The organism is Flexilinea flocculi (assembly GCF_001192795.1).
GTDB lineage: Bacteria > Chloroflexota > Anaerolineae > Anaerolineales > Anaerolineaceae > Flexilinea > Flexilinea flocculi.
Window position 1 is genome coordinate 443,325 of sequence record NZ_DF968179.1, and the last position, 57,671, is coordinate 500,995.

Annotated in this window: 42 protein-coding genes, 1 tRNA gene and 1 CRISPR repeat array (1 of these 44 only partly in view); of the genes, 22 read left to right on the forward strand and 21 right to left on the reverse strand. The window is 43.6% G+C overall.

The window, feature by feature from the left end; genetic code table 11:
- Positions 1-684 precede the first annotated feature (684 nt).
- Genes ATC1_RS01835 through cas2 form a run of 8 tightly spaced genes read left to right on the forward strand, consistent with a single transcriptional unit; the run spans position 685 to position 9,377 of the window.
- The gene (locus ATC1_RS01835; RefSeq protein ID WP_062277705.1) at positions 685-1,656 is read left to right on the forward strand and encodes a helix-turn-helix transcriptional regulator; all 972 of its coding nucleotides are present in this window, start codon (positions 685-687) and stop codon (positions 1,654-1,656) included.
- A 21-nt stretch (positions 1,657-1,677) separates the two neighbouring features.
- Positions 1,678-3,912, forward strand: coding sequence for a CRISPR-associated helicase Cas3' (gene cas3, locus ATC1_RS01840; RefSeq protein ID WP_172667690.1), 2,235 nt, complete (start codon positions 1,678-1,680; stop codon positions 3,910-3,912).
- 28 nt (positions 3,913-3,940) lie between these two features.
- Complete coding sequence (cas5c, locus tag ATC1_RS01845) at positions 3,941-4,606, forward strand: type I-C CRISPR-associated protein Cas5c (RefSeq protein WP_062277711.1); 666 nt, start codon at positions 3,941-3,943, stop codon at positions 4,604-4,606.
- Positions 4,603-6,513 (forward strand): type I-C CRISPR-associated protein Cas8c/Csd1, encoded by a 1,911-nt coding sequence (cas8c, locus tag ATC1_RS01850; protein ID WP_062277714.1) that lies wholly within the window; start codon positions 4,603-4,605, stop codon positions 6,511-6,513. The genes cas5c and cas8c overlap by 4 nt, the downstream gene beginning before the upstream one ends.
- Positions 6,506-7,381 carry a type I-C CRISPR-associated protein Cas7/Csd2 gene (gene cas7c / locus ATC1_RS01855; RefSeq protein ID WP_062277716.1) on the forward strand — a complete coding sequence of 292 codons (876 nt, stop codon included), beginning with the start codon at positions 6,506-6,508 and terminating at the stop codon, positions 7,379-7,381. Before cas8c ends, cas7c begins: the two co-directional genes overlap by 8 nt.
- Positions 7,378-8,046, forward strand: a complete 669-nt coding sequence (gene cas4, locus ATC1_RS01860) for a CRISPR-associated protein Cas4 (RefSeq protein WP_062277719.1) — start codon at positions 7,378-7,380, stop codon at positions 8,044-8,046. Before cas7c ends, cas4 begins: the two co-directional genes overlap by 4 nt.
- Positions 8,047-9,078, forward strand: coding sequence for a type I-C CRISPR-associated endonuclease Cas1c (cas1c, locus tag ATC1_RS01865; protein WP_062277722.1), 1,032 nt, complete (start codon positions 8,047-8,049; stop codon positions 9,076-9,078).
- An 8-nt stretch (positions 9,079-9,086) separates the two neighbouring features.
- A complete protein-coding gene (cas2, locus tag ATC1_RS01870; RefSeq protein WP_062277725.1) occupies positions 9,087-9,377 on the forward strand; it encodes a CRISPR-associated endonuclease Cas2 in 291 nt (96 codons plus the stop codon).
- 175 nt (positions 9,378-9,552) lie between these two features.
- A CRISPR array of direct repeats spans positions 9,553-15,294; the repeat unit is 33 nt; unit sequence GTCGCTCCCCACGTGGGGAGCGTGGATTGAAAT.
- 34 nt (positions 15,295-15,328) lie between these two features.
- Here the strand turns inward: cas2 and ATC1_RS01875 are convergent.
- The 4 genes from ATC1_RS01875 to ATC1_RS01895 form a co-directional block, all read right to left on the reverse strand.
- The gene (locus ATC1_RS01875; protein ID WP_062277727.1) at positions 15,329-17,200 is read right to left on the reverse strand and encodes an ABC transporter ATP-binding protein; all 1,872 of its coding nucleotides are present in this window, start codon (positions 17,198-17,200) and stop codon (positions 15,329-15,331) included.
- Positions 17,201-17,538: 338 nt separating this feature from the next.
- Positions 17,539-18,267 (reverse strand): DUF364 domain-containing protein, encoded by a 729-nt coding sequence (locus ATC1_RS01885; RefSeq protein ID WP_201777223.1) that lies wholly within the window; start codon positions 18,265-18,267, stop codon positions 17,539-17,541.
- 76 nt (positions 18,268-18,343) lie between these two features.
- A complete protein-coding gene (locus ATC1_RS01890) occupies positions 18,344-19,297 on the reverse strand; it encodes a radical SAM protein (protein WP_062277732.1) in 954 nt (317 codons plus the stop codon).
- 9 nt (positions 19,298-19,306) lie between these two features.
- Positions 19,307-19,753: a CGGC domain-containing protein gene (locus ATC1_RS01895; RefSeq protein WP_062277736.1), complete on the reverse strand. Its 447-nt coding sequence runs from the start codon at positions 19,751-19,753 to the stop codon at positions 19,307-19,309.
- A gap of 301 nt (positions 19,754-20,054) precedes the next feature.
- Here ATC1_RS01895 and ATC1_RS01900 point away from each other — a divergent pair, with 301 nt between their 5' ends.
- Together ATC1_RS01900 and ATC1_RS01905 are read left to right on the forward strand one after the other, a co-directional pair.
- Complete coding sequence (locus ATC1_RS01900; RefSeq protein ID WP_062277740.1) at positions 20,055-20,441, forward strand: PadR family transcriptional regulator; 387 nt, start codon at positions 20,055-20,057, stop codon at positions 20,439-20,441.
- Between the two features lie 248 nt (positions 20,442-20,689).
- Positions 20,690-20,938, forward strand: a complete 249-nt coding sequence (locus ATC1_RS01905) for a DUF5320 domain-containing protein (protein WP_062277743.1) — start codon at positions 20,690-20,692, stop codon at positions 20,936-20,938.
- 203 nt (positions 20,939-21,141) lie between these two features.
- Here the strand turns inward: ATC1_RS01905 and ATC1_RS01910 are convergent, their stop codons facing one another.
- From ATC1_RS01910 to wecB, 3 genes are all read right to left on the reverse strand, one after another.
- Positions 21,142-22,710, reverse strand: a complete 1,569-nt coding sequence (locus ATC1_RS01910) for a bifunctional metallophosphatase/5'-nucleotidase (protein WP_062277746.1) — start codon at positions 22,708-22,710, stop codon at positions 21,142-21,144.
- A 218-nt stretch (positions 22,711-22,928) separates the two neighbouring features.
- Positions 22,929-24,110, reverse strand: coding sequence for an MFS transporter (locus ATC1_RS01915; protein WP_062277749.1), 1,182 nt, complete (start codon positions 24,108-24,110; stop codon positions 22,929-22,931).
- 105 nt (positions 24,111-24,215) lie between these two features.
- Positions 24,216-25,373, reverse strand: coding sequence for a non-hydrolyzing UDP-N-acetylglucosamine 2-epimerase (gene wecB / locus ATC1_RS01920; RefSeq protein WP_062277752.1), 1,158 nt, complete (start codon positions 25,371-25,373; stop codon positions 24,216-24,218).
- 495 nt (positions 25,374-25,868) lie between these two features.
- Here wecB and rpsU point away from each other — a divergent pair, with 495 nt between their 5' ends.
- The 10 genes from rpsU (at position 25,869) to ATC1_RS01970 (ending at position 36,651) form a co-directional block, all read left to right on the forward strand.
- Positions 25,869-26,066 carry a 30S ribosomal protein S21 gene (rpsU, locus tag ATC1_RS01925; RefSeq protein ID WP_082174613.1) on the forward strand — a complete coding sequence of 66 codons (198 nt, stop codon included), beginning with the start codon at positions 25,869-25,871 and terminating at the stop codon, positions 26,064-26,066.
- 41 nt (positions 26,067-26,107) lie between these two features.
- Positions 26,108-26,371 (forward strand): translation initiation factor IF-1, encoded by a 264-nt coding sequence (gene infA, locus ATC1_RS01930; protein WP_062277757.1) that lies wholly within the window; start codon positions 26,108-26,110, stop codon positions 26,369-26,371.
- Complete coding sequence (locus ATC1_RS14785; RefSeq protein ID WP_154664733.1) at positions 26,368-26,514, forward strand: hypothetical protein; 147 nt, start codon at positions 26,368-26,370, stop codon at positions 26,512-26,514. The genes infA and ATC1_RS14785 overlap by 4 nt, the downstream gene beginning before the upstream one ends.
- 215 nt (positions 26,515-26,729) lie before the next feature.
- Positions 26,730-27,074: a hypothetical protein gene (locus ATC1_RS01935; RefSeq protein ID WP_062277760.1), complete on the forward strand. Its 345-nt coding sequence runs from the start codon at positions 26,730-26,732 to the stop codon at positions 27,072-27,074.
- Between the two features lie 321 nt (positions 27,075-27,395).
- Complete coding sequence (locus ATC1_RS01945) at positions 27,396-28,778, forward strand: C39 family peptidase (protein WP_062277766.1); 1,383 nt, start codon at positions 27,396-27,398, stop codon at positions 28,776-28,778.
- 1 nt (position 28,779) lies between these two features.
- Positions 28,780-30,021, forward strand: a complete 1,242-nt coding sequence (locus tag ATC1_RS01950) for a metallophosphoesterase family protein (protein ID WP_062277769.1) — start codon at positions 28,780-28,782, stop codon at positions 30,019-30,021.
- Positions 30,022-30,164: 143 nt separating this feature from the next.
- Positions 30,165-31,529 carry a hemolysin family protein gene (locus tag ATC1_RS01955; protein ID WP_062277772.1) on the forward strand — a complete coding sequence of 455 codons (1,365 nt, stop codon included), beginning with the start codon at positions 30,165-30,167 and terminating at the stop codon, positions 31,527-31,529.
- Positions 31,530-31,536: 7 nt separating this feature from the next.
- Entirely contained in the window at positions 31,537-34,107 is a 2,571-nt protein-coding gene (locus ATC1_RS01960; RefSeq protein ID WP_062277775.1) for an AAA family ATPase, read from the forward strand.
- Entirely contained in the window at positions 34,104-35,177 is a 1,074-nt protein-coding gene (locus tag ATC1_RS01965; protein ID WP_062277778.1) for a glycosyltransferase family 4 protein, read from the forward strand. The genes ATC1_RS01960 and ATC1_RS01965 overlap by 4 nt, the downstream gene beginning before the upstream one ends.
- A gap of 247 nt (positions 35,178-35,424) precedes the next feature.
- Positions 35,425-36,651, forward strand: a complete 1,227-nt coding sequence (locus ATC1_RS01970; protein WP_062277781.1) for a glycosyltransferase — start codon at positions 35,425-35,427, stop codon at positions 36,649-36,651.
- 11 nt (positions 36,652-36,662) lie between these two features.
- Here ATC1_RS01970 and ATC1_RS01975 read toward each other — a convergent pair whose 3' ends face one another.
- The 10 genes from ATC1_RS01975 to lpdA all read right to left on the reverse strand — a co-directional run bounded on the left by ATC1_RS01975 (position 36,663) and on the right by lpdA (position 48,757).
- Positions 36,663-37,649: a Gfo/Idh/MocA family protein gene (locus ATC1_RS01975; protein ID WP_062277795.1), complete on the reverse strand. Its 987-nt coding sequence runs from the start codon at positions 37,647-37,649 to the stop codon at positions 36,663-36,665.
- A gap of 181 nt (positions 37,650-37,830) precedes the next feature.
- The gene (locus ATC1_RS01980) at positions 37,831-39,696 is read right to left on the reverse strand and encodes a DUF2079 domain-containing protein (protein WP_062277798.1); all 1,866 of its coding nucleotides are present in this window, start codon (positions 39,694-39,696) and stop codon (positions 37,831-37,833) included.
- Positions 39,697-39,729: 33 nt separating this feature from the next.
- Positions 39,730-41,769, reverse strand: a complete 2,040-nt coding sequence (locus tag ATC1_RS01985; protein ID WP_062277801.1) for a hypothetical protein — start codon at positions 41,767-41,769, stop codon at positions 39,730-39,732.
- Between the two features lie 28 nt (positions 41,770-41,797).
- Positions 41,798-42,817 (reverse strand): Gfo/Idh/MocA family protein, encoded by a 1,020-nt coding sequence (locus ATC1_RS01990; protein ID WP_062277803.1) that lies wholly within the window; start codon positions 42,815-42,817, stop codon positions 41,798-41,800.
- Between the two features lie 183 nt (positions 42,818-43,000).
- Positions 43,001-43,777 (reverse strand): class I SAM-dependent methyltransferase, encoded by a 777-nt coding sequence (locus tag ATC1_RS02000; RefSeq protein ID WP_062277808.1) that lies wholly within the window; start codon positions 43,775-43,777, stop codon positions 43,001-43,003.
- A gap of 53 nt (positions 43,778-43,830) precedes the next feature.
- The gene (locus tag ATC1_RS02005; RefSeq protein ID WP_062277811.1) at positions 43,831-44,754 is read right to left on the reverse strand and encodes a diacylglycerol/lipid kinase family protein; all 924 of its coding nucleotides are present in this window, start codon (positions 44,752-44,754) and stop codon (positions 43,831-43,833) included.
- Positions 44,736-46,451 (reverse strand): YgiQ family radical SAM protein, encoded by a 1,716-nt coding sequence (locus tag ATC1_RS02010; RefSeq protein WP_062277813.1) that lies wholly within the window; start codon positions 46,449-46,451, stop codon positions 44,736-44,738. The genes ATC1_RS02005 and ATC1_RS02010 overlap by 19 nt, the downstream gene beginning before the upstream one ends.
- A gap of 96 nt (positions 46,452-46,547) precedes the next feature.
- Positions 46,548-46,618: transfer RNA gene (locus ATC1_RS02015), tRNA-Gln, on the reverse strand.
- Between the two features lie 169 nt (positions 46,619-46,787).
- On the reverse strand, positions 46,788-47,273 hold the full coding sequence (locus ATC1_RS02020) for a GNAT family N-acetyltransferase (RefSeq protein ID WP_062277816.1): 486 nt from the start codon (positions 47,271-47,273) through the stop codon (positions 46,788-46,790).
- 116 nt (positions 47,274-47,389) lie between these two features.
- Positions 47,390-48,757: a dihydrolipoyl dehydrogenase gene (gene lpdA / locus ATC1_RS02025; protein ID WP_062277819.1), complete on the reverse strand. Its 1,368-nt coding sequence runs from the start codon at positions 48,755-48,757 to the stop codon at positions 47,390-47,392.
- 512 nt (positions 48,758-49,269) lie between these two features.
- Between lpdA and ATC1_RS02030 the strand changes: the two genes are divergently transcribed.
- On the forward strand, positions 49,270-50,295 hold the full coding sequence (locus ATC1_RS02030; RefSeq protein WP_062277821.1) for a LacI family DNA-binding transcriptional regulator: 1,026 nt from the start codon (positions 49,270-49,272) through the stop codon (positions 50,293-50,295).
- A gap of 190 nt (positions 50,296-50,485) precedes the next feature.
- Here the strand turns inward: ATC1_RS02030 and mmsB are convergent, their stop codons facing one another.
- The 3 genes from mmsB to chvE all read right to left on the reverse strand — a co-directional run bounded on the left by mmsB (position 50,486) and on the right by chvE (position 54,550).
- Positions 50,486-51,652, reverse strand: a complete 1,167-nt coding sequence (gene mmsB, locus ATC1_RS02035) for a multiple monosaccharide ABC transporter permease (RefSeq protein WP_062277824.1) — start codon at positions 51,650-51,652, stop codon at positions 50,486-50,488.
- Complete coding sequence (mmsA, locus tag ATC1_RS02040) at positions 51,652-53,190, reverse strand: multiple monosaccharide ABC transporter ATP-binding protein (protein ID WP_062277827.1); 1,539 nt, start codon at positions 53,188-53,190, stop codon at positions 51,652-51,654. The genes mmsB and mmsA overlap by 1 nt, the downstream gene beginning before the upstream one ends.
- Before the next feature lie 295 nt (positions 53,191-53,485).
- Positions 53,486-54,550: a multiple monosaccharide ABC transporter substrate-binding protein gene (gene chvE, locus ATC1_RS02045; protein ID WP_062277830.1), complete on the reverse strand. Its 1,065-nt coding sequence runs from the start codon at positions 54,548-54,550 to the stop codon at positions 53,486-53,488.
- A 342-nt stretch (positions 54,551-54,892) separates the two neighbouring features.
- Here chvE and ATC1_RS02050 point away from each other — a divergent pair, with 342 nt between their 5' ends.
- A complete protein-coding gene (locus tag ATC1_RS02050; RefSeq protein WP_062277833.1) occupies positions 54,893-56,416 on the forward strand; it encodes a YifB family Mg chelatase-like AAA ATPase in 1,524 nt (507 codons plus the stop codon).
- A 33-nt stretch (positions 56,417-56,449) separates the two neighbouring features.
- Here ATC1_RS02050 and ATC1_RS02055 read toward each other — a convergent pair whose 3' ends face one another.
- A protein-coding gene (locus ATC1_RS02055) for a M1 family aminopeptidase (protein ID WP_082174615.1) crosses the window boundary here: on the reverse strand, positions 56,450-57,671 show its 3' portion. 581 nt of this gene lie beyond the right edge of the window; only the last 1,222 of its 1,803 coding nucleotides appear in the window; its start codon lies beyond the right edge, outside the window — the gene reads right to left on this strand; it ends in the stop codon at positions 56,450-56,452.

The window sequence follows — 57,671 nt, forward strand, 5'->3', positions numbered from 1 at the left end:
GAAATTTTAAAAAAAGACTTTTGAGAAAACAGCGAAAATTTGCTTCTGCGTTTTTTTTCATCGCATCAAACAAAAACCATTCCATAAATTTTGAAATATGAATCATAATGATATTGCCGATATAAAGCCACGAATTACCAGCGGTTTCTGCGATTTATTTTAATTTCACTCGCGATATGTATTGCAGATCAACCTGAATCCATTGCAAGAAAAATAACGCTCAGAGAAATTAAAATATTTACCTTATCGGGAAACTATGCTAAGATACACAATATATTAATCTTCATGCAATATACAAGACTTATTATCATAGTTACTCATTTCAACTTGGAAATTAAAAAGACTTGATTTTGATTATTAAAATTTCTTGGACTTTTATAAAAAAGAATTCCTTCTTTAAAACCTTGCTGAATCACGGCCTGTTTTCTTTGATGATTATCAGGAAGCGATTATCTCAATCCAGCCATTCAAAAAATGAACCTGCTTTTCAAATCGAGTTAGGAAACTTATCGTTGTGCCGTTTTGCGTTTCGCAAATAAACAACACAACGATGGATAAATATTTCCACATTTTGAATTGCTGATCGCAAACAGGTTTCGTTGACAGAAATTCAGCATGAGTTTTGAAATTGTGCGTTTCTTGCACACCTGTTTTTGCATAATCTATACTATGGAGCGGAATCATATGAATCGTGCGGAAAACAAAGCGCAGCGCTTGATGCAAATTGAAGTGTTGCTGATTGACCATCCTGAAGGGCTGACATTGTCGCAGATTGCACAGCGTATCGATGTTCATCGAACCACCGTTATGCGCAATCTGGCAGACATGACAGCTCCCGTCTATTCTGATCACGGGCGTTATTTTATAGATCGGCAGAGCTACCTGGTCAACCTGCGCTTGAATTTGCATGAGGCGTTATCCATTCATCTGGCTGGCCGGCTGATGGCAACCCGGTTGGATCGCCAGAATCCGCATATGGCAGCTGCTTTCCGGAAATTGGGAATTGCATTGGAAACACTGGCGCCGCAATTCAGCAACGTCATCCGCGACTCAGCCAACACTTTCGATGATGATTCAAAACGCAACGATCCGAAGTTTCTGCATATCCTGGAGGCATTGACCGATGCCTGGGCGAAGAGTCGCAAGGTGCGCATCGGATATCGCAGCGCGGAAAAAGGGCTGCTGAAAGAGCACCTTTTCAGTCTGTATTATATTGAAGCCGGCGCTGTGGGACAATCCATCTATGTGATCGGTTTGATTGAGCCGGAAAATGAGAAACGCACGTACAAGGTCGAACGCATTGAAACAATTGCGATGACGGATGAGCCGTTTACCATCCCCGAAGATTTTCATTCGACAGCGCTGCTGTCTCAGGCATGGGGCATCTGGTTTACCGACCGGGAACCGGTCCGCGTCATCCTCCGTTTTTCCGAAAAAGCTGCAAAGCGGATCTGCGAAACGCGCTGGCATCCGTCCGAAAAGACCTCACTGCAGTCGGACGGCAGCCTCCTCTGGCAGGCAGAAATTTCCGAGCCCCGTGAAATGCTGCCCTGGATTTTCGGCTGGGGCAGTCAGGTGGAAGTGATCGAGCCGGCCGATCTGCGCGACTACGTTGCCGCTGACCTGCGAAAGGCAGTGAGGATTTATGGAGACTAATCCGGATGAAAGATGTATTTTATGGAACAGGTATTGAAAATGAATTACTATGCTCACACAAAAGGTAACAATATAGCTGATTGGCAGTTATTAATTGATCATTTGACTAATACAGCGAATCTGGCTCAATCTTTTGGAGTTGATGCTGGTATCAGTGATTTTTCATACTTTGCTGGATTATTGCACGATATTGGAAAATACTCCTTTGCATTTCAAAATCGATTAAAAGGATCAAAGCATCCTGTTGATCATTCCACAGCAGGAGCTCAAGAATTACATAAAAAATTTCAGAACTCCTCAATTTATCCAATTGCACTTATTATTTCTTATTGTATTGCAGGACATCATGCTGGATTACCTGATTATGGAAGTCCAATCGATCTAGATGGAACAGGGACATTGCAATCTCGTTTGAAGACCAGAATTGAAGATTATTCTGCATACTCAGAAGAGCTTGATCTGAGCACAGTAATTATTCCTAAAAAATTTCCAATAGGGTCAGCAAAAAAGCATCAACTTTTTTCTGTTGCTTTTTTTACCAGAATGATTTACTCAACGCTTGTTGATGCGGATTATCAAGATACTGAAGAGTTTATACAAGGAAGAAAAACGCGGGGTGAGTCAGAGAAAATTGATGTTTTGTGCCAACGGTTTAATCAATTTTTGACAAAATTTTCAAAACCGGAAAATAAAATAAATCAAATTCGTACGCAAGTTTTACACAATTGTCTTCAGAAAGCAAATGTAAATCCAGGATTTTTTACTCTGACTGTTCCTACAGGTGGAGGAAAAACATATGCTTCTTTAGCGTTTGCCCTCAACCATGCTTATCAGCATGGGCTTAAAAGAATTGTTTATGTAATTCCGTTTACCAGTATTATTGAACAAAACGCATCGGTTTTTCGAGATTGTTTAGGAAAAGAGAATATTCTTGAGCAACATGCTGATTTTGATTTTGAGAGTATTTTTGTAAATGATATCATTTCTTCGGATGATGAAACAAATAATGCATTAGAAAAACTCAAATTGTCAGCAGAGAATTGGGATATTTCAATAACTGTAACAACGAATGTTCAGTTTTTTGAATCATTATTTTCATGTCATTCTTCAAAATGCAGAAAAATCCATAATTTAGCAAAAAGTGTGATGATTTTTGATGAAGCACAAATGTTGCCTCGAGAATTTTTGTTTCCATGTATGAATTCATTGTGGGAATTAGTAAATAACTATCATTCAAGTGTTGTATTTTGTACAGCAACTCAGCCATCTTTACAGCGATTTATGCCGGATGGGACAAAATTTATCGAGATAATTGAAGACCCTCAAAAATTATTCGCAAATTACCAAAGAGTGCAAATTGAATATATCGGTAAACAGACCGATGACGAATTGATATACCGATTGAATGAACAAAACCAGTCGTTATGTATTGTCAACACTCGAAAACATGCTAAAGGATTATTTAATGGTCTGACTGGAGAAGGACGGTATCATCTCTCCACGTTAATGTGTCCAATACATCGAAAATTAGTTCTTAATGAAGTAAGGCAGAGATTAAAAGAAGGGGTTTCGTGCAGAGTGATCTCCACGCAAGTGATGGAAGCAGGTATCGATATTGATTTCCCAATCGGATTTCGGGCAATTGCAGGAATGGACTCGATTATTCAAGCAGCCGGCAGAATTAATCGTGAACAGAAACACACAAGTGGTATTTTATATGTATTTGAAACTGACTCAAAATTCGTTAAACGAGTACCTGCATATATAGAACAAGGCGCTGCAATTGCTCGTAGTATTCTACGAGAATTTAAAAACAACCCGATATCGACTGATGCAATAAATGCCTTTTTTGAGAAATTATATTCATTACAGGAAGGAGACCAAGCATTTGATGTGAACGGAATTATGGCTTGCTTTGAAAAAAAAGAAGGATTCTTTTTTAAGACTGCATCAGAACGGTTTCATATTATTGATAATCGAACGGAACCAGTATTTATTCCATATGATCATGTGGCTGAAGAATTAATTGAAGAATTGAAAGTTGCTCCATTTCCTCGGACGATTTTGCGGAAACTCCAGCTTTATACAGTCAATATCTATCCGCAAGAATTAGAAGAATTATATAAAAAAGGTGCAATCAATTTAATTAATGATAGATATTCAGTTTTATCCATTGAAAATTTTATTGATTTTTACGATGAAAAAACCGGTTTGATTATCCCTGATATTCAAATGGGAAATGCAATCTTTTTATAAAAACTTATTAGAAAGGAGAAAAAAACAGATGGGATTTGGAATAACAATTCGTGTTCAAGGACCTTATGCGTTATTTACTCGTCCGGAAATGAAAGTTGAACGTGTCAGTTATGATGTCATAACACCTTCAGCCGCACGAGGAATTATTGAAGCAGTTTACTGGAAGCCTGCAATTCGCTGGGTAATCGACAAAATTCATGTGCTGAATGAGATCAAATATACAAATATCCGTCGTAATGAGGTCAGCGAGAAAGCTTCTACACAAATTGCAAAACGGATTATGAACGGCGCAAACGATCCATTTTATCTTTCTGCAAATGATAACCGTCAACAGCGCGCATCAATGGTTTTAAAAGATGTGGACTATTGCATCGAAGCACATTTTGAAATTGTACAAGAGAATGCAGGACCAGAAGATACCGTTGAAAAACACTACAATATCGTCCTTCGACGATTGAAGAAAGGTCAGTACTTTAATCCTCCTTGTCTTGGTACACGAGAGTTTGGAGCTACTGTGGAACTTGTTGAAGATACTCGGACAATTCCTCCCAGTTCTTTAACTGGATCAAAAGACTTAGGATGGATGTTATATGATCTGGATTTTTCTGATCCGGAGGATATTCGGCCGAGATTCTTTAAAGCCGAGATGATCAACGGTGTAATTGACCTGACCACGGTCGGATTGGTAGGATGACAGAAATGATTTTACAAGCATTAACAAAATATTACGATATTCTTGCAAAAGATGCTGAAAGCGGCATTTCGTTGCCAGGATATTGTACAACAACTGTAAGTTTTGTACTATCAATTTCGGAGTCTGGAGAGCTGAAAGATATTGTCCCGTTATCGAGTTTTGAGAAAAAAGGTAAAAAGACTGTAGAAAATCCATATATAACTCTTTTTGTTCCAGCACAAATCAAACGAACAAATCGTATTTCAGCAAATTTTTTATGCGATTCTGTAGCGTATGTGCTTGGATTTACGGATAAAAATATGAAGGATCCGAATTATTCCATTAAATGCCACAAAGAATTTTGCGACCATAATATTCATTTATTGGAAAATATTCCGTGTAAGGCAGCAAATGCAGTCATTAATTTCCTGCAAACCTATGATCCGATTCATGCAAAAGAATATCCGCAAATTGATCGTTATTGGACAGATCTTTGTGCAGGAAGAAATATTGTCTTCAGGTTGGAAGGAAATTCTGAATATGTTCATGAGGACACTCAGATTCGTGATTATTGGGAAAAAATAAACGAAGAAGAAAAAGACGATGTATATAGGGGACAGTGTCTTGTTACCGGAAAAACAAGCCCGATTGCGATATTGCATAACAGCATAATGGGACTCCCCGGTTCAAACCCTACCGGAGCAACGCTGGTTGGATTCAATGCAGATGCGTATGAATCATACGGGAGACATAAGCAGCAAGGGAAGAATTCGCCTGTCAGCGAAAGAGCAGCGTTCGCTTACACAACTGTATTGAATTTCCTGCTTTCGAAAAAAAATCCAAACCGCAAATTTACGGTTGGAGATACCTCTGTTGTTTACTGGGCTGAAAGTCCAAAACGAGATTACGCAAACATATTTTCCAGTTTGTTCCAAATTAATTGGGCGGATGAACAATCAGAATCCGATGAAATCGATGAGGTTTCTTTTCAGGATAAAAAGGCCGAACAACGACTTTCTGAAATTGGAGAGAAAATAACCCGGGGAGACAATTTGGATTCCAATTCACTCATCGCGGGATTAGATCCGGAAACCAGGTTCTATATCCTTGGATTGGCGCCAAATTCAGCGCGGGCTTCTATACGTTTTTTTCATCAGGACCCGTTTGAAAAAATTGTTAAAAAGATCATTCTACATTATGAAGATCTGCAAATTGTAAAAGAGTTTGCAGATCAACCAAACTGGATCCCTTTATATCGGTTATTAGGAGAAACGTATTCCAAAAAATCATCAGAAAAAAAATCTTCTCCGTTACTATCTGGAGCTGTGATGAGTTCAATCTTAAATGGAACTCCATATCCGGCAGCATTGTATTATGCGATTATCAATCGCATCCGAGCGGATGTGGATGATAAATCCAAAAACATTCAAAAAATCAATTATTTTCGAGCTGCCATCGTGAAGGCATATTTGCTTCGAAAATATCGATCGCAAAAAAATCTAATTATTCAGGAGGTGCTATGTATGTCACTCAATCAACAGACCGATTATCCGGCATATTTGTTAGGCAGATTATTTGCCGTTCTTGAGAAAACACAAAAGGATGCTATTCCCAACCTTAATACAACGATCAAGGACCGTTATTTTACGACAGCTTGTGCTTCACCCGCTTCCGTTTTTCCAATATTACTTCGTTTATCTCAGCATCACATTTCAAAATCTGATTATGGGTATTGGAGCGAACAATTAATTCAGGAAATCATGAGTAAATTGAAGATTGAAGAAAACGCTATCCCACATCATCTTTCGTTGGATGATCAGGGAATTTTTATTTTAGGCTACTATCATCAACGTGCAGATTTTTTCGAGAAAAAATCTGATGATTCAAAACAAATAGAAAAAATTGATAATGGAGACAAAAATGAGTAATCCGATTATGAATCGTTATGAATTCGTTTTATTGTATGATGTTGAAAATGGGAATCCGAATGGTGATCCTGATGCTGGAAATATGCCGAGAATTGATCCCGAAACTGGATATGGAATTGTTACCGATGTCTGTATAAAGAGAAAAATTCGGAATTATGTCGAAATCATGAAACAAGATGAGGCAGGATTTAAAATTTATGTAAAAGAAGGAATCCCTCTTAACAATCAGCACGCATTAGCCTATGTCGCAAATAACATACCAGTTCCAAGTAAGGAAAACGCGAAAAATGTTGATGCAGTCACATTACTAAAGCTTCGAAAATGGATGTGTGATAATTTTTTTGACATTCGAACTTTTGGCGCTGTGATGACTACCGGTGTGAATTGCGGGCAAGTACGCGGACCCGTTCAAATAAACTTCTCAAGAAGTGTTGATCCGATTGTGCAACAGGAAGTGACGATTACTCGAGTAACGGTTACTCGACCTGAAGATATAAAAACTATGGGAAGAAAACAAATTGTTCCTTATGGCTTATATCGTGTGGAAGGATATATCTCGGCAAAATTAGCAAATGATCTCACCAAAGGCACCGGCTTTTCTGAAGATGATGTTGAGTTATTATGGACAGCCCTGACCAACATGTTTGATTGCGATCATTCTGCTTCCCATGGAAAAATGTCAGCTCAAAAACTGTTCATTTTTAAACATGAAAGCGAGCTTGGGAATGCTCCGGCAAACCAATTATTTGATGTAATTTCAATTTCTAAAAAGGATGAGAAAGTTACACCCAGAAATTTTTCCGATTATTCAATTTTCGTGGATAAAGACAAAATTCCTGCTGGTGTGAGTTTAATCGAAAGACTGTGAAAACTGAGTATTCGTCAGATGAATTGTTGCTCCTTTCCGGAATTCAGCATTTTGGTTTTTGCAAGCGTCAGTGGGCATTGATTCATATTGAGAACCAATGGCATGAAAATGTCTTGACTGTTGAAGGGAAACTGTTGCATAGCCGGGTTGATGATCCATTCTCTTTCGAATCACGAAAAGATGTGATCACTTCCCGGTCTGTTCCGGTAGTTTCTTATCACTTGGGATTCTCAGGTATATGCGATGTTATCGAATTTATTCCATCAAAGGATGGCGCAATTTTATACGGAAAATCTGGACGATATCTACCGGAAATTGTCGAATATAAGCATGGCAAAGAGAAGTTGGATCAATGTGATGAAATTCAGCTTTGTGCTCAGGCTATCTGTTTGGAAGAGATGTTAAGTATCAGCCTGAGTAGCGGCTTTATTTTCTATGGTTTACCAAGGAGGAGAACGGAGGTGTTTTTTTCTTCAGAGTTACGAGATCTGGTTTGGAAATACGCAGGGGAAATGCACGATTATTATGAGCGGGGATATACCCCCAAGGTCAAAGCATCGAAAGCATGCCGTTCCTGTTCATTGATCGATATTTGTTTGCCTGGATTAAGTAATCATACAATTTCAGCATCAAAGTATATTCAAATGAAGATCGATGAAGATTAAATGAAAAAATTGTTGAATGTCCTTTATGTAACGTCGCCGGATTCCTTTCTTTCTCTGGATGGTGAAAATATTGTCATCAAGAAAGAGGACAACACCGCTGTTCGTCTTCCGCTGCATAACCTGGAGAATATTGTGAGTTTTGGCTATACCGGAGCCAGTCCGGCTTTAATGAATGCCTGTACTGAACGCGATATTGGTTTATGTTTTCTGACGCCTCATGGTCATTTTCAAGCAAGAGTCAGCGGAAAAATCCGCGGAAATGTCCTCTTGAGGAAAAAACAGTATCAGATATCCGATGCTGAGGAATATAGTGTATTAATTGGCGGATCTTTTCTTCTGGGAAAAATTGCGAATTGTCGGAAAGTCTTGCAGCGTGCAATACGGGATCATGCCTATTCTGTGGATGTGCAGAAAATTTCGGAAGCATCCGAGGGACTGAAAGGGAGCATGAAAGAAATTGAAAAATGCCGGTCAAATGCAGCGCTGATGGGAATTGAAGGCAGTGCCGCAAAAATCTATTTTCAGGTTTTTGATGAATTAATACTGCAACAAAAAGAAGATTTTTATTTCAGAGAGCGATCTCGCCGTCCGCCTTTGGATAATGTCAACGCGTTATTGTCTTTTTTGTATACTTTGCTGACGAATGAAGTCGCCTCTGCTTTGGAAACGGTTGGTCTGGATCCATATGTAGGTTTTCTGCATCAGGATCGTCCGGGGCGCGTTTCATTGGCGCTGGATTTGATGGAAGAATTGCGGCCTGTTTTTGTCGATCGGCTGGTACTTTCGATGATCAATCGCTCTCAACTCAATGGGAAGGATTTCTTAAAAAAAGAAAGTGGCGGCGTCATTATGACCGATGAAGCAAAAAAAAGGGTGCTTTCGGCATGGCAGGACCGAAAAAAAGAAATGTTGATTCATCCATATTTAAATGAACAGATCATGTTTGGGCTTATTCCTCATGTCCAAGCGCTGCTCCTTGCACGCTATTTACGGGGTGATTTGGACGCATACCCACCATTTTTTTGGAGTTAGGATTCACTATGATGATGATCATTACTTATGATGTAAACACGGAGACAGCGGCAGGACGAAAAAGACTTCGGAAAGTTGCAAAACAATGCCAGAATTACGGTCAAAGAGTTCAAAACTCAGTGTTTGAATGTATTATCGATCCGGCTCTTTTTAAAATTCTGCGTAATGAATTGATTCAGATTATGGATGCGGAGAAAGACAGTATCCGATTTTATAATTTGGGAAATAAATGGAAGAATCGCATTGAACATGTTGGGACAAAACATACAATGAATCTGGAAGATTCGTTAATTGTATGATTTTTTGCGAAGCAGAAGCGATCAGATGTCATGTCGTCGGGTTCGCACGAATTGTAATTTGATTCCACGAGTAAAATGAATTATTCAGACTTGGAGGAACTGAAAATCAACAAAAGGAAAAATCAATAAAGACAATATATAGGGCTTCGTACTTTTTTTTTACCTATATTTTGCTGTCGCTCCCCACGTGGGGAGCGTGGATTGAAATCGTCAATCAAGGCTCTGAATTTGACGCCAGACGGGTCGCTCCCCACGTGGGGAGCGTGGATTGAAATATCGATGCACTACGAATCCTACGCGAAAATCATTGTCGCTCCCCACGTGGGGAGCGTGGATTGAAATAGCAGCGTTCGACGCATCAACTGGTCATGATCATGGTCGCTCCCCACGTGGGGAGCGTGGATTGAAATGGGCATCCTCTCGAAGTAATTACATAACCTTTTGTCGCTCCCCACGTGGGGAGCGTGGATTGAAATACTGGAGATGACAAAAGAATTAGTTTATCGCAGGGTCGCTCCCCACGTGGGGAGCGTGGATTGAAATGTTCCCATCCAGAGCGTTTAGCAAAGTGTCATCATGTCGCTCCCCACGTGGGGAGCGTGGATTGAAATACTGGAGATGACAAAAGAATTAGTTTATCGCAGGATGTCGCTCCCCACGTGGGGAGCGTGGATTGAAATCCTTCTGCATCTTGGATAGTTTGCGCTGCTCCCGGTCGCTCCCCACGTGGGGAGCGTGGATTGAAATGCTCAAAATCCCGATGTCGGGAAATATGTCAAGGTCGCTCCCCACGTGGGGAGCGTGGATTGAAATACGTAATAACTGGCTCGTGTCGGTTTCGTGACGTGTCGCTCCCCACGTGGGGAGCGTGGATTGAAATTATGGAGAAAAACAGAAAAAACCAACTTAATTTAGTCGCTCCCCACGTGGGGAGCGTGGATTGAAATGCTGTCATTGATTATTTGTACCTGATCGGAGACATGTCGCTCCCCACGTGGGGAGCGTGGATTGAAATGCGGTTTACGTCTGGATGCCATTGCTTGACCATGTCGCTCCCCACGTGGGGAGCGTGGATTGAAATTGCTTTTGTGGCAAACAGCTGACTTTCATCATAGCGTCGCTCCCCACGTGGGGAGCGTGGATTGAAATCCATGTTTCTTTTTTCCTCGGTGACATCCTGACAAAGTCGCTCCCCACGTGGGGAGCGTGGATTGAAATTTCGGGACAAGCTGCACGATTAAACGCAAGGGACGCGTCGCTCCCCACGTGGGGAGCGTGGATTGAAATAACTGATCCGCGTTCATCCTGCTGACTGGCGTAGTCGCTCCCCACGTGGGGAGCGTGGATTGAAATTGGCTCGATCAAAAAGCGTGTCAGCCCGCCTAAAGTCGCTCCCCACGTGGGGAGCGTGGATTGAAATACGCTGGATGATGCGAAAAATGCCGGTTTGATCAGAGTCGCTCCCCACGTGGGGAGCGTGGATTGAAATAGAATTAGGAATTTTTGTTACACAATGTGCCGGAGTCGCTCCCCACGTGGGGAGCGTGGATTGAAATATCCCCGGAAGTTTTGAACGGCATCAAAAAGATTGTCGCTCCCCACGTGGGGAGCGTGGATTGAAATTAGGGTCTGAATCTATAACTAACTGATCTAATTATAGTCGCTCCCCACGTGGGGAGCGTGGATTGAAATTTTTATCCTTGCAATTAAATGCAGTTGTAGTCCGGTCGCTCCCCACGTGGGGAGCGTGGATTGAAATATTGCATGAAGATGAAATATTTTTGAATAATGACGTCGCTCCCCACGTGGGGAGCGTGGATTGAAATAAGAGTTAGGTATTTTCGTCACACAGTGCGCCGGGTCGCTCCCCACGTGGGGAGCGTGGATTGAAATTCCGCGATTGGGCGATTATGGATCTGGAAGAGGTCGCTCCCCACGTGGGGAGCGTGGATTGAAATACCGCTTTTCTGATTGCAAATTTGCGTTTATCTTGTCGCTCCCCACGTGGGGAGCGTGGATTGAAATGACATGTGGTATGAGGGCAATTCGTTTGAAACAGAGTCGCTCCCCACGTGGGGAGCGTGGATTGAAATCGTGATGATTTGCTGAAAAAATCAGACTGGACGGTCGCTCCCCACGTGGGGAGCGTGGATTGAAATTTATACAGGTCAACGATCAGTTTTACATCGTTGAGTCGCTCCCCACGTGGGGAGCGTGGATTGAAATATCGCACTTCTCAACAATCTCAGATAGCTCTGTTGTCGCTCCCCACGTGGGGAGCGTGGATTGAAATCTCGAAGGAATCATAGCCTACCGCGTTGTATTGAGTCGCTCCCCACGTGGGGAGCGTGGATTGAAATTGGGAAAAATACAATCAAGCACACGGCGTGTCATGCGTCGCTCCCCACGTGGGGAGCGTGGATTGAAATGACATCGCAAGATGTGCTACAAAATGCTACGGATGTCGCTCCCCACGTGGGGAGCGTGGATTGAAATTGTCATGGTTATTTCTCCTCATTCAATCCATAACGTCGCTCCCCACGTGGGGAGCGTGGATTGAAATGCTCTGTGGCATGAACAAATTGCCCATGGAATCATGTCGCTCCCCACGTGGGGAGCGTGGATTGAAATATCGAGATCACGACCGAGGGCATGGTGGCTGACGGTCGCTCCCCACGTGGGGAGCGTGGATTGAAATTGTATCAAATAACAAAGCTCTAGCTACAACGTCTAGTCGCTCCCCACGTGGGGAGCGTGGATTGAAATACGTCTTCTTGCTCCAAATTAATTGTTGCCTGAGGTCGCTCCCCACGTGGGGAGCGTGGATTGAAATAATAACAAAAGTAATTTTTCAATACTGAGAGAAAGTCGCTCCCCACGTGGGGAGCGTGGATTGAAATGTGACAAAAGCAGAAGCACAAGCGGAGTGCGATCGTCGCTCCCCACGTGGGGAGCGTGGATTGAAATTTTGTCCCAATCACCGACAGTTTCGAACCAGGCGGTCGCTCCCCACGTGGGGAGCGTGGATTGAAATAAAAATAAATGGCGGCAATGCCTGGAACTTTACCCGTCGCTCCCCACGTGGGGAGCGTGGATTGAAATAACGCAGTGAATGTGGTCTAAAAAAAAGGGACGTAGTCGCTCCCCACGTGGGGAGCGTGGATTGAAATTTCTGCTGTCATCACCAAGGTAACCGCTGAGCTCAGTCGCTCCCCACGTGGGGAGCGTGGATTGAAATTTGTCGTGTGATTGTGTTGTTCTGATTGATGTGGTCGCTCCCCACGTGGGGAGCGTGGATTGAAATCTCTCTCACAGCGGACAACGGTCGAAGCAGTTGGGTCGCTCCCCACGTGGGGAGCGTGGATTGAAATGCTGGTGTTACTGTGCCTTTGTCACCGATGGAAATGTCGCTCCCCACGTGGGGAGCGTGGATTGAAATTATAAAATATAGATTTTATAGAATACATTCTTCGAGTCGCTCCCCACGTGGGGAGCGTGGATTGAAATATGAATTTCAAATTACCTTCGGAAATAATCGGAAGTCGCTCCCCACGTGGGGAGCGTGGATTGAAATCGTCGTGCTCGTAGGTCTGCGGCATGTCAAATCGGGTCGCTCCCCACGTGGGGAGCGTGGATTGAAATGAGGAAATTATCGGGGATGAAGTCGCGGAAAACGGTCGCTCCCCACGTGGGGAGCGTGGATTGAAATGAAGAGTTTCTGATCAGTCTTGCCAAAGGCGATAGTCGCTCCCCACGTGGGGAGCGTGGATTGAAATTTACAATCCCTCCGTGTTATATCGAAAAAACGACGTCGCTCCCCACGTGGGGAGCGTGGATTGAAATATAACCGTTGAATATTATGAACCGGACGCTGATTGTCGCTCCCCACGTGGGGAGCGTGGATTGAAATCCCCAACCTGACATAAACTTATCTGACATTGTGACAGTCGCTCCCCACGTGGGGAGCGTGGATTGAAATGAGTGTAGGCGGACTCATTACTCTGTAATTTGTGTCGCTCCCCACGTGGGGAGCGTGGATTGAAATCTGTTTGTGTGGTGATACGAACCGGTATAAGTGCGTCGCTCCCCACGTGGGGAGCGTGGATTGAAATCTGAGAATGACATTAATCAATCAATCAAGAACTAGTCGCTCCCCACGTGGGGAGCGTGGATTGAAATTTCAGCAAATAATAAATTTTTGGATCCTAAGCAAGTCGCTCCCCACGTGGGGAGCGTGGATTGAAATCGTCAGGTTCCTGATTGCCTGGTAAAGACAGCCGTCGCTCCCCACGTGGGGAGCGTGGATTGAAATATATTACCATGCAAAAAAATTTAGCATAGCACAACGTCGCTCCCCACGTGGGGAGCGTGGATTGAAATCTTCTTCCGTTTCCCCAAAAAAGTGCATACGATAGTCGCTCCCCACGTGGGGAGCGTGGATTGAAATCGGAAGCTGAGGAAAATGGATTAATGCCTGTGGGGTCGCTCCCCACGTGGGGAGCGTGGATTGAAATTCTTTAGTTGCTTCACGTACTCTGGGTCGAGGAAGTCGCTCCCCACGTGGGGAGCGTGGATTGAAATTTTGTAGTGCAATCTATAGGGTAAAAAAATATCGTCGCTCCCCACGTGGGGAGCGTGGATTGAAATACTTTCTGTTTTTTTCTAAAATTTCGAAATATACAGTCGCTCCCCACGTGGGGAGCGTGGATTGAAATTGTCCATTATTCCCTCCGTTTCTCTCTCTTGAGGTCGCTCCCCACGTGGGGAGCGTGGATTGAAATAGATAAGGAATTATTCTGAGCGGAAACACTTCGGTCGCTCCCCACGTGGGGAGCGTGGATTGAAATGTATACTAATCTATACATTAATTAATTAATCAATCGTCGCTCCCCGCGTGGGGGGCGTGGATTGAAATGCAACATGAGGATTAGTTGGCTGTATCGGTCGGGTCGCTCCCCGCGTGGGGGGCGTGGATTGAAATAGCAAAATGGATTAATGCCAGTTGAAAAAGTAGGTCGCTCCCCGCGTGGGGGGCGTGGATTGAAATAAGAGACTCAGGCACTCATTTATTGCCGCTGATAGTCGCTCCCCGCGTGGGGGGCGTGGATTGAAATCAAAAAAATCTTCATCAGAGGATTCTTCTGACGAGTCGCTCCCCGCGTGGGGGGCGTGGATTGAAATGTATACTAGCCTATACATTAATTAATCAATCAAGTCGCTCCCCGCGTGGGGGGCGTGGATTGAAATATTTTAATTGATTAATAAATTCCAGGACTCCTGAGTCGCTCCCCGCGTGGGGGGCGTGGATTGAAATGTATCACCATGCAAACAGGAGCACTTATACCGGGTCGCTCCCCGCGTGGGGGGCGTGGATTGAAATTGAAAGCAGCGCAGGAAGGCCTCCGATGAAATACAGTCGCTCCCCACGTGGGGAGCGTGGATTGAAATATCGGTCAGCCGTTTCGCCATGATGTGCGCTCAGTCGCTCCCCACGTGGGGAGCGTGGATTGAAATTGATTGAATCGGCTCTGTTGTGAGGGTGTTTATGGTCGCTCCCCACGTGGGGAGCGTGGATTGAAATGGTTAATCCAATACCGTTTGTATCATGACGCGTTGTCGCTCCCCGCGTGGGGAGCGTGGATTGAAATTTTGTGTATCTAATATAGCATTTACCCACATTTTGTCGCTCCCCGCGTGGGGAGTTTGGATTGAAATGAAATCCGCTGGAGTACCGTCCTCGAGGATGATAGTCGCTCCCCGCGTGGGGAGTGTGGATTGAAATATAATGTAATCAGTCAATTCATAGTTACTATTCAAGTCGCTCCCCGCGTGGGGAGCGTGGATTGAAATATCAATGTATTAGTCTGATTAACCCTTGCAACTTGTCGCTCCCCACGTGGGGAGCGTGGATTGAAATTACAGATCGGATTGTGATGGTCGATTCGCCCAGGCTATCGGTAGCCTTCCGCCTGCAAGTTGAACAGGCGGGCGTAAGTACCATCGAGCTGCAGCAGCTCGGCATGCGAGCCGATTTCGAGGATTTTGCCCTCGGACAGGACAACGATGCGGTCCGCCATGCGGACGGTTGAAAAGCGGTGAGAGATCAGAACGGCGATACGGTCTCCAATTAATTCTCCAAAACGCCGAAAAACCTCATATTCGGCTTCTGCATCCAATGCCGAGGTGGGTTCATCCAGTACCAGCACTTCCGCTTCGCGCATGAACGCGCGCGCGAGGGCAATTTTTTGCCATTGTCCTCCGGACAGTTCCTGCCCTTTTTCCCAGCGCCTTCCCAGCATGGTATCGTAGCTGGCTGGCAGATTCTCAATGATGGGAGCTGCTCCTCCGCGCTGTGCGGCATCCCTGATGCGACGCATGTCCTCCAGGGCATCAACCTGGCCAAATCCGATATTCTCCCGCACCGTGAATTGATAACGCACAAAATCCTGAAAGATAACGCCAAATCGCTGGTGCAGGCTTTTCAGATCATACTCCCGCAGATCAACACCGTCCAACAGAATCTGTCCTTCGGTCGGGTCATAGAGCCGTGTGAGCAGTTTGATCAACGTCGTTTTACCGGCGCCATTCAATCCGACCAGCGCGATGCGCTCCCCCGGATGAATGTGAAAACTGATTTTGCGCAACACGTCTTTTTCCGCTCCCGGGTAGCGGAATGAAACGTTCCTGAATTCAATTCCTTGCCGTACCGGTACAGGAGCGATGCGGCCGTTGGATGGGGTTTTCAACAGCGGTTCGAGCTGTAGATACATCATCAGGTTGTCCAGGAAAAGATTGCTTTCATACAGGTTTTTCAGGCTGTCGAGCAGCGATCGAAAGGAGGTTTGCGACTGGCGGAAGATGGACAGAAACATCGTCATATCACCCAGCGTAATGGCTCCCACGACGGTCCGCAGCACGATCCAGATGTAGCTTCCATAATAGGCGAGGTTGGACAACAGTCCCCAACTGAAGCCGGCTGCCGAGCGTTTTTCGGCGATGGCGCGGTCTTCCAGATAAAACTGCATAAACAGATCCTGATAGCGTTTGAGGAGCGGTTCGCCCAGCCCGAACAGTTTGATTTCCTTGACGGTCCCATTACCGGTCAGCAGCGTTTCCAGATAGTTTAACAAACGCGCTTCAGGGGCACGGCGGGTGACTGCTCGAAAGGCGCGTTCCGCGTATTGGGATTGTGAAAGAAAAGAGGGAATGGCGGCTGCGAAAACCAGGAAAGCCAGCCATGGACTGAATCGGATGAGCAATGCGATCAAAGAAATCAGCGTAATGACCTGCTGTGCCATCTGCAGCGTGGAATTGACAATGGCAAGTGTTCGAATATCCGCTTCGCGGCGCGCATTTTGCAGCGTATCGTAGAATACGGGATCTTCGAAGAATTGGAGGTCCAGGCTGATCGCTTTACGGATGATCAGCGTGTTGACGTGGTTCGTGAGCTGCGACTGCAGGATCCGGTCAACCAGAGAACGCACCTGACTGACTCCTGATCCGATCAGGATGAGTCCGAACTCGAATGCCAGATACGGGAAAACAATCTTGAGCCCTGCGGCTGGTTCCAACCCCTGACCGATCACACTGACGATGGAATCGACGATCAGTTTGCCTGCCCAGGCTTGTGCAGCCGGCATGACAGCGGAGATCGGCATCAAAAGAAACCCGGTGATTGCTGCCGGACGACTGGATGCCCAGACCAGCCGAAACGCTTCTGGAGTATTGCGCAATGCCTTCCAAAAATCATGAATTTGCCGGTTGATTCGCGCGAAAATAGAGGCTGCGTTATTATCAGCCGGCGTGGAATTTGATGAATTCAATGTGCTGCTCCAAAAGAATAGGGTCGAAGTCTGGCCTCAATCATTCGAGATATGGCGGGGATTCTTTTCGCTCTCTTAAAAAGAAAGATTGTTCCAAATTACGAATGAGCGGTCTGGTAATTATACTGCACCGGCTCCGACAGAAGTTGCAGGTAAAAACAGCAATTCAAATTATGGATTGAATTTTCGAATTGCTGAGATTGGCGTAAATACTGAGAAAACGCTGGCAGTCATCAAATTTCGAATTGTTAAAATCTTTGTTCTCCCATTAAATAAAATATTAGCCTTCTTTTGATTGAAAGTTATATCTGTCCATTTTTAATAAAAATTGGTTTTTGTCAGATTTCTTTGGACATTGTTAAAATTCTGATCCCTTTTACTTGCGGAAATATTGCGCCTTCTTGGATGGTCGTAATTGCTGCTTCTTCATCAATTACTCTGGAACCAGAAAGAAAAGAAATTCCGTAATCGAATAATAGCGGAGTCATCGGCGTGGAAGGTCCTAGTACCATTACAAGAGCTGAAGGTGGACAAAGCGAAAGTAAATTTTCGATGGAGTGGTTGATAAATGTTGTACCGCTGATGGCAACCACATCTGATTGCGGGATAAAATCTTTGGCTGCTTCTTCGGGAAAGTCATCTGCTTGTGGGCGTTTTTCAATGATCCAACAATTGCGGGCTATTGTTTTCATCTTTTCAATAAAGGGGAAATGCCCTACAATCGCCAGATTTTTATCAACGCAATGTTTCGCAATCACTTCTGATGCGTTGATCTCTTTCAATAGTTGCTCATTGAGATCCAATATGGAGTTGATGGCAGCGATACCTATACTGGCTTCTAAAAGATTATCCGAGAGAGACCATGTTGCCAGCTCCTGGGCACTTTTCTTGGTTAATTCTCCGACATCTTTTATCTTTACATGACCATGTTGTTCCTGTCCAACCATGGTAGATGCCAGTCCGCAATACTTGCTGGCTACCAATGTCCAATGAATCCCGATGATTACTTTTCGTACTTGTATCGGTTTGTCTGGAAGTGTATCGATTATTTCCTGAAGTAATTTCATGTTCATTCTCTTGTTGAAAGTAAAATCCATTAAAAACTGATCTTGTTTAAAAGCGCGCTCTGTTTGGGCATGCTGGTTATTGTTCTTTTTGATTGTTTCTAAAATTATGCAAAAAGAATTTTTCATTCCGATAGGATACGCAGCTGATCTTGCCGGAAGCCAGCAAATCTTCGACGATCTCCCACTTGTTTCCAGTGTTTATGACCATTTCTTTAAGGGCTTGTTCACGTAAAGGATGAACTGCGGTAATGCTGAGAACATCTTCTGCAAAATTCCCTGTTGAAACAAAATCTCCCACTTCCGTTTCAAAGAGCAGATCCAAAAAAGGAATTTGCTCAGCGCATATCTTTAGAAATTTTTGTAATGCATCCGGAGAAGGTGCAGTAATCCTCGTTTCTGCTGGTGGACGGGTCGGAATGGAAAGATAGGATTTGAAAGGGTGAAGGTTTAATAAAAATTCACACAACTGAGAAGCTGCTTTTTCATTGTCGTTTAATCCATCTGCCAGCATTGTTTCTGAAACAAGTTTCCCGCAAAATTTCTGTCTGAATTCAAGTATTCCGTTGAGAATATTGGCGAGAGACAAAGCGCGGTGCGGTCTGTCAATCATTCTCCATATTTGTTCATCGATGGCGTCCACTTTTAAAGAAACCCAATCCGCTTGCAATAACTCTTCTTGCACATCAAGCCGATTAATCAGTGATGCATTCGAGATCACAGCGATTGGGATTTGAAATTGTTTAAGACTTTTTATGATATTTCCGAGATTAATGTCCAGCGTAGGTTCGCCATCGGGAACCAAAGTCAGGTAATCGATTCCCTTTCCAACCTGAGAGCACTCAAGAACCTTCTTTTCAACGTCGCAAATCACTTGATCAATCGGATAAAATTCTTTGCGTTCAATCTCCATTTTGTTTGTTCTGCCGACCTGGCAGTAAACGCAGGAATAAGAGCAGTGTTTGGCTGGAATATGGTTGATTCCCAAACTGTAACCCAGACGCCGGGAAGGGACCGGACCAAATGCGATCATTTTTCTCCCTTAGTTATAGGCTTTTCTGGTTGGTTCATCAGCGATTGAAGCTGAAAGGCGTGCTTCCCATTCAGGTCCTTTCCACGTTCCAAGTTTCGTATGTAAATCCATATATTTTTGGGGGACCGGATGGGTTCCAAATATAACTTTTACTCCGTATTTTGTCTCCAGCAGACTTTTAAATGTATCCATATATGGGCAGGGCGGATATCCCACCAGCAATCCAGTGGCCAGGTGGATGGTCTGAACTCCATTTTTGACCATCTCTTCTCCGGTATATTCAATATTTCCTCCAGGACAGCCATTACATGTTGTGTAACCTACTAATTCAATTTCTTTATCAGAATATATGCTGAAAGCGCCTTCCCGATTTCGCATGGCTCTCAAACACTTGCCGCCAGCACAAGTGCGGTATCGATCACAAATAATGATTCCGATTTTGGTTTTTTCACTCATTTTAAATCTCCTTTAATTTGATCATCAAATTTTTCTTGTTTTCCTGTAGATTGATGAAAAGAGATGATCCATGTTTGCTTTTTTCAATTTTCAGGTAAGAAAATTTAAGAATTTCTGTTTTTTATTCGCCCTGTTTTGATAATGAAAAATAATCAGACAGAATCGTCCTTTTCACATTGGAATAGAATGCATCAGAAAAAAAGCAGATATATTTTAATTGAATATTCTAAAATTGTCTATTGACATTAATAGAATAGTATGCTATTCTATTAATGCGAATATAAAAAAGTGGAGGATATGAATGATGCCAAGACATGGAAGAGGATGGGCAATGGGGCGTGCTCAAGGTCAGGAAGATCGACATTCACCGGTAATAGGGTCCTTGTTGGAACCTGCTTTATTGATTCTTGTGAAAGGAGCGCCAAGTCACGGATATTCGCTGTTATCCGATCTGGGAAAAATGGGATTTTCGACCATTCATCCGAGTGTTATCTACCGTACTTTACGTGGGATGGAAGATTTGGGATGGATTCAATCAGATTGGGTAACGGATCAGACACAAGGTCCGCCTCGAAGAACTTACCATTTGACAGAGAAAGGTGAAGAGGCTTTGCAATTTTGGAAACAGGAATTATCAAGAACCAATGCGATTATTTTACAGTTGCTTGCAAAAGAGGAATCTGATTGAGAGGGGGGAAAAATGCCCGCTAGAGATGGGACTGGACCTTTTGGTCAAAATTTTTGGACAAGCCGGGGCATGGGACATCGTGGAAGTCTTGGACCAAGACGAGGACAGATTTTTATAAAAAATCGTTTTTCACGAAAACCATTTTCCTGGTATCACAGGATTTGGTATTTGACATTCGGCCAATTTTTGAGAGGTTGATGTATCAAAACAATAGATAGGTAAAAAAAAGTAATTGAAAGGAGAATATTATGCCTGGATTTGATGGAACTGGTCCTTTAGGGAATGGCCCTTTTGGAAGAGGAATGGGACCCTGCGGGGGAGGTACTGTAGGTCGTGGACTGGGACGTGGTTTTTTCCGCGGCAATTTTGGCTGGGGAGCAGGTTTTTTTTCTGCAACAATGCCTGAAGCTAAAGAAGTGATGGAACAGCGAAAGAATTGGTTGGAAAACCAGTTGGCTGTAATTAAGCAAAGCTTGCAGGATATCGAAGGGAAATAGACAAGTTCTTTCAGCAAATGGCAGCTCCATTACACGGAGCTGTCTATTTTTTAAATAATTCCATATTTAATCACTTTTTTACTTGAAGAAGTATGTTTTATAGCAACATTATTCGAATGAAAAAATTTTTGAGAAGCGTTTCTCTCCTCCAAATCGAAAGAGAGAAACGCCATGTTGTAATTTTGTCTTCGATGAGAACAGAATTATTCGTTAACCGAAATCCTTCCGTCGATTTCCACTGCTTCTGTGCCGTAAATGGACAGATAATCTGCCAGGATTTCGTCAAAGGAGGCGAACTCTCCGACCAGCGGATTATCCGCAAACATGGTGTATTGATCACCACCGATTGCCATGAAGTTGTTGGTGGCAGTGATATATGTCGCTTCGGGATCGACTGGCTCGCCATCCACCGTAAGCTCAACCACTCTGCTGCCGGCTGGTTTGGATGGATCAAATACGACCCGCATCCCTGCGATTTGCGGAAATGCTCCTTTCAGTTCCGGGTAATCGGACAATCCGTTTTCCATCGCATCGATCAGATCCTGTCCGCTGGACTCGATGGTCACGACATAGTTTCCGAACGGGAAGGTGGTGATGACCTGTCCCAGCGTGATATCCCCTGCGGGGATGGATGCCCGGATACCGCCGCCATTGGTGATGGCGACATCCGCGCCGGTCTCCAATAACATGGCCTCTGCAATCAAGTCACCCAGGTTGGTCTCACGGCTGCGATTCGTTTCCCGTTCACCATCCAGATCGATATCAGTGTGGCCGATTACTTCGTTTGATACTTCACTGATCAGATCCTGCATCTCGCTGGCAGCCTCAAGGACGTCCGGATCTGGTTCCAGCGTCATCAGCTCTTCAAAAGAGACCAGACGGGCTGTCTTGGAGAGCACTTCGCAGCGATCTGTTCGGGCTTCGCCTGGCTGCAGGACCACATCGATGCGGTCGATAAAGCGCCCATGTTCACCGGCTTGAACGATCACGGTGTCCCCCACCGTCATGCCATCCGGCAGTTCGGTATGACTGTGACCGTCGACGATGATGTCGATGTCCGGAACCGCTTGTGCCAGTCCTTCACTGGTGAATTGGCTGCCGGCATCCAATCCCAGATGGGAGATAGCAACCACCAGATCGACATGCGGTCTGAGGAAAGCGGTCATACGCGCTGCGGATTCATAGGGATCCAGAAACTCAAGTCCCTCCGAATTTTCAGGCGAGGATTTGTAGCGTGTTTCAGGTGTAGCCAAACCAAACACGCCGACTTTGATCTGATCGTCGATGGAGAAAATCGTATATTCCGGCAGAACACTGATGCCGGTATCGGCATAAATCAGATCCGATGCGAGAATTGGAAAATCCGCCATGTATCCCAGATCAATCAGATGCTGGTATCCATAGTTGAAATCATGATTTCCAGGTGCCATTGCATCGTAGCCACCTTCATTCATCAGCCAGACGATGGATTCACCCTCGAGCAATGTGGCGAAAACCTGACCATGGAGCGCGTCGCCGGCATCGAATAACAGTACCGGATTTTCTTCCGCAATCTGATGTTTGTATGCGGAAATTTTGGCGTATCCGATGGATCCTGTGACGGCGGTCTGCCCTTCATCGACTTTATCCGGTGTTTCCGCATAGTAGCTATGCATGTCATTGGTTCCCAGGATGGTCAGCGTGAATGGTTCCGCTTCAGTCTGGGCCACCGCAGGAAAATACGTACCTGTAACTACGATCAGAACAAACAACAATATGAATTTCAATTTCATTCTTTTTCCCTCCATTTTTTTTTAACCATGAATGCTTTGATCTGTAAACAGGATCGAAGCATTAAATCCGATCTATTCAATTATAGCGACAGATTGTGAGGAATTTTATGAACAGCGATTCGAAATATGGACAAGTTTTCCGAATCGCGAAAGTAAATATCGTTGTTCTTATAGTTTTGCACTTTGCGCAAAACCATAAGAACAACAAAGAATTATTCTCATAGCTCGAATTTCTGAGCAACTGGCTGGAGTTTTGCTTTTCTGCGAAATCGGAGACATACCAAAACAGCGCTGAGGACGCTGATGGCCATTAATACATAAAATGCTGACGGGATTCCCGATTGTTCGGCGATCTCTCCGGTGAACATTGGAAACAAGGTCATTCCTACAGCATAGATCGAGGCATAGTAACCCATGGCTGTTGAATGAACTGCGTCGGGCACTTCTTTCATCGCTTCTGCAGTTGTACAGGAATACAGCCATCCCTGACTGAGGCCCGCAAGTATCTGCAGCGGGTATAGATAGACAACGGAGGACATGTTTGGCGCCAGAAAGCAATAGATTGCCAATCCCATGAAAAGAATCGGGACGATAACTCCCGGTTTTAATCGGCGGCTGTTGAAATTGGAAGAGATCACCGCTGATAAAATATAGATTAATGCGCCGATTCCAATTTGAATGGCGTTGGCGCCGACATCTTTGGCTACCTGGGTTGTAAACGAATTGGCGGTGGAAGAGACGATACCCTGCTGAACCAGGGCTACCAAACCCCAGAAGATGACGTTGGGGTTGCGGAACAGTTGGAGGAAGTCTGCTTTTGTGGGTTGTTTGGATGAATGATTGGTTTCTGCGGGCAGAAAGAACGACAAGATCAAACCAACAAAAGATACAATGGTTCCTGCCATGCAGAGGACATTCATTCCGGCAATATCACGCAGAATCATGCCGGCGGCGAACCCGAGGAAGATACCGACATTGTGGATGGAGATGATCATTCCCGTTGATTTGGACAGTTCCTCTTTGCTGAACAGGTTGGTATACAGTACGATAAAGCATATCCAGGAACAGGCAGCGAGTCCGGAGAAAAAATTCGCTGCCAAATAGCCGCCACCTGTCGGAAAGATCACGCGAATCAAGGAGGCGAGAAATGTGCAAAACATTCCGCCAACGATAAATGGTTTTTGATTTCCGTATAAATCTGCAAAAATTCCGATCGGAATTCTGCCTGCGACCTGCATCAGCCCATACGTGCCGATGACGAGGCCGATGAAACCAGCTGGAACGGCGATGCCGCTCAAATACGGTGTCTGAAAAGGAACGTGGACATACAGGGAAAACCATAACAGAATTGTGATGATCAACAGTTGTTTTGCATAAGCGTCTTTTTGTGCATTTTCCATAACGAATTACGTGATTGTGTCTCTCTCTTTCCATAAATTATTCTGCGGTTGTTAATGCCGCGCAAAAAAATCCTGATCGAACAGGCAGCCTGATATTTTCTTTCTTTATTCGAAAAGCTTGTCTTTGTCTTGAATGGCTGGACTGTTTTCGATCAGTAAATCGACAATTCGGCGGGCTGCTTTCCCGTCACCGTAGGGATTAACTGCTTTTGCCATGCTTTCCCAATCCTTCCGGTTGGTCAGCAGGTTTTTGACTTGCTCAAAAATATGCTGTGCATCAGTTCCTGCCAATCGTATGTTGCCGGATTCCAATCCTTCCGGACGTTCCGTTACATCGCGAAGTACCAGAACAGGAATACCCAGTCCGGGGGCTTCTTCCTGTAATCCGCCGGAGTCTGTCAGAATGATTTTCGACCGTTTCATGAGTTGAACCATATCCAGATAATCCAGCGGAGGAAGCAGTGTAACATTCTCTTGATTTCCTAAAATGCCATGCGCTGTTTGCTGGACAATTGGATTTAAATGGACGGGATAGACGATGTGGACACGCTCAAAATATTCCCGGCTGATTTTTAGGATTCCGCTGCAGATGTCCTCCAATGGTTTGCCGAAATTTTCACGGCGATGGGCAGTAACAGTAATGATTTCTTTCCGGTTGAAGGGAATATCCTTTAAGGGGCTTTGGCTGAGATCAAAGGGCATTGCGGAAACTTGCTGCAAAGCATCGATCACCGGATTGCCGGTGACATAACAGATTTCTGGAGGATAATTCTCTTTGATCAAGTTTTCCCGCGCCAGGGTGGTGGGTGCGAAATGTAGATCTGCGATCACTCCGGCGATTTTCCGGTTGATTTCTTCCGGGTAAGGCGCCCATTTGTTGTAACTGCGCAGGCCGGCTTCCACATGCCCGACTTTCACATGATTGTAGAAAGCGGCAAGCGCTGCTGCCATGACAGTCGTTGTGTCCCCTTGAACCAGAATCCAGTCCGGTTTTTCCTGTTTCAGGACTTGATCCATATGGAACAAAATGGAAGCGGTAATTTCTGGCAGCGTCTGTTGATTTTTCATCAAGTTGAGATCGATGTCTGCTTTCAAATCAAACAATTCGAGCACTTGATCCAGCATTTGACGGTGCTGTGCAGTGAGACACAAGAGCGTCTCGATATTTTCTCTTCGTTTCAATTCTTGAATCACTGGCGCCATCTTTACTGCCTCAGGTCGTGTCCCGATGACTGCCATGATTTTTATTTGACGATTCTGCATACTGGATTTCTTTTCTAAGCGTTTTTCTTTATGACTCAATCAATTCAGTATTAATCCAAGATTATTAGATTGATTTTATCAGACTGTTAACAGCAATTTGAAATTTGATCAGCACTTTGAAATTTGAAGTAATCAATCGAATCGCTGGAATGTTACTGATGGAAGAGAATTTCTATTTATTATTAATCAGCAACGCGAGAAAATTTCCAGCTTAGTAAAAAGAACAAACAATGAAATACCCTCTCAATTTTTTGAAATACTGCTCTTTTCTTAAAAACTTTTCCAAATTTCGAATTAAGGAGCATTATGTCATAAATCAAATCAGCCAGCTGAATTGACAGACATTTTATTAGCGTGTATAATTTTTTTCGCTTAAGAAGTGTCGTATCACGACGCTTTCTTATTGTTATGGAAGGATTACCGAGATCAGCAGGAACGATGATTTGTTTGGTCAGACCTTCCGGACCCTTATAGAATGAGGGGGGGTGAATAAAAGTGGCAAGTGTAGTTCTTCGACCAAATGAATCACAGGATTCTATTCTGAAACGATTCCGCAAGAAAGTTGTCAAAAGTGGAATTCTAAGTACTGTTCGTCAAAAACGCTGGTTCGTTTCTAAAAGCGAAACAGATCGGATCGAACGCAAAAAATCTATGCGCCGAATGAAACGGCGACAATTCGAGAAACATGATTAATTCGCTCGAATTTATAATACGCCGAAGGAAGAGGTTTAAGGATGGCGAAAGAAGAAGATAGCAAAATCAGTGTTGAAGGTACGATCATTGAGGCATTACCTGGCACACAGTTTCGTGTCCGATTAGAAAACGGGCATGAGGTATTGGCATATTTGTCCGGCAGAATGCGGAAATTTTATATTCGAATTTTGCTGGGTGATCATGTGCGGGTTGAAATGTCTCCATACGACCTGACACGCGGGCGAATCGTCTATCGCCAACGAAAACCGAATGAATTCGGTGGACATGATGATGAAATGATGTGATAGGAAATCCGGCGGAAGCCGGATTTTTTTACAATATCACCGGACTTAAACCTGTTCACGAAAAAGTAAAAACATTGGCATTTTCAACAGGATTCAGTGTTAGAAAAGACGGAAAAACGCATCGTTTTGGTGTTCTTGAATGAAGCACGAAAACGTCACAATAACACATTTTCTTGATTGACTCGAAAATCAATAAAAATTAGAATTGCTTAAAAAATCCTCCTCATCTTGCGAATTGCCGGGTCTCCTATGGTATGATTGATAATGATAGCAGTGGTTTCATTATTGAGAGAATAATTTTTCTCTTCATTTGAAGGCCGGTCTACATGTAGAATTGCTATAAATATTGAGAGTGACTATGGATAATAAAATTACAATCATCGAAGGACCAACACCGACATTTGAAGCCGTAAACTCTGAATGGGTTTCTGGGATCAGTGAATCACCGGAATATTATGACGTTGTGATGACGAATCTTCGAACGATGAATGGCGCCGGCCTGCTTGAGCGCTGTTATCAAACCTGGAACCAGCAGGATACTATGTACCTTCATTATCGTAATACAATCGGTCTGGAACAAGAAATTCCGATTTTAGCAGCTCGTCTGGTTGAGACGGACGAGGGAGAAAAAATTGCATTATGGGTCAGAGTGAAGCCTGAACAAATTAAACAGGAAGTTCATTTTGACGAGGATGAAGAATAAATCGTTTTCCACATGCGGTTGTCAATGGAAAGATCAAGTTGAGAATTGTTTTCAACCGGTTCAAGGAGGAAAACAGTTCTCAAACTTTTTTTTACAGATCACCAGTTCTGTGGATCGCGTCATGGTCAATTTTTCAATGAAAACTTGTTTCCTCACATATTTCAAATTGCAGGATTGACCTCCGCGATTTGAAAGATCGGGAGGATTTTTTTATTTTTGTAATGTTTTTTTGCCAAGCGCAAAATAACATACAACTACAAAGAATTCTTTCCGATTTTGAATCGCTGATACTGCAATACACTTATTGATATAATAAACGATATGGATTCTGAGAAAGATTTCCGCCCTTTTTTCCTGTTTATAATCATCGTAGTACTTCTGGTTTTCATCGGCCTTTTTACACCGGCGCGAACTCTGATCAGTTTTCATATCGATGATCTAAAATCACGTATCTTCTATCGCTACCATGCCCCGGATCAGGTGCTCTTTATCCCTCGGGAATCGTCGCCGCTTGCAGGTGTTTCTATAGATGAAAGTGCAGATCCTCTGGTAGAAAAAACACCTGTAATGCCCAATCCGACAACCACGCTGATGCCCTCTGTAACTCCATTTATTAAGGATACAGCATCCTCAGTGGTGCGGATTGCATCCGCAGTTCCGACCTGGACACCGTCTCCGACCAGCACTGCCGTTCCCACTGCAACAGAACTCCCACTTCCGTCCAGCGCTTCCATTCAGGGAGTGAAATACGAAGATCAGCATGGTATTTGGAATTACTGCGCTCCGACAAATCTGTCGATGGCGATGACATTCTGGGGATGGAACGGAGATCGGCTTAAAGCCGGCAAATGGCTGAAACCCTTCGAAAAAGATAAGAATGTCATGTTTTACGAGATGGAAAACTTTGTTGCTGAAAACTCCGATTTGCGCTCTATTGTCCGAATCAGTGGCACTGAACAACTTCTGAAGAAGATGATTGCTTCCGGATTTCCTGTACTGATTGAGAAAGGATCCTACATGCAGGAGGTCAGCGGCCGCCTTAGCTGGATGGGCCATTATAATATTGTTACTGGTTATGACGACGAAAAACAAGAATGGACGGTGCAGGATTCTTACTATACACCGAATTATAAGATCAGTTATGAACTGCTGCATCAGGAGTGGTTGTCGTTTAATTTCGAGTTTATGATCGTTTATCCGGGAGAGAAAGAAGCGGAATTATATGCGCTGCTGGGTCCTTATACGAACGAGGATTGGGCGATCAGAAATGCGATGAAAATGGCGGATGAACAAGTCAAATCAGCTGTGGATGATGAATCCCTGTTTTTTGCATATTTCAATCGCGGGTCCACACAGGTGAAACTGAATGACTATTATGGTGCTGCGCAATCGTACGATATGGCTTTCGAACACTATGCGGCTTTAGATACAAGCACGCGACCGTATCGCATCGTCTGGTATCAAACGGGTCCTTATTACGCTTATTATTATTCCGGAAGGTATAACGACGTGATCTCTCTCGCATCCATAACATTAGCCAGCACGCAGGAACCATATCTTGAGGAGAGTTATTATTGGCGTGCCATGGCAAATGCAGCGCTCGGTGTGTATGAAAGTGCAGAATCAGATTTGCGTAAATGTTTGGAAATCCATGAAGGTTTTACTGCCTGTCAGACACTGTTGAATGATATCGGTTTGAAATAATATGTCCATTCGTTTGCTCCATTTTGCTGATGTGCATATTGATTGCGCTGCTACAGGGAAGAAAGATCCTCAAACCGGTTTATCAGTCCGAACGATTGATTTTCTGAACGCATTGGATCAGATTGTGGATTGCGCGCTTCATGAGTCGATCGATTTGGTCCTTTTTGCCGGAGATGCATATCGTGATCCTACGCCGGTGCCGACATTTCAACGGGAATGGGGAAAGCGGATGAAACGGTTGTCGGATGCCCGCATTCCGGTTTTAATGCTTCCGGGTAACCATGATGTGTCTCCTGCCAGTACACGAGCGAATGCACTGCAGGAATACGATACGCTGGAAGTTCCATATCTGCATCTGGCGAAGTCAATCAAACTCTGGAAACCGACTGAATTACATGGTTTGCCGATCCAGGTCTTGGCTGTACCCTGGGTGCCTAAATCCATGATGATCGCTGCTTTTGATACTCGAAGAATGACATCGGATGAAATCCATCAACAACTGGAATTCGAAATCTCCAAAAGAATAGAGACTGCGATCGGTGAAATAGATCCGCAGATTCCGGCTGTTCTGTTGGCCCATTATTCAGTCCCTGGTGCAGAATATCCCAATCACCAGGCAGTCTCACTCGGCAGGGAAGTAACCCTTTCTGGCGGGTTGGTGAAAAATCCCTGTTTTTCTTATACCGCTTTGGGGCATATTCATAAATACCAGGATCTGAATGAAGGATTTCAACCGCCCGTTATCTACAGCGGTTCAATCGAACGAGTAAATTTCGGCGAATCCAGGGAAGAAAAAGGTTTCATCATTGCAGAAATCGAAAACCATCATACAACCTGTTCTTTTCGCAAATTGAGTGGACGAAAGTTTTTCAATACTGAAATTACAATCAGCAGTGCGGAATCGTTTCAACAGGAAGTATTGGATGCTTTGCCGAATCAAGTCGATATGCGTGATGCAATGGTGCGTCTGGTTGTCAATTATCCTCAGAATTGGGAATCCAGTCTGGATGAAATGGAGATCCGCAAGAAAACGGAATCTGCACTTGAATTCCATCTCGTTCGAAAAGCTATCCAGACTCAGAGGATTCGTTTTCAGGATCATTCAGGTATCAGCGCATTGAGCCCGATGGAACTATTAGAAAAGTATTGTGAGATTCAATCGATTGATTCCGGGGAAATCGGAGTTTTGATGTCGTTAGCGCAGTCCATTGTGGATGAGGATCTGCAGAAATTCGAAATTTGAAAAGATTGGTTGTTTTTCTTGATTGATTCGAAAGTTCTGTCCATATTTCGAATTACTGATGAAACGATATTGTTAATGGATGATATGATTTTTATTAAATCGGAATCTCATATCAGAGATTTCGTATGTGTAGGGATTTTTTTATGTCAGGAAAAATAGGTGAATTATTATTATTGGTCGTTTTGATTATCATCAACGGCCTTTTTTCGATGACGGAGACGGCTGTAGTTTCGCTGCGCAAAGCCCGGTTGCAGAAATATATTGATGAAGGCAATAAGAAAGCATCAATTGCATTGGATCTTTCTGAAAATCCAAGCGATTTCTTTTCCACCATCCAGATTGTGATCAGTCTTGTGGGTGTTGTGACCGGTGCATTAGGCGCATCTGCTTTTTCCGGCGGATTGGCTCAATACTTGAAAAAGATTGACCTGTTGAAGCCTGTGGCGGACACTCTGGCGCTGTTGCTCGTCTCTATCGGAATTACCTATTTCAGTCTGGTCATCGGAGAATTGATTCCCAAGCGACTGGCAATCTCCAATCCAGAAAAAATATCCATGCGTATGGGCGGATTGATGAGAAGCCTTTCAAAAGTCTCCAAGCCCTTGGTGGCTTTTCTAAGCTGGTCTACAGAACTCGGCATCAAACTCATTGGAGTTACCGAGAGTGGTGCGCTGCCGGTTTCGGAAGACGAAGTGAAAGTCATGATTGAACAGGGAAAACAAGTTGGTGTTTTTGAGGAGACGGAACAGGATATTGTCGAAAGTGTTTTCCGAATGAGCGATCGTACTGTAGATGCAATGATGACTCCGCGGACAGAACTGACCTGGATTGATTTGGATGAACCGCTCGAGGATTCGCTTTCAGAAATTCTTCACTCCGACGATGTTTTCTTTCCGACAGTGCGTGGAAATGCCGATAATGTAGTGGGAGTAATTTCCTCCAAGAAACTTCTGGATTGTTATATCCGTGGCGATCAAATTGATCTGGATACGATTTCAGAGACCCCATTGTTTATTCCCGAAAGCAAACCTGCTCTGAGCGTATTGGATGACTTGAGAGATTCCGGCAAACAAGTGGCGATTGTGATGGATGAATATGGCGGCTTTTCCGGAATGATTACGCTCATCGATATCCTCAGTGAACTGGTCGGTGAAGTCCCGGGGCTGAACGAAGGATTTGATCCTCAGATTGTCGAACGAGCTGACGGATCCTGGCTGTTGGATGGACAATTGGATGTGGATGAGTTGAAAGATACGCTTGATATCAAAGAATTGCCCGATGAAGACCGCATCGGATATCAAACACTGGGTGGATTTATTCTGAGTCAGATTGGATTTATCCCCAGTGTCGGTGATTCCTTCGTTTGGGAGGATTACCGATTTGAAATAGTGGATATGGATAACCGCAGAATTGATAAAGTACTGGTTGATCGCAATAAAAAAGATCAACCGGAAGATCACAATCCGCAATCCCCTTCCGATGATCATTTGTTGAATTCAGATCAGTGAAAAAGAAATGATTCCACGTTCCATAAAGATTTCAGGCTTTTTATCCTATCAGGAAGATGTTGAAATTGATTTCACATCCATCCATGTTGCCTGCATTACTGGACAAAATGGAGCTGGAAAATCAGCGATGCTGGATGCGATGACATGGGCGTTATTCGGGGAAGCCCGAAAGAATGATGAGTCGGTAATTAACGATTCGACCCATAATCGAAAGGCGGAAGTGACTTTTGAGTTTGAGTATGAGAAAAGTATTTATAAAATCATCCGGACTCGGGAACAGGGAAAATCCTCAACGGTTGAATTTCAGATTTGGGATGAAATGGCTGATCATTGGAGAGTGATAACTGAAAGAAGCGTATCACTGACGAATAAGCTGATTTGCAATACCCTTCATTTGGATTATCGTACCTTTATCAATGTCTCTTTTTTCTTGCAGGGGAGAGCGGATCAGTTTACAAAACAGAATCCTACTGAACGAAAAGAAGTATTGGGCAGCATTCTAAATCTGGATCAATGGAATGACTTTCAATTAAAGACGGTTGAAAAACGCAAGGATCGTTCGAATCGTCTGGAAGTCGTTCTAAGTTTGCTGGAACAAATCGAAAGCGAACTGTCAGAGGAAGATCAAAGGAAAAAGCTGCTTGATCAGTTAACAGAAGCATTGGCTGCTGCGGAAGTGCGCACCAATGTTCGTCAGGAGGCGTGGCAAAACGCAAAAAACACGGAGCAGCTGATTTTTTCCCAGCAGGATTTGCTGAAAAAAACGGATTCGCAATTACAGACGCTTTCCATCCAGATGGATGCAGATCGGAAAAAATTGGCAATCCGATTGGATGAATCCGCACGTTTTCAGGAAAATTTGAAAAATGAAGCCCAGATCGAAGAAAAAATCATTCAGTTAAAGCAGGCTCAAACTGAATTTGCATCATGGAATGACAAGCAGGTCATTTTTTTTGAATTAGAAAGAAGCAAAAACGAGCTCTTATCAAAAATTCGCCAGGAACAAGCTCGATTAAGTCAGGAACAGAAAACACTGCGGCAGGATTATGAACTGGTCCAAAAAGCACAGCAAAGTATTGCACAAGAACAACAGCGCGAATCAGAACTGCGGAAGGAAATTGAATCTTTGGAGCGTGAGACGACTGCCAGAGAGGAAATCACGGCTGCCTTAAAAATGCTAATGGAAGATATACAGGGAAAGAAGGCTGAATGCCTTCGAATGAAAAACCGCATGACTGAAATAAAAAATCAGCAGAATAACCTGCGCGAGGCTGTCGGTGCCCCCTGTCCATTTTGCGGTACAGATCTCAACGAGGAGCATTGTCAGAAATATCTGGCTCAGCTTCAGGATGAGGGTCAAACGCTTGGAAATGCATATCGCAGTTTGAAGAGTGAGCTGGACAAACTGGATCAACAAAAACAGTCATATGAAAACACAATAGCGCAGATGACACAGATTTCTCAAAGAATTTTGACTTTGGAGAAAGAATGTGCACCGATTTCTGCTCGAATCGTCAATGATCAGAGTATCGTTTCCCGTTGGCAGCAGATTGGTTCAAAACGGTTCGAACAGATCAATGATTGGTTGTCAAAAGAGCAGTTCTGTCTCGAAGAACGCAAATTGTTGGAAGAAATTTCAGATAAAATTACGACACTGCAATATGATGCATCGGCTCATGAGCGTTGCCGAAACCGTGTCGGCGAATTGCAGTCGATTGATACGCAATATAAGGCATTATTGAAAGCAAAGGCTGCATTGGAACCGCTAAAACGGGAGATTGAGGATCTATCAAATCGGATTGCTGAAAATGAACAGAAACGGCGGGAATTGGAAGCGGCTCTGCTGGATCAGAAAGAATCTCTCAACAAACTGACTGCGTTAAAAGCTGATTCCATTGAAGCAAAAAAACAGTTTGATGCTGCACAGATGGAAGAAAATACATTGCGGGCTCGCAGAGGGGCAGCAGAACAAAGTGTGGCTGCATTGGAATCGCTGAAGCAGAAAAAAGCCGTTCTTCAATTGGAAAAGGCAGAATTAAACCAATTGATTGGAAGATTGAAAGTATTGGAAAAGGCATTCAGTAAAAATGGAATCCCGGCACTGTTGATTGAACAGGCGCTGCCGGAAATCGAAGACAGCGCAAATGAAATATTGCGCAACCTGACCGATGATAAAATGTCAATTCAACTCAACACGCTGCGGGACTACAAAGATAAGACACGAGATATAAAAAAAGAAACGCTCGATATTATCATCAGCGATGGCTTTGGCACCCGCGACTATGAGCTATATTCAGGCGGGGAAGCTTTTCGCGTGAATTTTGCCATTCGTCTGGCTCTCTCCAAACTTCTGGCAAAACGGGCGGGAGCCCGCCTGCAGATGCTTGTTATTGATGAGGGTTTTGGAAGTCAGGATGCGGAGGGACGTGAAAAATTGATTGAAACAATCACAGCAATTCAAGATAGCTTTGAAAAAATATTGGTCATCACCCATCTGGATGAGTTGAAAGATGCTTTCCCCTCAAGAATTGAAGTCGAAAAGAATGTAAATGGTTCTCAAGTAAAGGTCATTGTATGAAAGTCGGTTTGGTACAGCGTGTGCTTGCCGGATACAGAGTTCCTTTTTTTGATATGCTGGCGGATGCTCTGCAAGGCGAATTACAAATTTTTTCTGGTGAATCACGTCCGAATGAGATGATTGACCATTCCAGGATACCCGTTTCTGCCAAAGTCTGGCCAGGGAAGAATTTACATTTGTTCTCTGGAAAATTTTACATCTGTCTGCAACTGGATATTCTGAAATGGCTGAAATCATGGAATCCGGACATCCTAATCCTTGAAGCAAACCGGCGTTATCCATTTTCGATTGCTGCAGCGTTGTGGATGCGTTTTCGAAGAAGGCCTGTCATTGGATGGGGACTGGGAACCGGATCCACGTTTGATGTCTCCCAATGCTGGTTTTTGCGGCTTTTTGACGCATTAATAACGTACAGCAGCGCGGGAGCCGAAGCCTATCGAGCGGCAGGTTTTTCGTCAGATCGCATTTTTATTGCAAAAAACGCTGCTGCTCCCAGACCACAAGGAAATATGCCGCAGCGTGCTTATACACCGAACTGGGAAAAATCCCCCATTCTTCTTTATGTCGGTCGATTACAGGAACGGAAGCGCGTTGATTTGCTGATCCGCGCCTGCAGTGTTTTGGAAGAATCTTTTCATCCGATTCTGTGGATTGTCGGGGATGGACCAGTACGTGAGCAATTGGTTGAGATTTCCGCAGAATGTTTCCCAGAGACAGTTTTCTGGGGAGCTTTGTATAATCAATCGCTGAAAGAAAAATTCGATCATGCCGATCTATTTGTCTTGCCGGGAACGGGTGGATTGGCGATTCAACAAGCGATGGCATCCGGACTTCCGGTAATTGCTGCGGAAGCAGATGGTACACAGAATGATTTGATCCGTTCAGATAACGGTGTGCTGATTCGCGCCGGTGATTTGGATCACCTGGTTCAAACAATCCGGAATCTGCTTTCTGATCCGATCCGTCTTAGAAAAATGGGTGAAGCATCTTTCCGTATTGTCCATGATGAGATTAATCTGGAATCCATGACCGGCACATTTATTGAAGCGATTCATAGCGTAAAGGCATAATTTTGAGTAAATAATCAAAATTTTCAGAGACGAGACAACCAGATTGTATTTGTCGCTTCGAAATATCGGGAAAATTATTGTACGTTATAAAGATTTTGTGCTTTGTGTAAAAAATATCACAACAGCAAGTTTTCTCGATTGATTCATAAGGCAAGCTTTTTTTCAAATTGCTTGATTTTTTTGTAGAGTGTCATCTGCGAAAAACGATTAAAACAAATCTTTTGGATTGAAAGAGCGGTTCTGATTCATGAAAATTCTTGTTGTTGCTGATGGGCGCAGCCCGACTGCCAGACACTGGCTGGAAAGCCTGAAGAAGCTGAATCACCAGGTCATTCTGGTATCCAGTTATCCGTGTGAACGTCCGAAATCTCTGGAAGATTTTTATGTTCTTCCCATTGCGTTCGCTACGTTCGCTGCCAGTCAGACAAATCGTCAATCCAATCCGGCTGCAAAAAGTAACAACCGCAAGAGCCTGAAACGAATGTTGGTTGAGTGCTTTCGTTCATTTTTTCTGAAATTGCGTTATTTTTTAGGTCCGCTTGTCATACCATATTACGGAAAACAACTCTCGAAAATTGCTGCTCGTACCAAACCGGATCTGGTACATGCGCTGCGGATTCCTTATGAGGGGATGACTGCCTCCTATCTTCCAAAAAATATCCCCCTGGCAGTCAGTATCTGGGGAAATGATTTGACGCTCCATGCATCCGGCTCCTCTGCTATGAAGAAATTGACGATTCGGACACTGGAACGGGCAGATGGATTGGTAGCGGATACGCTGCGGGATATTCGTCTGGGAAAAGGCTGGGGTTTTCGCGAGAGCCGATTTACACTGGTTGTTCCAGGAAATGGCGGAATTGATTTTCCTGCGATGCGGATTATGGCAGAGCAGGAGGAAGAGAATCTGCGCTGGCTGCCAGAAAATCTGGATATTGTTGTCAATCCGCGTGGTTTTCGTCCGGGCAGTGTGCGCAATGATACATTTTTTCGCAGTATTCCGTTAATCCTGACCCAGTGTCCGAATACGCTGTTTGTGTGTTTTTCGATGGCGAATCAACCGGAAGCGCTGGAATGGGTGAAACAGCTCCAAATCGAGCGGCAGGTTCTGTTATTGCCGCTGATGCCGCAGGAAGTTTTGTGGGCAATCTTTCGCAGGGCAAAAGTGACCGTGTCTGTCAGTCAGCATGATGGCACCCCGAATTCGCTGCTTGAAGCGATGGCATGCGGTTGTTTTCCTGTCACAGGGGATATCGAATCCATGCGCGAGTGGATTGTACCGGGGAAAAACGGACTGCTCGTGGATCCCAATGACCCCGAAGATTTAGCGAGAGCGGTGACGATTGCGTTAACGAATGAAAATCTTCGAGATTCTGCTGCACAATGGAATACTGTCAGAATTCGTGAACGTGCCGATATTTCATCTGTATTAACAAAAATCGAAGTGTTTTACAATCAACTGAACGATCTACGATAATTCGATACCTCTTATTTCAAACGTACCCACTCCCCGTTCTTTTCCGCAGATTCCATAGCAGCACAGATGACTGCCATATTGCGGCCAGCTTCGATCGCATCATAGCGCGGCGCTGTTTTATGAATCACACAGTCTGAAAAATGTTCAATCATTTTGGTATATTCATTGGTAGCGTCTTCAAAGGAAGAACGGATCCCATCGATTTCCTGGATGATTTTTCCATGTTCAACGCCCAGTCGGAAGCCATTGGAAGATACAATCCAGCCTTTTGATCCGCTGATCATGTATCCTTCCGGAGCCTGGGAGCTGAAACTGCAGATGATTTGCGCCTGTTTTCCGCTTCGGAATTTTGCATAAATCGTCATTCGGTCATCCACACACGGTTTTGTGTAATGCGCAACAGCGGAAACAGCTTCCGGTTCCTCATTGAAGAATGTGCGGGTACAGTTGATTCCATAACAACCGACATCCATCACGGAACCCCCTGCAAGATCCGGCTGAAAACGGACATTGTCCGGATCATTCAGAACAAAAGAGAAGCAAGCCTGAATGGCATGGATATCCCCCAGTTCCCCATTATGTACCTGCCGGATGACGAACTCTGTTAAGGGATGGAACCGGTACATGAATGCTTCCATCAGCGTGACTCCGTTGGCTTTGGCGGCTGCAGCCAACTCTTCACAATCTTTTTGCGTTGGAGCCAGGGGCTTTTCGCAAAGAACGTGTTTGCCATGTTCTATAGCTTTTATAGACCATTCTTTGTGCAATCCGTTCGGCAAAGGAATGTAAACCGCATCGATATCTTTTTGGTTAAGTAATGTCTTATAACTGCCATAAGCTTCGGGGATCTGATGATCGGAAGCAAATTGCCTGGCTTTTTCAGGATCTCTGCTGGCAACAGCAGCCAGCAAGGCATTCGATGCTCCCGTAATTGCCGGGATAAACCGCTTTTTTGCAATTCCTGCGCAACTGATTATACCGAAACGAACTTTTTCCATGATCAATTCTCCTTTGTTAATTCGAAATTACGGATTTGTGTTTGCCGATATCGTAACTTCCAAGAAAAGAATAACCAAAAATCATTTTTTTGCTTTATTGAAAATGTCAGTCAAAATTTCAGATGGTCGACGCTGTAAGAAATTGATGATGTCTCATCTGGCTTGATTGTAACCGGATTTTTTAGTTTCCTCTTGTTTCGAGATATTCGGAAGCCTGCATGTCCAAGACGCTGGATGCATCTTTTTTCAGAATCAGATACCAGTCCGGCACGAATTCGATCGTTCCATATTTTTTACTTGAAATTAAGTCAGCAATTGCTTCAAAATCCGTCGGATTGTCACTTCCGCGCAGATCCATGGCAACGTACTCAGAATCAGGATGAAATCCTGGCGAATAAATTTCATTGCGTGCGGACAAATGAGGATAAATGTGGTTCGATGCCGTCACAACCGCTTCTGTCGGAATCTTCTTCATGGCTTGTTCCATCTTTTGATAATTCGCATAGTTCTTCACAAACTCAGTATAAAATGCAGTTTTCGATATGTGATAGGAGGAGGAAAACAAGACCGCCGCAGCAAATACGGTGGAAATGAGCCATCGTCTGGTTTGTACTTGCGGTATGGATGCTATTACCCGAATGAGGATCAGACAGAATAATGAAATCGTCCCGAAATGGTATTGAAAGTCAATGGAATATTGCCCATAAAAAGTTGGAAGCAGGTTCAGAAGAACCATCGGGATGAATAAAAAAACTTCCGAAAGGCGAAACAACCCCAAAAGCGGGATCAGCATCAGCGGGAAAAAAATCCACCCCATGAATTGGAGTTTTTCTGCGGAAAAGCACTGCGAAAAAAGATAGAGCGGATTGGTGAATAAAATCTTAATGATTTGGAAAAATGAGCCATCCGTTTGCCCCGAAATTAGGTTTGCATACCGATATGCAAAGGTATTGGTATTGAGTACGAAAACGGAAACGATGATAAAGTACAGTAAAGGAAATCCGATGATCAATAGGCAATTCCTGACAGAAAACTTTTTTTGCAGCAGCGTATAAAACCCGTAGCAGAGAATGTAAAGCATTGCATCTTCTTTGACAAACAGTGTCAAGAGGAGAAAGAGAAGCGCTTTTTTGATCTCGTTTTTCTCGAAGAAGTAGATAAAAGAAAGCAGGAAAAACGGCAGCAGCGCGTTTTCGTGAAAATCTTTGAACAGACCACCCAAAATACCGGGCTGCAGCAGAAAAACTGCTGCGATGAGAAGACTCATTCCGGAACTGATTTTTTTCAGCCGACAAAGCCGAAACAAAGGTATTGCAGCAAGGCCAGTAAAAAGCGATTGCATGAATATCAGGTATTCCAGACTCCGAAAAATCAGATATCCGGGCAGCAGCAGATACAGAATCGGGGAAAAATGAACAGCTGTAAACTGGTTGATTGGTATTCCTGTGATGGTATTCCATGGCAGAAGCGTTTTGGACATGGAATAAAACATCTGATCGAATGTCCCAAGATCATTGCCGGAAGATAAAAAAATGCGATGGCGAATGATTCCGACACTGGCAGAAGAAATACTGTAAAACAGGATCAGAATCAACAAACCATAAAAAGCCGACTTGCCTTCAAAATGGATCGGAAGGGAATGTTCCCTGAGTATAAAATAATAACGATTGAGAACGATCACGATGAGAAGCAGGATCATACCGGTAGGAAAAGAATCCGGTGAGAATACAGCAATCAGGATGCAACTGAGATTCCCGCCATAAAAAAGCCAATGGTCGAGGATTGTCCGTTTTTTCAATAAAAAGCAGACCACAAAGAAAAAAATAACCCACAGGAAGAGGAGAACCAAAACGAATTTTCCGTATCCGGCATTAATTTCAGCGTGGTTGACAGAAAATGGAATGCCACGGAATTGCCGATACAGTGAAAAATCAATCAGAATCAGGAAAGCGGCAGCGAAACTCACAAGGACTTCTTCGAAAACATCCTGATGGTGAATGATTTTTAATAATGGATTTCTGTTTTCAGACAACGCTTTTTTACTCATTGAATAAATTTCGTATTTGTTTTTTGCAGGCTGTTAATCATCAGGGTTTTTTTGACTATACAGGATTAGTTTGTCCAAAAGAAGGGAAGCTTCTTTAGAAAGTGTCGTTTCCTTGGCGAATGCTGCAATTTGCTTCTGATAGAAAGCTTCGTTGCCTTCTTCCCGCATGATTTGATCTGTCCAAAGCGCTGCTGTTTCGAGGTCATTCTCTGCTAACGCGCTAAAAACGAAACTCTTCAATTCAACAGTTGTCGAAGGATAAAAGCCATTTGCCATAGCCTCTTTCCCCATCGCGAGAGTTTCCGCCCAATTTTTATTCTGAGCAGCCAGTTCGCCTTTTTCATAATAATAACACCAGGTATGCGGCGGTTCGACTCCCATAAACTCCTGAAATTGGATTTCTCTGGTCGGCTCTGAAATGATGCGGGCAGGATTCGACAGTTTGAGACTCTGGCGTGTTACTGAATTCAGAAATGGTAAATTGACATCGTTCTTGTCCAGCACTTTCAGGCAGGTGCTGGGCGTTCCATAGATCACGAGCGAATCAGAAGTGTTCCCTTCAAAATCGTTGTGTGACACGGATTTCCCTGCATCAAAATTTTGTAAGTAACCCATACGCGCACTGATTTGAAAAAATTTGTAGGGTTCCGCATCCGGATGTTGCGGATTTTCATAATTCCAGTTCAGCAATGCATTGAGCGAATTATCCGTGATCGAGTTGAAAGGAAGCTGATCCGTCAGCAGCATGGTGCCGGGTTGAATGTCTGGAGCTCTCCAGCGCAGTTGCCAAAAAGTATTTTGGATGATGGTCCAATCCTTCCGAAACTGATTCTGGATCAGAAATTGGTATCCAGCCATGATTGCGATGAGCAGCGAAAAAAGAACCGGCTGATACTTTTTCCGGATCAAGAGTGAAAGAACGGCGCCGAACATCAGGCTGGCTCCCAGTATGAAGGAGAGTGTGATGCGATCCCAGAACAATGATAATTCCAACTGCAGGCCGGCTGACCATGCCGGAATTCCTGAAACCAGGAAACAGAACAATCCAATCAGGAAAAAGCGGAAATTCGCTCTGTCCGAACCGGACATTGACTTTGAATGGCTGCTTCGGATACTGGAAGAATAGAGATAAAACAGCAGGAATGTGCAGAAGACGATCACGAGATAAAATATCATAGTTTTCTGCCCGTTCGGAAACCGGAAAATCAATCCCCATGCTTCGAATGCAGCCACTTTGAAGTAGTGGAATACTTTTATCAGCATTTCTGAAATATATTGCAGCGGCTGACTCGACAATCCTTGCACCACATTCGGTTGAATGTACCCGCTCTGGGAGAAAAATGCCCGCCAGATGATGAAGGTCAAAAGAACGGCTGCATATGGAAATTCCCACAAAATCAGTTTACGCAGTTTGTCTTTTTGATTGTTGATCTGGGAGAGCATTGTCCATATGAGGACAGGACGGAAAAATTCAAGACCGACAAAATACTCGATTAAAAAAAGTCCCAAGAATTCCAAAACAAGTGAAATCGGGAGAAAGATCCAGTATCTACGTTGCCGGATGATCAGATGTTGTGTGATGCGGAAGGAACTCAGTAAAAAACAAAGTGTGGCAAAGTGAAGCGTGAATTCAACCGGGATGGATTGTTCCAGGAATCCGGGATAGAGCAGGAAGAACATCGAAATCCAGGATATGAACAACCCATTGTCCGGATATGACTTTTTAAGAATTCGGTAGACCAGAATTGTTGAAACCCATCTGAGAATGAAACACAGGATTCTCCAGGCAAGGATATGATCCTGCAGAAATGGCGAAATATATTGATAGAATAAATATCCGATTTCGCGATTCCAGCCTAAAAAAAGTTTATATTCTGCCGGCCCGGCGCGATGATAAGCCCATAGAAAATTCGCATCGTCACCGTATAATCCGAGCTGTGTCATCAGCACTGCATAGGATAGGAATGCAGTAATAAAAGAAAAAATCGCAAAAAACAGATCAGGATGGCGATCAATTTCATCCAGGATTCTTTTTTTGATATATATTCCGGATTCTTTCGGATTAATGGACATGTAGTGCTCTCACTTCATCCATGCTTTATCAAGTCGGAAAATCTCCGCTGGAGTAATACTGATCGGACAAATTGATCCAGGCACCGTTCTTTTTGGCGGATTCCAGCGCAGCGCAGATGAAAGCCATATTTTTTGAGGCTTCAATCGCATCATAACGCAGCGGTTCTTGACACAGAACACAATCGGAAAAATGTTCGATCATGCGTGTGTATTCATTTGTCCCATCCTGCAGTTCCGCTTCGATTCCGTCAATTTTTCGAGTGACGGTGCCGTGGTTAATCCCGAGATGGAAACCGTATTCGGCGCGGATAAAACCGCGTGTGCCGCTGATTAAATAACCGGAAGGATAATTGGCGGTCAGACCGCAGCTCAATACTGCAGATCTGCCGCTTCGGAATCTGGCTAAAATATTCATCTGGTCATCAACGCCGTGCGGATGATAATGGGCAATGGCTGCGACAGCTTCCGGTTCTTCCTGGAATAATGTTCTGGTTATGTTTACACAGTAGCAGCCAACATCCATCAGAGAACCTCCGGCAAGATCTGCGCTGAGACGGACATTGGTCTGATCTGTCAATAAGAAGGAATGGGTCGATTGTATTGTGATCTGGTCTCCCAATATCCCTTGATGAACATCATGAATGATCTTTTCGGTCAGTGGATGAAAGCGGTACATGAATGCTTCCATCAGCAATACCTGATGGTCTCGGGCGGCTTTTTCCATTTCAAGACAGTCCTCTGCTGTGACGGCAAGCGGCTTTTCACAGAGGATGTGTTTCCCTGCAGCGGCGGCTTTTATAGCCCATTCCTTGTGCATGCTGTTGGGAAGTGGAATATATACTGCATCGATATCCGGACTATCAAGTAACGCTTCATAACTGCCAAAAAAACGCGGGATACCATTTTGTTCAGAAAATTCTTTGGATTTATCAAGATTTCTGCTTCCTACTGCAGTAATTTCCGCATTGGAAGCCAGTCTCATCGCCGGTATGAATTGTTTTTGAGCGATCCCAGCGCAACCAATAATTCCGAATCGAATTTTTTTCATCCTTCCCTCCTCAACAAGGTTAAATTACAGATTTCGTCAGCATTTCGAAATTTGGAAATACCATTTGCATAAAGGGAGAAAAATTGTTGTTGGGTTATTTTTGCGTCGAGCGCAAAAATAACCCAACAACAAAAAATATTTTCCATATTTTGAATCGCTGAGATTTCATTCATCATAATCACTTCATTTCTTTACTGCACGGGTAGCAACAAATGTCGGAATAAATTTTGCGAGTTCTCCGTAATCGTTGTAATCTTCAAATAAATCAGTCAGAGTGAAACCGGCTTTCAGTTGCCCTCCAATCTGTTCCTCGATGGTATGGCTGAATTGAATGCCGTCATTTTCCATGAACATTTTCTCCAGTTCGGATTCATCCAGGTCTTTCAATGGATTATAGGGTAGATGATGGACCAATTTCAATTCTGTACCTTCTTCATCCTCGTCAAAAAGAAAATTGATGCCATTATCCAAACCGGCTAACAAAATTCCGTTCTTCTTTAAAACTCTGAAACATTCATTCCAAACGAATTGTACATCCTCGATATAGCTGTTTGAAACCGGGTGGAAAATCAGATCAAAGGTTTCGTCTGCGAAGGGAAGCGGCTTTGTCATGTCCCCTTTGATGATATCGATGGAATACCGTTCTCTGTTCGCAACATCTCTTTCTGATTGCAACTGTCTGTCTGATAGATCAAAAAGCACAACTTCTGCTCCTAATGCTCGAAAAATGGGCATTTGCTGCCCGCCACCGCTGGCAAGACCTAAGATTTTCGTGCTGGAAAAAGGCGGGAACCAGTCATGGGGAACTGGTTTGCAAGGGGTTAAAACAACATCCCATCTGCCGTTTTTTACATCAAGATATTTCTCATGAGAAATTGGAATCGACCATTCATTTCCTTCTGATGCCCAGCGATCCCAGGTTATTGCGTTATAGTGCGTGTAGTTTTTCTTAATTTCCATCGGTACCTCTGATTATTAAGAAATAGGAGAAAAGCGATTGGTCAAAAAGGATCTTAATGGGTTCCCAAACCGGCGATCAAGTCAACTTTCCAAGGGCAGATTGATACATTAAAGCTTGTTCCGGATGAAAAAATGGTTTCACCATCCACCTGACTGTATAAACCTTTCCCTTCAATCTTTACTTGAAGTTTACCGGTTTTTAATGTAATAATATCCGGATGATCTAATTTTCCTTGTATCAACCGTGGAATTAAAGGCAGAAGTCGGGAAATTGGTTGATTATTCCCTACGATGCAGACATCCAATTTTCCATCATCGATTTTGAATTTTGGCGCAAGTTTAAAACCGCCGCCTTCCCGCATGCCATTCATGGCTGCCAAGAGGAGTATTGGCATCTCAAAATTTCCCTCATCCCAGGATATTTTTGCCATCGGCTGTCGAATATCCAAAAAAATGGCTTTCAGCAAACCCCAAAGGTACGATGGAAATCCATTTAATTTCGAAACTGCGGCATGATGATTGATAGCAGCATCCACTCCAAATCCTGATCCGTTGCAGAAAAAGCGTTCAAAGGTACCATCCCCTGCACTGCCGATGTCGATAAGAATGTGATGATCCGCTTTGATCACATCTACGGCGCTTTGCAGATCTGAGGGGATTTTCATTGAAAATCCGAAATCATTGCCTCTGCCGTTCGGGATAACACCCAGACAGGCAGATCCATACCCTTTTTGTTGGGCTTTCACAAGCCCGTTGATCGCTTCATTGACAGTCCCGTCACCGCCGACTACGATGATCTTCTTATAACCGTCTTCCACCATTTTTTCAACCAATTCTATAGCATGTCCCGGATATTTTGTGAACGCGACATCCGTCTCAATTTCAGAATTCTGCAGACATTGCTGAACTTCATCCAGTGAGTGCCTTAATTTCCCTTTGTGGGCAAAACGGTTGAAAATCAGGATCGTTTGGGCCATTGTTTTGTTAATTCCTTTTCAAGCACGATATTTTTCTGTTTTTGTTGATTCACCGGATCTTTTTCAACAAAGATATGCTCCATCGTAAATGGATCTGTTTCCGTTGCATACATGACAGTCGACCATGTTGACGGCGTGGGAGTGAAGATTTGCACTTGCTCCGGTGTGATTTTTAACTCATTAGATACGAATTTTTTTAATTGCATCATATCTTTTACAGTGCAGCCTGGATGAGCTGCAATAAAGTAGTATGTCAGAAATTGGTTTTTCCCGATGCGCGTGTTGATACGGTTAAAATCATCGCGGAATTTGATGAGCGCTTCTTTCCCAGGTTTTCCCATTAACGCCAGCACTTTCGGGCTGTCATGCTCCGGAGCTACTTTTAATTGGCCGGAAATATGAAATTCGCACAAATCCTGTAAGTATTGCGATCCTGAACCGGGATCATGCTGCAGTAAATCGTACCGTATACCGGAACCGATAAAGATCTTCTTAACTCCCGGTATCTTTCTGGCTTTTTGCATTAAACTGATTAACGGGTGATGGTCAATCTTCAACATCAGGCATGGAGATGGGAAAAGACAGCGCTTATTATGGCAAACACCCTGGCGTAATTTTTTACTGCATTCGTATCCGTACATATTAGCTGTCGGACCACCCAGGTCGGTGATGTATCCTTTAAATTCAGGCATGGCTGCAATTTTCTTGATTTCATTCAAAACCGAAGTCTCAGATCGCCATTGCACGATTCGGCCTTCATGGACTGCAATCGCACAAAAGTTGCATTCTCCATAGCATCCCCGATGGGTTGTGATGGAAAACTGGATTGTTTCCAATGCTTTCACTTTGCCCTGTGCTTCATAGTATGGATGCTGCCTTCGCTCAAAGGGGAGGCCATAAATCTCATCAATTTCCTGTTGTGCAAGGATTTTTGACGGGGGATTCTGAATTAAGAACCGCGCATCATGTTTTTGCGCCAGAATTTTTCCGCTGAAAGGATCATTATTGTTGTAAAACAATTTATACGATTGAATAAATTTCAGTTTATCATTGCTGACTTCTTCCAAAGACGGCAATAAGACACAATTTTCCGGCGCTGCAACGGACTTATATGCCAGTCCGCGAATATTGCTTATATCTTTGCCTTTTGCAAGCGCTTCTGCCAATTGCAGTACGGACGTATCAGCCATCCCATACAGCAGATAATCTGCTTTCGAATCGAACAGGATGGAGCCGCGAATCTTGTTAGACCAATAATCATAATGGGCGATCCGTCTCAGGCTGGCTTCAATTCCCCCTAAAACGATCGGCTTTGTATTTTTATAGTATCGTCGGATCAGATTGGTATAAACCAGAACCGCCCGATCCGGCCGCCGGTTGTTGATTCCTCCTGGCGTATAATCATCCTGTTTCCGGGGTTTCTTTGAAGCAGTGTAATTGGCCACCATAGAATCGACTGCGCCTGCTGAAACGCCCCAGAAAAGACCTGGCTCACCTAATCTGGTGATGTCATCCGGTGAATTAATATCTGGCTGCGCAATAATTCCAACACGATAACCGGCATTACTGAGGATATGTCCGATGACTGAAATGCCGATGTGCGGGGAATCAATATAGGAATCACCGCTGACCAGGATGACATCCAGTCTATCCCAACCGAGAGTTTCCAATTCTTTTTTTGTTGTTGGTAAAAACATGCAATGCTCGTTTCGTGATTCTTAACAAAAAATTCCGCTGTGATGTAATTCTAATCGATAAATCCAGCGGAATTTCTCTTCAATATTTTTTTGTTGCTGGGATACCTGGATTCGAACCAAGATCCACAGATTCAAAGTCTGGTGTGCTGCCGTTGCACCATATCCCATCGTTTGTTTATCCAAACGCTAAAATTCTATCACGAAATTCCAAAAAAGACAAAAACGAGTGAAAACGAATATGAGGCATTTTCTTTCAGAGTACAAAAGATTTTTTCAAAATTCCGCAATTCTATCATTATGATTTTATAAATTCATTGAGAGTCATTTTGCTGTCTGTTACTTGCAACGGAAACAGAAGGCGCTGATTTGATAATCATTTTCAGGAAAATCGCCAATATGTTCGAATCCGGAATTTGAATAAAACTTTCGCAGTGTGTTGTTTCCTGCCCAGCAGTTTAAAAATAGATTCATTTTCCTGGTTTGACCGAAATGGACTGCATGTTGAATGATTTGTCTACCGATTCCTTTTCCCTGATAATCGGGATGCAAGGCGATCCGGTATACATATAAGAAATCATCGTGTATCTCCGATGCCCAAGGATAGGATTTTATTTGCTTTATCGAAAACGTACCGATGATTCGTCCGTCGATCAACAGTATTTTGACCGAATTCTGTGAAATGTCCTGTTCGATCACCGTTTGGTCCCAGGGATACTGCCATTGCATGATCGATTTTTGATGCAGCCACAATGTGACTGCATTCAATAATTCCGTGATTTCACGAGCGTTTTCAGTTTTTGCTATATCAAAATCGATGTTCATAATTTGATCTCGCGAGCAATTCAAATCTTCTCAGACCAGTAATTTGAAATATGGATTGATTTTTCGAATTATCAATGAACAACAATGAATTCTTTTCATATTCCGAATTACAATTTTCAGACGGTTTCCATCAGGATTTCGCTGAGTGTCGGATGTGCAAATATGTTTTTGTGTATATCCTGGATAGTTAGTCGATTTTTTGCAGCAAGTGTCAGTATGGGCAGCATTTCACTTACTTCCGGACCGATTAAGGACGCTCCTAAAATAATTCCGGTGGATGCATCCGCGATAATCTTTGCCCAGCCTTCGTTTTCTCCTATTCCAAGCGCTTTTCCGTTAGCGATGAAACTCGCTTTTTTAATTAGAACTTGCAAGCCTTTTTCGGAAGCAGTGTCTTCAGTCATGCCAAAGGAGGCAATTTGCGGAAAGCAAAAAGTTGTGTGCGGTATCAGGTTCGCATCTAAAGTTTCCGGTTCCAACCCTGCAATTTTTTCCGCTGCGATTTTTCCCATTGCTGAAGCTGAATGGGCGAGCAAGTATTTTCCAGTGAGGTCCCCTATGGCATAGATTCCCTCAATATTCGTCTGGCAATCATCATCGGTTAAAACCCAACCCTTTGGATGGAGAAGAATCCCAGTTGATTCGAGCCCGATTCCGCTGCTGTTCGGTTGGAATCCGATTGCAATCAAGACTTGCTCGGCATCGATTTTCATTTCTCCATTTTCGGAGCGGACGTGGACAGCGACACCAGCGTCAGTCTTGTCCACACCGATTAATGCTGTACCAGTTTTAATCTTAATCCCCTGTTTTTTAAACATGCGTTCAAGCTCAACACTAACCTCGGAATCTTCATTGGGAACCAGATGGTTTTTCATTTCGACAACGGTCACTTCCACACCGTATGCATTCCAGATGGTGGCAAATTCAACACCGATCGCACCTCCTCCAATAATTACAACCGATTTAGGGAGTCTGGTTTGCAGGATTGCCTGTTGGTAATTCAATATTTTCTCCCCATCGGATTCCATTCCCGGCAATTCGATGGAATGGGCGCCTGTCGCCAGAATGATCGATTTTGTCATCAATTCTGTCAATCCTCCGGTTTTGTTTTGAATCGTGATTTTCTTATCCTGATCGATGGTTGCATTGCCTTCAAAAACATCAACCGAATGTGTTTTCAACAGCGAAGCAACACCCATACATAATCGTTTAGAGGTTTTTCTGCTTCTTTCAACTGCCGCGGCATAATCCAACTGGAGGTTCTCAAAACTGATCCCAAAGGTTTTTGCATTTTTTCGGAGCATCCGTGCAATTTCTGCATTTTTCAATAAGGATTTTGATGGAATACAACCTACATTCAGGCAGACACCGCCTAAATTTTCTTTTTCAATAATCGCTGTTTTCTTACCGAGCTCAGAAGCTCTCAGTGCTGCCACATAACCGCCGGGGCCGGCTCCGATGACGATCACATCGTATTGGTTCATAAAATGTTCCTCTTTCGTGTATAGTCAGCAATTCGAAAGATGACGAGGATTCTTTGTTGTTGTGATGGCTATGCGTTTCGCACAAAGCCATCACAACAACAAGTTCTTCCCGATTGATTCGAATAGCAATTCGATATTTCAAATTACTGGTTTTTTTGTAAATTCATTACGAATGAATTCTGCTGTCTAATCCCTTTTCCATCTTTTGTTGCAGAAATAGGAATTTTGAAAAAAGGGAGAAAAACTGTTGTTATGTTGTTTCCCGCATTGAGATAAAACTCTACAACAGCAAATAGTCCTTCCCCTATTCCCTATCGTTGTATTTATTGTAATCTGCAAATTGTTCCAGAATAGCGTTTTTCGGATGAATCATCACTTTGTTATCGATAACGGTAACGTTCACAATTTCTTCTTATCAATGTATAATTCATTTATTAGAAAACACAAATCAATTCTTTAACCAATTATAAAAAATTTTAATAAATGAAAGTGTAAAAATACAGGGGAAGCAGATGCCGTATAAACGCGGAAGAAAAACCACAATCACAGATATTGCAAATCGTTGTGCGGTTTCAACACAAACTGTATCCCGCGTGATCAACAATAAACCGGATGTTTCTGATGAAACAAGAGCAAAGATTCAGTCTGCGATCAAAGAGATGAATTATTATCCGAGTGCGGTTGCCCGAAGCTTAGTAAAACAGCACAGTCTGACGATTGGTGTTGTTATTGGTGGTTTACGATATTCAGGCGTTGCAAATACGTTGGACGGAATTACAAAAGCTTGTGAAGAAACAGGATATTCTCTGATTATTATTCAAGAGTTCCAGATTGATTCTCCGAATATTGTCCAATCCATTGAGACGCTGCTGGAACGGCAAGTCGAAGGAATTATTTATGCAGTACCGGACGTGAAAGGCAGCATCCGACAAACCCAGGAAAGGCTTCCCTCATATTGTCCGCCCATTGTCTTCTTAAAGTGCGAACCGGATCAGAACTTTACAACGTTGTCACTTAACAACTATGGCGGCGCCCGAAAGGCTGTCGAGTACCTTTTTACTATTGGACGAAAAAATATCGGGCTTATTGCAGGACCTTTAGATTGGCTTGAATCGCGGCAGCGAAAACAAGGCTGGGAAGACGTTTTAAGAGAACGTGGGATTGAGCCTTCTCCCAATAAATGGGTGGAAGGGGACTGGTTGGCGGAGAGCGGTGAATCTGGTTTTCATAAATTATGTCAAAGTTATCCAGAAATGGATGCTGTTTTTGTCAGCAATGATACCATGGCATTGGGCGCGATGCATTACGCAAGCACACATGGACTCCGTATACCACAGGATTTCGCTGTGATCGGTTTCGATGATTTGCCGGAAGCAGCTTTTTTTATTCCATCTTTATCTTCGGTTACACATCCATTGCGCGAATTGGGGAGAAAATCGGTACGGATTCTTGTCGAACAGATTCAGAATAAAAGTCAGACATATGCCAATCAGACTATCGTACTCGATACTGGCCTGGTGATTCGAGAGAGTACATAAACTTTGCAATAGGTTTGAAATCCGTATCGCTAATTTGAAATTATTATTTCTTGATTTAAAAAAAGCCAATCCATATTTCAAATTGCTGAATAGGAATCCGTTACGATAATCAAATATAAATAAATAGACACTCCGAAAAACTGGGGTGTCTATTTATTTTGGGAAAGGAGATTAACGAAAAAAAAGGAGATTATTTTCCGCTTTTGTTTTTCTGTTTTACATCAAAGAAAACTGCCATCAGGAGTACCATGCCTTTAATTACTTGCTGCCAGTCAATGTTGATACCCATGATGGACATACCATTGTTGAGAATACCCATGATAAAAGCGCCTACCAGCGCTCCGACAACCGTACCCACACCACCTGTCGTGGAAGCACCGCCGATGTAGTTCGCTGCAATCACATCCATTTCAAAGCTGTTGCCGGCTTTGGGAGTGGCTGAATTCAAACGGGCAGCGAAAACCATACCTGCCAACGCTGAAAGGACGCCCATATTCATAAAACAGAAGAAAGACAGTCTGTCTGTGTTAATACCGGATAATTTTGTTGCTTTTTCATTGCCGCCCATTGCATAGATTCTGCGTCCTAAAATCGTTTTATCCGTAATGATTGTGTAAATGACTGCCAGAACTCCCATCAGAACCAGGACATTCGGCAGACCTTTGTAGGAAGCCATGACGATACACAATCCCATAATTGCAGCTACGACAACCAGGTTTTTAACGATAAAGAACGGCAACGGGAGAACCTCAAATTCATATTTTTGATTATTTCTTCTGCTGCGGAAATCTAAAAATACGATGATGATGGAGAGAATGACTCCGATTACAATTGAGGTTAAATGGAATCCGGGATTATGGAAAAAGTCGGGAATAAAACCGGATGCAATCCGCTGAAATTCTTCCGGGAAAGGACCGACTGATTCTCCGCCAAGAAGCCAAAGAACAAGTCCGCGGAAGATCAGCATTCCTGCAAGCGTGACGATGAATGCGGGAATCTTCTGATAAGCAACCCAAAAGCCATTCCAGGCACCGATAGCGGCGCCAACGGCCAGACAGATCAGCATGGTTACATACACATTAAAATGATATCTGACCATCAGAACGGCTGCAAGCCCTCCGATAAATCCACAGACTGAGCCAACGGACAAATCAACGACACCAGTAACAATGATCAACAGCATACCGATTGCCATAATGATAATGTAGCTGTTTTGGAGCAGAAGATTCGTAATATTGACTGGCCGCATTAGAATTCCATCCGTTGAAATCCAGAAGAAAATCATAATGAATACCAGCGCTATCAACATACCATATTGGCGGATATTATTCTTGATAATGGACTTAAATGTATTCATTAGCCCATAACCTCCTGTGTTAACATAATTCTTTCCATGATCTTCTCTTGCGAAGCTTCCTTTGCCGGCATTTCACCAACAATTTTTCCTTCATTCATGATATAAATTCGATCACAAACGCCAAGAATTTCTGGTAATTCCGATGAAATCAGAATGATTGCTTTTCCTTCGCTGGCAAGTTTGTTAATGATCGTATAAATTTCAAATTTTGCGCCCACATCAATGCCGCGTGTGGGTTCATCCAGAATTAGTACTTCCGGATCAGCAAACAGCCATTTACTGATGACCACTTTTTGCTGATTCCCACCGGAAAGATTGACCGTTTTCTGCATAATATTGGAACAACGGATACTAAGCTTATTTTTATAGTATGTTGCAGCCTGCAGTTCTTTGTGGGATCCGATGAACATTCCATCTTTAATGTTTTCAAGATTTGCCAACGTTACATTACTTTTAACGTCCTGGATCAAAACCAGCCCCAACGATTTACGGTCTTCGGTCGCATAAGCAATTCCGTTTTTTACTGCCTTTTCAACAGAACTGACATCAATTTCTCTGTTATGCAATAGTACCTTTCCGGTGATGTGTCTGCCATATGCATGCCCGAAAATGCTCATTGCCAGTTCCGTTCTGCCTGCTCCCATTAGTCCGGCAATTCCGACGACTTCGCCTTTTTTGACGGATAAGTTTACTTCCTTGCAGACTTTTCTGTCACTATGTGTTGGATGATATACATTCCAGTCGCGGACTTCGAAAATTGTTTCCCCGATTGTCGATTCGCGTGGTGGAAAACGGTGAGTCAGATCGCGTCCCACCATATCGCGGATAATCCTTGATTCAGTAATTTCATCCCGATTTTTTTCAAGAGTTTCGATGGTTGCACCATCGCGCAGGATGGTAATTACATCGGCAACTTTTTTGATTTCCTGAATTTTATGAGAAATCAGGATGGAGGTCATGCCATGTTTTTTGAACTCAACTAACAAATCCAGGAGTTTTTCACTGTCTGTTTCATTGAGTGAAGCTGTGGGTTCATCCAGAATCAATAGTTGAACTTTCTTGGAAATCGCTTTGGCAATTTCAACAAGCTGCTGTTTACCGAGTCCCAAATCGGAAATCAGCGTCTGCGGTGATTCTCTTAACCCGACGGTCTTCAGCAATTCTTTGGATTTTTGTACTTCTTCATGCCAATTCACGATCCCGTTTTTGCGGGGTTCATTTCCCAGGAAAATGTTTTCTGCAATCGAGAGCATAGGAACAAGGGTCAATTCTTGATGGATGATTGCAATTCCGACGGATTCGCTGTCAGCAATATCTTTAAATTGTCTTTCTTCCCCCAGGAAAAAGATTTGCCCTTCATAACTGCCGTGAGGATATACTCCGCTCAAGACTTTCATCAGGGTGGACTTACCGGCGCCATTTTCACCCACTAATGCGTGGATATCGCCTTTCCGGACAGAAAAACTTACATTGTCGAGCGCTTTTACGCCGGGGAAGGTCTTTGTGATGTTCCGCATTTCCAGGATAACTTCAGACATATTCAATTTTCCTTGTTTCATTTTTGTTAAGAAGCATACTTGTGGATTCTTCTCGGTCTAAAAAAGAAAAGCCACGCAGGCAGCTTCTTTTCAGTAATTCGAAATATGGAATGGATTTTTTTATTGTTTTTTTGTTCTTACGCTTCGGGGAAAAAACAAAAGAACAATAATTATTTTCTCATGATTCGATAGGTCTCGTTTAATTTCGAATTGCCTGTTCTTCTCTTTAACACTGAATGATAAAAAATGAACTGGTGTGCGTTTTTTTACACACCAGTTCCCTCAAAGAATCAATTTATTTCAGTTGATCTTCAGTAATATAACCGCTGTCGATCAATTTTTCTTTGTAGTTATTGATGTCAATGCTGTATGGGGTCAGCAGATAGGACGGGACAACTTTGACGCCATTGTCATAGGTGGTTGTATCATTGACAGGAACTTCCTTGCCGTTTAATGCTGCATCAACCATTGTGGCAGCCTGTTTTGCCAGTTCGCGAGTATCCTTGTAAACAGTGTATTTCTGTTCGCCGGAGATGATCATTTTTACGGAAGCAACTTCAGCATCCTGTCCAATAACAACCGGCCAAGGCTGGTCAGCTGTACCATAACCTACACCGCGAAGAGAGGAAATGATTCCACGGGAAAGTCCATCGTACGGAGAAAGAACTGCGTCAACACGTTTGTCGGTATAATAGGCACTCAGCAGGTTATCCATACGAGCCTGTGCAACTGCACCATCCCAGCGGAGAATACCGCAGGTGTCCAAACCCATCTGGCCGCTTTGTACAACCAGTTTGCCAGAATCGATATAAGGCTGCAGAATAGACATAGCGCCGTTATAGAAATAGGCTGAGTTTGTGTCATCCGGTGAACCGGCAAAGAGTTCGATATTGAATGGGCCAGCCTGGTTTTTCAGATCCAAACCTTCTTCGATCTGTGAACCCATGATGACACCCACACCGAAGTTATCGAAGGTTGCATAGAAATCGACATCAGCAGTTTTGGAAATGAGGCGGTCATAAGCAACTACCAGCACACCTTGTTCTTTGGCTTTTGCCAGCACGTCGGAAAGTGTGGAGCCGTCAATTGCAGCGATAACAAGCACATCTGCGCCTTTTGCTACCATGTTCTCGATTTGAGCAACCTGGTTCGGAATTTCATCCTCAGCAAATTGCAGATCGGCTTTGTAACCCATTTCTTCGAAGACTGCTTTCATGGTTTCGCCGTCTTTAATCCAGCGTTCTGATGATTTTGTCGGCATGGAAATACCGATCAGTTTCTGATCTGCCGCAGAAACGGAGACAAAGGCGCCCAAAAGAATGGACAAAACTAATACTACTGCAATAATACTTCTCTTCATTGATTGATCCTTTCGTTATAAAAAGAAACTATTTTTTCCCCAGTCAGAAGAAAATCCCGGGATTTTTTTGCCGCATTGTTATCGTTCACGGTATCGATAACATCTTATCACATCAAAAAAAATGAACCAATATGATGAACGTCATATTTTTGAAAATACATTTTTTTCTATGCTGAATTTTTCCAACAAAAAACGGAAATAATTGATATTGGATCATTTGACTTGTGCCAACCAGGGGAATTTTTATGAAAAAATTGCTATGACGAATTGCGTATCGCAACTTTAAGATCGATATATAATAATATCAATACAATGCACAAAATAACATAAAAGGAAGCGATAATGCTTGCAAAAATTTATTCTTGCGCTGTTACTGATTTGAATGGAACGATTATCGAAGTGGAGGTGGATGCATCTTATCAGTCAATGCCGTATACGGTCATTGTCGGACTGCCTGATATCGCAGTTCAGGAAAGCAAGGAACGCGTCCGTTCTGCAATCCGAAATTCTGAGCTTGAGTACCCGCGCAAGAAGATTACGATTAATCTCGCACCGGCAGAATTGCGAAAGGAGGGACCTTCTTTTGATCTTCCAATTGCTGTTGGAATACTTCTGGCAAGCGGTGTGATTCCTTCCGATTCTTTAGAAGATAGTTTGATCATCGGAGAACTTTCTTTGGATGGTTCTGTGCGGCATGTTCGCGGGGTCCTTCCAATTACTGCCTGTGCGAAAGAGTCCGGCTTCAAACGTGTTTTTGTTCCAGCCGTTGATGCAAAAGAGGCGGCGCTGATCCCCGATATTGACGTTTATCCAGTCAGTACACTGTTGTCCTTATATCAGCATTTATCCGGTTTGAGCCAGATCGTGTTGCAAGAATCAATGAAAATCACGCAGACAATTCCCGATGTCCTTACCGATTTCAGTGAAATCAAAGGGCAGGAACATGTCAAGCGCGGATTAGAGCTTGCGGCTGCCGGTTCTCATAATGTGTTAATGATCGGTCCGCCAGGCACCGGAAAAACACTGATGGCACGGGCTCTCCCTTCAATCCTTCCAGCGCTGAGTATTGATGAGGCATTAGATGTAACCAGAATTTACTCGATTGCCGATCAATTGCCGTCCGATATGCCCCTGATTCAGAGTCGTCCATTCCGATCACCGCATCATACAATCAGCAATGTTGGTTTGGTGGGCGGTGGAAATCATCCGCATCCTGGGGAGATCTCTATGGCACATCGCGGTGTCCTCTTTCTGGATGAATTTCCGGAATTTGGTCAGCGCGTGTTGGAAGTGTTACGGCAGCCGCTGGAAGATAAAGTAGTAACGATTTCCAGAGCCTCCGGATCGGTTTGTTTTCCGGCAAATTTCATGCTGGTTGCTGCCATGAATCCTTGTCCTTGTGGAAATTATGGCGACTCCGGCAGAGCTTGTACTTGTTCTGAGAGGATGATTACGCAATATCAAAAACGAATTTCTGGACCTCTGATGGACCGGATTGATATACATCTTGAAGTGCCAAGAGTCGATTTTCAAAAATTAAGTTCGGTCCAGATTGGCGAATCATCCGCAACGATACGGGCGAGAGTGGAAATCGCCCGCGAGATTCAGCGGCAGCGTTTTATGGATAATGCTGCGGTGACCTGTAATTCAGAGATGCGGCCGGCGGAAATTCGAAAATTCTGTAAATTGGATGCTGATGGAGACCGCTTTATGCGTGCAGCAATGGATCGTTTCCAGTTTTCAGCTCGTGTCTATCATCGACTGCTGAAACTTTCCCGGACAATAGCCGATCTGAATCATGATTCTGAAATCAGATCGGAATGCGTTGCCGAAGCGCTTCAATATCGTCCGAAACGAACGGATTAATGACTATCTGAATTTCCAGATTTCCAATATATTTTATTGATTCACTGTATCTAAAACTTCTTCATAAGAGCTGGCGCCGGGCATATCGGGAACGACTTCATAAAGCAGCCATTGATGGATGAAGCTGCTCAGATCATAACCGGCAGTTTCGCTGAAAACGCGGATGAAGTTTTCTGTGTCAATTACCCTATATGCATATTCCTGAACGATCGTCCGCATTGCTTTTTGGAATATCTCATCTCCCAGTTCGTTGTTTAATGCCTGATAAACCAAAGCGCCGCCCATGTATGCTTGTGGTCCATACATGTTCTCATAGTCGTGGTCAATCGATTTCGGACCAATCAGTTCTGTTTTCCTCTGATGATCTACGGATTGAATGCCAAGAAAATTCTTGATGTTATTTTTTTTGATCGGATCCATTTTGATTGTTTTGCAAGTTTGCGGGATATATTCCCAGAATTCGTTTTCTGAAACAGGACCTTTTATTAGAGTGTTTTCGATTTTCTGCTGAACTTCCAGCTCTGGCTTCTGGCTGCAGATCAGCTCCAAACCTTTTAAAATGTGTTCGGAATCAGTAAAAACGATCCCGGAAGATCCGATTTCGGTCTGAAATTTCTGCGCGTATGCCTCCGCATCATAGAGATGGATACTGGAATTCGCGATGATGGCATAGTTGTCCTGTAACGCTTGCTCGAAATCCTCTTGCCTTCCGGCGCAGCGATGCCATAGCGCTTCTGCATAGGTAGCAAAACCTTCTTTAATCCAGAGATCGCTCCAGTCTGAAATGCCGACCAGATCGCCAATCCATTGATGGGCAATCTCATGTGCAAAACCAATTTCTCCTGCGTAGCTCATTTCGATTCCGTAAACAGAACGTGTTTGATTCTCCAGCGCGCCGCCGATTTCTTTATTGACAACAATGCTGCCGGAATCTGCAAAGGGATATTTCCCGAGGAACGGTTCAAAGCAGGTAATCATTTCAGAAGAGAGCGCTGCCCATTCTTTAAATTGTTGGAAAGTTTTTATATCCTTCTGTAAAAAATCCAATTGAACGATGCCATCACTTGAGGTTTTTTGTTCCACGTCAAACGAATCGATGCAGACTGTATACAGATAAGCAGCCATCGGTTCACTGACCTCATACGTAAATGTTGCTTTACCCTCTGCTTGGTCATCTACCGAAAACTGAAAATCTTTTTCAGGAATCATCAACTGCCCGTCTGGCAGGAGGATGCTTTTCAGACGTCCATTGCTT

Excerpts from the sequence above, each read along its gene's own strand:
- ATC1_RS01835 (WP_062277705.1), top strand. The coding sequence starts at position 685 with ATGAATCGTGCGGAAAACAAAGCGCAGCGCTTGATGCAAATTGAAGTG.
- cas3 (WP_172667690.1), top strand. The coding sequence starts at position 1,678 with ATGGAACAGGTATTGAAAATGAATTACTATGCTCACACAAAAGGTAAC.
- cas5c (WP_062277711.1), top strand. The coding sequence starts at position 3,941 with ATGGGATTTGGAATAACAATTCGTGTTCAAGGACCTTATGCGTTATTT.
- cas8c (WP_062277714.1), top strand. The coding sequence starts at position 4,603 with ATGACAGAAATGATTTTACAAGCATTAACAAAATATTACGATATTCTT.
- cas7c (WP_062277716.1), top strand. The coding sequence starts at position 6,506 with ATGAGTAATCCGATTATGAATCGTTATGAATTCGTTTTATTGTATGAT.
- cas1c (WP_062277722.1), top strand. The coding sequence starts at position 8,047 with ATGAAAAAATTGTTGAATGTCCTTTATGTAACGTCGCCGGATTCCTTT.
- cas2 (WP_062277725.1), top strand. The coding sequence starts at position 9,087 with ATGATGATGATCATTACTTATGATGTAAACACGGAGACAGCGGCAGGA.
- ATC1_RS01885 (WP_201777223.1), bottom strand. The coding sequence starts at position 18,267 with ATGAAATTACTTCAGGAAATAATCGATACACTTCCAGACAAACCGATA.
- ATC1_RS01890 (WP_062277732.1), bottom strand. The coding sequence starts at position 19,297 with ATGATCGCATTTGGTCCGGTCCCTTCCCGGCGTCTGGGTTACAGTTTG.
- ATC1_RS01895 (WP_062277736.1), bottom strand. The coding sequence starts at position 19,753 with ATGAGTGAAAAAACCAAAATCGGAATCATTATTTGTGATCGATACCGC.
- ATC1_RS01900 (WP_062277740.1), top strand. The coding sequence starts at position 20,055 with ATGATGCCAAGACATGGAAGAGGATGGGCAATGGGGCGTGCTCAAGGT.
- ATC1_RS01905 (WP_062277743.1), top strand. The coding sequence starts at position 20,690 with ATGCCTGGATTTGATGGAACTGGTCCTTTAGGGAATGGCCCTTTTGGA.
- ATC1_RS01910 (WP_062277746.1), bottom strand. The coding sequence starts at position 22,710 with ATGAAATTGAAATTCATATTGTTGTTTGTTCTGATCGTAGTTACAGGT.
- ATC1_RS01915 (WP_062277749.1), bottom strand. The coding sequence starts at position 24,110 with ATGGAAAATGCACAAAAAGACGCTTATGCAAAACAACTGTTGATCATC.
- wecB (WP_062277752.1), bottom strand. The coding sequence starts at position 25,373 with ATGCAGAATCGTCAAATAAAAATCATGGCAGTCATCGGGACACGACCT.
- infA (WP_062277757.1), top strand. The coding sequence starts at position 26,108 with ATGGCGAAAGAAGAAGATAGCAAAATCAGTGTTGAAGGTACGATCATT.
- ATC1_RS01935 (WP_062277760.1), top strand. The coding sequence starts at position 26,730 with ATGGATAATAAAATTACAATCATCGAAGGACCAACACCGACATTTGAA.
- ATC1_RS01945 (WP_062277766.1), top strand. The coding sequence starts at position 27,396 with ATGGATTCTGAGAAAGATTTCCGCCCTTTTTTCCTGTTTATAATCATC.
- ATC1_RS01950 (WP_062277769.1), top strand. The coding sequence starts at position 28,780 with ATGTCCATTCGTTTGCTCCATTTTGCTGATGTGCATATTGATTGCGCT.
- ATC1_RS01955 (WP_062277772.1), top strand. The coding sequence starts at position 30,165 with ATGTCAGGAAAAATAGGTGAATTATTATTATTGGTCGTTTTGATTATC.
- ATC1_RS01960 (WP_062277775.1), top strand. The coding sequence starts at position 31,537 with ATGATTCCACGTTCCATAAAGATTTCAGGCTTTTTATCCTATCAGGAA.
- ATC1_RS01965 (WP_062277778.1), top strand. The coding sequence starts at position 34,104 with ATGAAAGTCGGTTTGGTACAGCGTGTGCTTGCCGGATACAGAGTTCCT.
- ATC1_RS01970 (WP_062277781.1), top strand. The coding sequence starts at position 35,425 with ATGAAAATTCTTGTTGTTGCTGATGGGCGCAGCCCGACTGCCAGACAC.
- ATC1_RS01975 (WP_062277795.1), bottom strand. The coding sequence starts at position 37,649 with ATGGAAAAAGTTCGTTTCGGTATAATCAGTTGCGCAGGAATTGCAAAA.
- ATC1_RS01980 (WP_062277798.1), bottom strand. The coding sequence starts at position 39,696 with ATGAGTAAAAAAGCGTTGTCTGAAAACAGAAATCCATTATTAAAAATC.
- ATC1_RS01985 (WP_062277801.1), bottom strand. The coding sequence starts at position 41,769 with ATGTCCATTAATCCGAAAGAATCCGGAATATATATCAAAAAAAGAATC.
- ATC1_RS01990 (WP_062277803.1), bottom strand. The coding sequence starts at position 42,817 with ATGAAAAAAATTCGATTCGGAATTATTGGTTGCGCTGGGATCGCTCAA.
- ATC1_RS02000 (WP_062277808.1), bottom strand. The coding sequence starts at position 43,777 with ATGGAAATTAAGAAAAACTACACGCACTATAACGCAATAACCTGGGAT.
- ATC1_RS02005 (WP_062277811.1), bottom strand. The coding sequence starts at position 44,754 with ATGGCCCAAACGATCCTGATTTTCAACCGTTTTGCCCACAAAGGGAAA.
- ATC1_RS02010 (WP_062277813.1), bottom strand. The coding sequence starts at position 46,451 with ATGTTTTTACCAACAACAAAAAAAGAATTGGAAACTCTCGGTTGGGAT.
- ATC1_RS02020 (WP_062277816.1), bottom strand. The coding sequence starts at position 47,273 with ATGAACATCGATTTTGATATAGCAAAAACTGAAAACGCTCGTGAAATC.
- lpdA (WP_062277819.1), bottom strand. The coding sequence starts at position 48,757 with ATGAACCAATACGATGTGATCGTCATCGGAGCCGGCCCCGGCGGTTAT.
- ATC1_RS02030 (WP_062277821.1), top strand. The coding sequence starts at position 49,270 with ATGCCGTATAAACGCGGAAGAAAAACCACAATCACAGATATTGCAAAT.
- mmsB (WP_062277824.1), bottom strand. The coding sequence starts at position 51,652 with ATGAATACATTTAAGTCCATTATCAAGAATAATATCCGCCAATATGGT.
- mmsA (WP_062277827.1), bottom strand. The coding sequence starts at position 53,190 with ATGTCTGAAGTTATCCTGGAAATGCGGAACATCACAAAGACCTTCCCC.
- chvE (WP_062277830.1), bottom strand. The coding sequence starts at position 54,550 with ATGAAGAGAAGTATTATTGCAGTAGTATTAGTTTTGTCCATTCTTTTG.
- ATC1_RS02050 (WP_062277833.1), top strand. The coding sequence starts at position 54,893 with ATGCTTGCAAAAATTTATTCTTGCGCTGTTACTGATTTGAATGGAACG.